This window comes from Gemella haemolysans (assembly GCF_028308085.1).
Lineage (GTDB): Bacteria > Bacillota > Bacilli > Staphylococcales > Gemellaceae > Gemella > Gemella haemolysans_D.
Genome location: NZ_JAQMFS010000010.1, coordinates 1 through 57,671, shown reverse-complemented (window position 1 = coordinate 57,671; position 57,671 = coordinate 1). Strand labels below are relative to the sequence as shown.

The window sequence follows — 57,671 nt, the reverse complement described above, 5'->3', positions numbered from 1 at the left end:
AAATTCATGATAAAGTTAAGTGGATTCCTAATGCGATTGACATTGATAAATTTATTTTTAACGAAGAAAAGAGAATTAAACTTAGAAAAGAGTTTAATATAACAGATGAAGAGTTTATTATAGGTAATGTTGCAAGGATAGATTACCAAAAAAATCAAGAATTTATTATAGATGTATTTTCTGAATTTACTAAAAGAAAAGATAAAACAAGGCTATTTCTAGTTGGTGGGGGAGATACGAGTAGTTTAGAATTACAAGCAACAGAACTAGGGATAAGAGATAAAGTAGAATTTCTAGGAATGAGAAGTGATGTTGAGGACTTGTGTAGTATGTTTGACTTCTTCATATTCCCATCAAGATTTGAAGGTCTGGGAGTAGCTCTATTGGAAGCTCAAGCAAATGGTATTCCTATACTTGCTTCGGATGTCATTCCGCCTGAGGTTATAGTAAATTCGAATTATTACTATCTTTCATTAAATGATTCTCCAATTAAATGGGCTGAAAAAATATTAGAACTACACCAAGAAAAAAGAATTGATACAAATATAGTTAAGAATAATTTAATAGAAAAAGGATTTGATTTAGTTTCTGAAACTAAGAAAATAGAGAATATTTTATTAGATAAATAAGATAAATTAAAAATAAGATTCAAGGTGTTCTAATGAATACTTTGAATCCTATTTTTTAGATATGAAAATAGAGGTTGAAGCGTGCCTTCACCTCTATTTATCATTTTAGTTAATTAGTTTTTTGCTTTTCTTAATCTAGCAGCAATAGCTAAAGCAGCAAGTGCTGCAACTGAAGCAACTCCATTTTCGCTTTGTCCAGTGTTAGGTAATGCTTTTAGTTTAGCATTAACTTGAGATTGAACAGGAGCTTTAGGTTGTTCAGTAGTACTTGGAGTTTTTTGAGAACCAGGATTTCCAGGTTTTGGTTTTGGCTCTTCAGAAGCACCAGGTGTTTCTTGTTTTCCAGGAACTTCAAGAGTGCCAGGGTTACCAGAAACTCCGGGAGTGCCAGGGTTACCTGGTTGTGTTTGTTCAGGAACTTTTGGTCCTACTGCCACAACCTCATCAACTGCAGGAGTAAGAATAGTTTCTTCTCTAGCTGTATCAACTACAGTATTTCCTGATTTAAATGTGATAGTTTTAACAGATTTACGACCTGTAACACCTTTAGTTTTAACAACACGCTCTCCTTCTTTAAGAGATGAATCTAATTCTTCTACAACGTTGAATTTGATTTCTTCTTCTTTAACTTCTTCAGTGAATGTTAATTCTGGATTTCCAGGCTGAGTTAAATTACCTATGTATTGTTTTAGAAGGTTTTTGTATTCTTCTTCTAATTTAGCAAGTTCAGTGTGTTTATCAGCTAAGCATGAATCTAATTCTTTTAATTTAGCATCTGCAGTCTCTTTATCAGCTTTAGCTTTAGCATAATTTTCTTTAGCATTTTCAAGAGAACGTACTAATTCTTCTGCTTCATTTTTAGCAGCTAATTTAAAGATGACTGAAGGAGCAGCTTTTTTAACGTCTTCATCTGCCTTAGCTAATTTAGCCTTAGCTTCAGCAAGAGCAGTTTTAGCTTTTTCAGCTTCTTGTTTAGCTGTTTCTAGAGCAGTTTTAGCATTATTAATTTCATCGGATTTATTACTAATACCTTTGCGTAAGTTGTCTAAGTTAGTTTCAGCATCTTGAAGAGCTTTTTCAGCAGCTGTAAGTTTGCTAGTTGCATCTTGAAGAGCTTTTTCAGCGACTGGTAATTGATTTTTATATTGCTTAGCAGCATCTAAGTTGTTTTGAGCTGTAGTAACCTCAGTTTGTGCGTCTTTAACTGCTTTTTCGGCAGCTTGTTTTTTAGCACTATATTCTTTTGCAGCTGTTGGATCATTTTTGATTTCAGTCGCATTAAATTTAGCTGGATCAAGAACTATACTGTTTGTATCTTGACCAGGAGCTGTATTTTCACCCGCTGTTTGGAAGTTGTGAACAAAAATCTCTAGATTAGAGTAATATTCAGTTCCAAATTGTTTTGGATTAACACTCACGGTAGCAGTAACACTTGTTGCATTATATTCAGAAGCTTTACGCCCTAGCTTGTTTCCTTCTCCATCTTTACGGAAAGCGATACTTCCACCGATTGATAGAGCATTTTCCCATTTACGGTGATAATTACTTCCACGAAAATCTTCATCGTTAGTAAACATTTTTTGTTTGTATGCTTCAAAAATATACTCTTTTAGTTGTCCCATCGTCATTGTAAATTTTGGATTAGCAGCTTCTTGTAGTGAAGGATAGCTCTTTTCTTCAATAAACTTACCATCCCGAGGGTTTTTAGTAACTTGCATAATATCTGCTTGGTTTTGATTGTTATCAGTTTTATATGATAAACCATTTGCTCTAGCAGCAGCGTTTATTCCATCGTAGTCATAGTTAGCATAATTGAAGCTACTACCTTTAAGAACTTTTTTATATTTAGAATTCTCTGTAGGATCATTTGGATTAGTAGTTCCTTGGAATTTAGCGTTGTTACGGTTAGTTGCAGCTTCATTTGCAAATTTTTCCATACCTACAGTTGTCTTAACTTTAGGGTTTCCTAGTTGTTCACGGATTTGGTTAACGATGTGAAGACCGAATAAGTTAATCTCTCTCTTTTGATCAGCTGTTAAGTTCCAAATATCAACTTCACGTGTGTCAGTTGTATTAGTGTATGTATTTTTAGCCATATTAGTTTTTGCTAATTGTTTTAATTTTTCAGCATTAGCAGTTACTTCAGCTTGGTTTCTTGTGTTAAGTTCGTTGGCACGTCCATCACCAGTGTTGTTTGGATCATTTTCACCCATCAATTTAGCACGTTCATTTAATGCAGCTGCAAAGTCAGCACCTAAATTAAATTTAACATCAGAGAAATCGTATCCTTGAGGAGCGTCTCCAAGATCTTTAAGTGATTTTTCTTTTTCTGCTAAAGCTTGTTTTTTAGTAGTTAACTCATTATTTAAAGTAGTTACCTTTTTAGCTGCATCAGCATCAGCTTTTTCAGCGTTAGCTTTAGCTTTTTCAGCGTCAGTTTTAGCTTTTTCAGCATCAGTTTTAGCTTTTTCAGCGTCAGCTTTAGCTTTTTCAGCTGCAGTTAGAGATGGAGTACCATTTTCTAAGTCTTGTACTTTTTTAGTGGCAGTATCAACAGCAGTATTTGCTTTATCAGCATTAGCTTGTTTTGTTGCTACATCTTTAGTAAGAGTTTCTTGATCAGTTTTTTTAGCTTTTAGATCATCTTCCGCAGCTTTAACATCTTCCGCAGCTTTAGCTGCATCGTCTTTAGCTTTTTGAATAGCAGCAGGTGTAGCTTCGCTTAGTTTCTCAGCTGCATATTTTTCTTCACTATTAGCTTTTTTAGCGATTAAAGCTAATTCAGGGCGTTTTTTTTCTTTTTCCTCGATAGCAGCTTTAGTGTCTAATACTTTCTTTTCGGCGTCTTGTAATTGTTCTTTAGTTACTGTAGTTTTACTTTCAGTAGCATTAGTAGAAGTTGGAGTAGTATCAGCAGCTAATGCACTACCGTCAGTGTAAGCAACAGCTCCAACGATACTAAGTCCTACTAATGCAGAAACTGTCCCAAGTTTGCTTCTTCTTAATGAAAACGTTTGTTTCTTCATAATATTACTAAGTTCTCCTTTATATTTCTATTTTTTAGTTATTTATAAGTACATAAATATAATTTGTTCTATCATAATTATCAAACTAACTCAAATTATTTACGTTATTTTTAATAGTTTCTTAAATTAATAGTTATTATTAAAATACAAGGTTTTGGAGTAAATATTTATTAATAAAATTTTATAATGAAATATATTTGAAATGGTGATATATTTTTCTATTAATTTATTTTAGAAATAGTTGAAATATGGAGATAAATTCCGTATACTTATACTAGTAATAAAAATTTAGAAATCTCCTATTTTTAGGGGTTTTTCATATGTGATGAGGAAATATAATGAAAGTAATAAAAAATTATTTATATAATCTTTCGTATCAAATATTAACGATAATATTACCGATAGTAACGGTTCCGTATGTTACGAGAATTTTCACTAGTGAAGCTTTAGGGAATTATGTATTTTATAATTCTATAGTGAGTTATTTCTCGTTATTTGCGATGTTAGGTATTGGTGTTTATGGTACGAAGCAAATAGCGGCTGCAAGTGATGTAAGTAGCGCATTTTGGAATATATATGCGATTCAACTTATCGCGAGTATATTAGCAATTTCTGTTTATGTAATATCGATATTTAGTATCCCACAGATGGGAGGTATACTACCATTAATAGTGGGGATTACTCTATTTGCAAATATGATTGACATCTCGTGGCTATTCTCAGGTAAAGAAGATTTCAAGAAAATAACAATAAGAAACGTAGTTATTAGGCTTATTGGAGTAATCAGTATTTTTACCTTTGTTAAAAGTAGTGATGACTTATATCTTTATGTATTTTTAATTGTTATCTTTGATTTCTTAGGACAATTTGTAATGTGGGTGCCGGCGAAGAAATTCATAAAACGTCCTTCATTTAATGCGAATGCTATTAAGAAAAATCTACATCCTATTGTATTGTTATTTTTACCACAAGTAGCGATATCACTTTATGTTGTTTTAGATAGAACGTTATTAGGACTTTTAGGATCGTACTCGGATGTTGGAATTTACGAACAAGGTCAAAAATTAATTAGTATATTACTTAAGGTTGTTAGTTCACTAGGAGTTGTTATGTTGCCGAGGGTTGCGAATCTTCTTTCTGAAAGAAAAGATAGGGAAGCGAAAAATATGGTGAAATTCTCATTCATTTTGTATAACCTTATAATCTTCCCTATGATTTTTGGTCTAATTGCGGTAAATGAAGTGTTTGTTAAATTATTCTTAGGACAAAACTTTCAAGATGTTAAGTATGTATTATATATTATTGTGTTCAACATTATGTTTGTAGGTTGGACGAATATCCTTGGATATCAAGTACTAGTAGTAAGAAATAAAAACAAGGAGTTTATGCTATCGACAACGATTCCTGCCTTTGTCAGTGTGGCTATTAACATTGCTGTTATTCCATTTTTCGGATATATCGGAGCGAGTATAACATCTGTAGTTGTTGAAATTTTAGTATTTGCCATCCAATGGTATTATAGCCGTAATATTATTAACAAGAACTTATTGTTCAACAAAGATTTAGCAAAAATCATATTGTCATCCCTTGTAATGTTCGGAGCTGTAATGTTTTGTAAAATGACGTTAGGATTTGCTGGAATTGTAGGTCTTGTGATTTACCTTGCAGTTGGTGGAATTAGTTACTTAGGTATGTTATTCTTACTGAAAACTGTTAACGTCAAAGAGATAAAGGGGATGCTTAGGTAACAGCTTAAGTTAAAAAGATAATTATATATTTTTTATGGAAAACCAATACGTGAAGTTAAATGAGTATTGCAGGATTATAAGTGCTAGGAAAATGAATGTTATTTATTGGTTATTTAGAGTTTTATATTTTTAATCACTAAGTTAAATTTTTTGAAATTTAATTGGTTTACTTATGAAATTAAGGGGGTAGTTTTAATTGTTAATTTTCTATGAGGAATATTTTAAAAATTGGTGTTAATAAAAATTTTATATGGATATATTAAAAATATACGAATTGTTTTAAATTGAAAAGATAAAAATATAATTGTATAATGTATATATAAGATTTTAGAAGGAGAAGGAATTATGACTGAGAAAGAATTATATATGAATTTAGAAAAAGAAATAAGTAAACTAGCCAAAAAAAGCAATGTTTCAAATGGAGAAGTATTCCAGATTAATAAGTTTTGTACAGAATTGGCAGATAATGAAGAAATGAAGGGCTGTTTTGATTGTTATTTATATCTAAGAGAAAAGAAGGAGATAGAGAAATTAAAAGAATTACTTCATTTTGTTAAGAATTTGAATGCTCTGAGATGATTTTAAATTTATCTTTAAATTAAGTTAGTATTTAATATTGATTTTATTTGCTATTCGGGTATTTAATAATCGTGCTAAATTGACCGTGAATTCTAGTTTTTGATAGTAAAAAGTGAAGAATGGTGGTATAATGATAGAGAAAAAGGGTATCTGATTGAGATTATAAAATATTAATATTACTATGATATTTTCATTTGTTATATTATCTATGAGAGGAGAACTAGTATGGTTAATTCAAATTCAAGAAAACTTACACTTAGCGGTTGGTTAAAAGAACACAATAGCGAATCATATAATACGCCTTTAAAATTGCAAAAATTTTTGTTTTTTTATGAGTCTTTTACTAAAGTAGCAAAAGAACAACCTGATTTTAGGCGTTTAAGAGGATATAAAAATGGACCTGTTTTCAGTGATGTATGGGGGGATTATACGAAGGAAAGAATAAGTTTTGATAAAGCTGTAAAAGAAGCGTATCAAAAAAATAGTGAAAATATTAATGAAAAAAGAGCAGAGAAATGTTCCTTTATTGTTAGAACATTAACTGAGAAAGAATTATCTGATCTTACGCATGAGATGAATTTATGGAGTTCAAAGGAAAAACTTATAAATGAGGAAGGAGCATATCAAGTTGACTTAAATGAATCTGATTTTACTTCTGAGGATATTAGATTTATTAATACTCTTGATTCAATGTATCCAACAGAAATTGTTGAAAATTCTACTGTCATAACTTTGGGAGAAAAAAACTTTGTATTTTCCAACTCAGACTATGAGAAATTGCCTAAAAATTATCATGATATTTTATCTGAACTTTCAAAAAATCAAGATATTTATAATCCTGTATTTGTAGAATTAGATGAAGAAGGGAGATTTATAATTGATTAGAAAGAAAGATGTCATAAGAATGAAAGTTCCGTTTCCTAATATCTCTAGCAAATTGGCTTTTAGCCCACATATGTACATATGTAGAAATCAAGCTAATTCAAGATATGAATATATTAAATGTCAAACTCTCAAACCATATATGTTAATAAAGAATCCAATAACGAATTATCATGATGAGGATCCCGATTCATCTAGGAATCCGTTTTATAAGAAGACTAGAATAGATTGTGATAAAGTTTTTACTTCTTCTAATGTATCGTACAGTGATAGTTTGAAAACAACGATTCGTTCTGATGTTTGTGATGATTTGTTTAATAGAGTTGAGGAAATGCTACAAAAAGATGACTACGATGAAATACCTTTAAATGAAAGAGATTTAAAAAATTTAAATGATTTAATATATTGATGAATTTCAAATAATAATACAACATTGTAATCATCATAATAATTCAAATTCATTTATAAATGTTTTTAATGATGTTTTATAGTATAGACATTTTCGTGGTCTATTATTTAATTAAATTATATTTTTAACTAATTCAATTAAATTTATAATACTTAAATCGGTCTTTTTAGGATAATATTCCCTAAAAAGATCCTTTTTCAAATTCGGTTGATTTTGAAAATTAGGAGAAAGCTATGCTATATTAAGTAGTATAGCTTTTTTCCTATTTTTTCGTTTTAATTTTATTTCTTTCTTTTTAGTTAGGATAGCTTGGCGATCTTCTATAGAATATCTAGGTTTCTTATTAGTTTCTGAAGGTGTAAATAAGCTAAATACAAGGAGTATTTTAGCTTTAAAGCTACATATCTATGTGAAATACGTTTGATAACTTTAATTTTATTGTTAATACCTTCTAAAGGACCATTGGATAGCCCGTTGTAATACATAGTATTTTTAATCTGTCTTTTATATTTTCTTATTGTTTTAATAGATGTAAACATATATCTAGGTAAAGTAGATTTATCATTAATTAAAGCTTTAAATCTATCGAAATCATCTTTCTCAAGAGCTTCCCTAAGGTCTTGAATAAGCCAGTAACACGAATCTTGCTTAATTAGATAGTTGACGATATCTTGTTCGGTAGAGATATACTAAAGTATTTAAACTTCTTGTGAGTACCATTATCTAATTCATCATAACTAGTAAGAAGGTTTTTCCAATAACATTTCAATTGTCTATATAACTCTTTATTTTTGTCTTTAATACTATTCATAAATGAAACTCTATATTTATTAAAAGCTCTATTAACTGACTGAACAATATGAAATCTATCAATGACTATCTTCGCATTAGGGAAAAGTTCTCTAGTGATACTTTTATAACCAGAGTTCATATCAATAACTATTGCCTTAACCTTACAACGTTCTTGATAAGAATAGTATAGGAAGTAGTCTTTTATAATCTTATTAGTTCTTCCTTGAAGTATATTTTGCACTTTATGAGTTAATGCATCTGCATACACAAAGCTCATTTTACTTATACTATCAGAAGTAGAAGAAACTTCATCAAAGCACATATAATAAGGTAAAGTTTTAGGTCTTTCTAGAGTTTTAGATAAATCACATTGTACTCTTAATACAGTATTAGTAGATACAGTACAAGATTCAGCTATTTCTTTTGGAGTATTCTCTTTAGATAATCTTTTAATAATGCCAGCTCTTAGATTTTTAGAAGTATTAGAATTCTTCCTAACCTCAGTAGTTTCAGCTGTAAAGGATTTACGACAACCTCTACATATAAAGCGATGTTTATTTAAGTATAAGATAGCTGGTTTGTCAGAAATAGCGGGCAATTTAACTTTTACTTTTCTATAGCCGTTATTAATTATCTTACATTCTTGGCAATAAGGACAAGCGTTAGATGAAGCTTCTAATACCCCGTAATAAACTAAATACTTACAACCATTTATTTCAATTTTCTCTGCTTTATCTAGAATTTTTATATTTTCGTCAGTTATTTGTAGCGTTATTTTAAGAGATTTTCTATAATTACACATATGAATGTAAATTTCCTTTCTTGATTTTTTGCGCATACTTAAATTATAAAGGAAGTTTACATTCTTTTCTATTTTTTTATAAATTTAAATACGGCTGATATTTATTATCAACCGTATTTATTATATATAGTATTAAGGAATCCTCAAACGAAAGAGAAAAGAAAGATTAAAGATAGTAATAGAATATTAAATTGATAACAATTGATAAAAGACAAAGAAAATAAAAACGATATATTTTTATTTTATCTTTAATAAGATTTAAATTATACTCTTTTTTTATAAATTGTTCAATATATCCCCAATAAATACATATTAAATATATAGCTAGTAGAATAGGGATAAATTTAATTAACTCTTCTAATATGGGATTGATAATTATACTATTATTCACACTGGTTATTTTAATCATACTGATATTAAATTTTTTTATATTATATGCTAAATATATAAAAGACAACATTATAATAGAGTGAATACTTAATAATTTGAAGTTTTTTGAAACTATAAATATTATATTGCTACTAAAGAAAAATAATATAATTAGAAGAGTCATTGAAAATATAGAATTATTTACTATAGTTAGAATACTAATGAAAATAGTATTCATAGTAGTAGCAAATTTAGTTAATATACCATTAGTTTCCATAATGTTATGTATTTCAATATAAAAGTTATATATAAAAATAATTACAAAAATTATATGAAAAAAATACGATATAATCTTATTTATAGTCTGTTTATTTTGAGAATAAACATAGTTATTAATACTTTGTGGAGTATTGTAATTATTAATATTAACTTGATTTTGCTGTATGAAATAATTAGATGTTTGATTAGAGTTTTTAAAAAAACTAATTATTGTAAAGATATTCGCTAATAAGCTGACGATAGTTATAGTGAAATTAAAAGTCTGATTTTCTATTTTTATTACCTCGCAATATTTAATAAGATTTCTTTCTTTTCTCAAATAATAGTTTACATTAGTTTTGTATATAATTCAATAAAGGAGTTCATAGAATGAATATAAAAGAATAATTTATAAAGTAGAGAAATTTGTCCTATTTCGGTTCTTGATAAAATTTGGTTGATTTTTAAAATTAGGAGGAAGCTATGCTATATTAAGTAGTACTATTTTACTATTTTTCTACTTTAATTTTTTTCTAGTGAAAATGTCTTGACGTTCTATTTTGAATATCTAGGCTACTTATTAGTCTCTAAAGTTGTAAACAGGTAGAAAACAACTAGTATTTAAGCTTTAAAGTTACTAAAAGATCTATATCTATAGGAAGTTACGTTTGATAATAGATATCAGCGGTATTTATTATCAATTTGAAGAAACCAATTGAGTTTATACTCGGTTGTTTTTTTGAATTTAGGAAGTTTAATCAGAATCGCCATTAGAAAAAAAGTGCTAAATAAAGTATAATTAAGAATGAAAAGAATTTGTCTAATCATGAGATAGGAGTAGTTTTGAATGAAGGTTTTTGATACAAAATTAAATGATGTGAAATTAATAGAACCGGATGTTTTTGAAGATGAACGTGGTTTCTTTATGGAGAGTTATTCTGAAGAAAAGTATAAAAAACTAGGTATAGATTTTAATTTTGTTCAGGACAATCATTCATTATCAGTTGAAGCTGGTGTTATTCGTGGTTTACATTTCCAAAGAGGAAATGCTGCGCAGACAAAGCTTATTTGTGTAGTGACTGGTGAAGTACTAGATGTTGTTGTGGATCTTAGAAAAGGAAGTCCTACGTATGGACAGTGGGAGAGTTTTATCCTTTCAGAACATAATAGGAGACAACTTTTAGTTCCTAGAGGCTTTGCTCACGGTTTTGCAACTTTAACACCTAATGTTAACTTCATGTATAAGTGTGATAATTATTATAATGCAGAAGCAGACGCTGGTATAATATTTGATGATAAAGAGCTTGGGATTGACTGGCAGATTGATTTATCAAAAGCTATTATTTCAGAAAAAGATAAAAACATTCCTACATTCAAAGAGTTTGAAAAGAGCAATGATTTTGTGTACGGGGAAGAGTAATTGTAATATGTTTTCAGGGGTATTCCCAAAGACCTAGATTTGAACGAGAACTCAAAGACGCAGTAGTTTATTGATATCTGAATTTTTTTATAAGAGTTTTTAAGAAGTCTAACGAATTTTGAGGTAGTGACTAGATAATTAGAATTGTAATTTTTGAGTCACTCTGAAAATCTATATTTGAATACTCATAAGAATAAGTTCCTTTCTGTGAGTATTGCAATTTATAGTTTAAAGGAATTTATTTAATCTCTTTATATAATAATATTACTACTTGGAAAGGAACTCTCCGAATTAATTGACAACAAGGAAAGGTATATGGTAGAATATAGGAAAGTGAATGTGAAATGCTAGTACATTCCAACACGAAAGCCAATTGAACTTCTACTTCAATTGGCTTTTTATATTAATATTTAATATTCACATACAAAGTGACGAGTATGCGTCGCGTCCTAAAACGGCTACTTTTTCTCGTTGTTATCTTTTAGGAAATAATATTCTATTATCAGAAGAATAACTCCGGATAATAGATTCACAAGAATTTGTGAAATGCTAGTATTCATGCCAACACTTCCCTTCTGGGGCAGTAGCCTACCTTTATTATAGCACTAGAGATTATTTCGGAAAAGGTTTCCTTTTTATAATCATAAAGAAAGTTATATTTTTAAGATTATGTAAATAGGAAGAGAAATAGAAGGTATTCCTTCGAATTAATTGACTGTGAGCGAAGTGTAATTAGAAATATTTTTCTAATCGGAAACAGGGTGCTTTATTGTATTTTTATTTAAGGTATGTTATACTAAATTCACAGATCGAATATTAGTCCCTGCTGTGTTATACTTTACAGTGGGGGCTTTTCTTATAAAGTAGAAATAGTAGATTGTTGACTTGAGTAGCAGTAATCTTGTGTTAAATATTTTTGAAAAGGTAGAAAAAATGAAGAATATTATAGTAACAGGTGGGGCTGGATTTATCGGTTCTAACTTTGTACATTATGTTATAAATAATCATCCAGATATTCATGTGACTGTCTTGGATAAATTGACTTATGCGGGAAATAGAGAGAATCTTTCTGGACTTCCAGAGGATAGATTTGAATTAGTTGTTGGTGATATTGCGGATGCTGAACTAGTAGATAAACTTGTCAGCAAAACTGATACAGTAGTTAACTATGCAGCTGAATCTCATAATGATAACTCCCTAAAAGATCCTTATCCATTTTTACATACGAATATTATTGGAACATATGCTTTAATCGAAGCTTGTCGTAAGTATGATGTTAGATATCACCATGTATCTACAGATGAGGTTTATGGAGATCTTCCTTTACGTGAAGACTTACCAGGGAAAGGCGAAGGTGTAGGAGAGAAGTTTACAGCTGAAACACCTTATAATCCATCAAGCCCATATTCGTCAACAAAAGCAGGTTCAGACTTACTTGTAAAAGCATGGGTGCGTTCTTTTGGGCTTAAGGCAACTATTTCTAATTGTTCAAACAACTACGGACCATATCAACATATTGAGAAGTTCATTCCAAGACAAATTACTAATGTATTGTCAGGAAAAACACCGAAACTATATGGTGAAGGTAAGAATGTTAGAGACTGGATTCATGTAGAAGATCACTCATCAGCAGTTTGGACTATTTTAACAAAAGGTAGAATTGGTGAAACTTACTTGATTGGAGCTGATGGAGAAGAGGATAACAAAACTGTTATTGAGTTAATTCTTGAATTAATGGGTAAAGACAAGAATGCATATGAACATGTAAATGACCGTGCGGGACATGACCTATGTTATGCGATAGATGCATCTAAGTTACGAGATGAACTAGGTTGGAAGCCACGGTTTACAAACTTCCGTCAAGGATTAGCTGATACTATCCGCTGGTATGAAGAAAATGAATTTTGGTGGAAAGAGCAAAAGGAAGCAGTAGAAGCTAATTACGCTAAAAATGGACAGTAATAAGAGAGGATAGAGTGTAGCAGATGCTCTTCTAAATAATTGACAATAAGAAAAGGTATGTGTTAAAATATAGGAAAGTGAATGGGAAATGTCTATCAAATTTCATCACGAAAGCCAATTGAAGTGTGAGTTCAATTGGCTTTTTATATTAATATTTAATATTCACACACAAGTGAAGTATGTGCGTCGTGAGCTAAAATGGCTACTTCTTCCTGTGATTATCTTTTAGCAGATAGTATTCTATTAAAAGAAGTATAACTCCTGATAACAAATTCACAAGGATTTGGGAAATGTCTATCTTCATCTCATCACCTCCTTTTGGAGCTAGTAGCCTATCTTTATTATAGCACCAAAAATTATATCGGAAAAGGTTTTCTATTTATTATCATAAAGAAAATTATATTTTTAAGATTATGTAAATAGAAAATAAAAAAGGTGGTTGTCAAGAAAAAAGAATAGTGATTTTAAATGGAAATTGTTTGACATGATTTAGAAAGGTATGATAAAGTATAGACAAGTGAATAAGAAGTAATAATACTTTTTAATATAAGCCCTAATTTTGATTTTAATCAGATTAGTGGTGAAAATCACGTATAGAGTGGAATTTATGAGCTGTGTCTAAAAGTAAGTTGATATAAATTAAGAGGATAATATTATATATTAGGATTAGTATTTCTGATAATAATTAACAAGAATTTGGACGATTATATCGTACATGTAACCACCTCCCTTTCGGGCAAGGTATCAATTTATATTAGACATAAGTGAAGATGTTTTACGCTGGGTAAATAGCTAAAATATAGGATAGACTATAAGAAGTGAATGATGTTTATCAAATTCCAACACGAAAAGCAACTGAAAGGAGATTCAGTTGCTTTTTTTATATGTTAATCACTGGATAAAATTTTTAATTTATGTTAATTATTTTAAATTTTTTATATTCTGAGTACATGATTATTTGGTAGTTTTAAGTTTGTATTATATTGTATTTTGATGTAGAATAAAGTTGAAGGGTAATGAATTTTATAAAAATTTTAACATATAAGCCGATTGTAAAAATCGCTGTAAATTTTATAGATTTACTAGAAAATAAAAGGGGGAGAAGTAATGAATAATAAAAAAATAATAAAATTTCCTGTTGATAAAAAAGGATATACAGGAATAAGAAGTAGTAAGTATAGAGATTTTAATCTTAATCAAGGTTATGGTGAAATACAGTTCTCTTCTAAAAAGATTGAGTCTGATTTTAATGAATCGATGAAACTTTTTTTGGAATTTATCGAGAATTTTGAAGATCCTAAATATGCATCTAATGTAAAAAAGGCTATAGATTTATCTAAGTATAATGTGGATGCTAGGGCCTGGGAAATAGTTAGTAAAGATTGTACGGAATATGAAACAGAATTAAGATTAATACGACTAAGAGATGAAGCTTACAATTTTGAAGAAGGCTTTGTTGATGGTAAGCTATTCCCGATTAATTATCTATATCTGAGAGTCTGTCATCATCTTGCGGAATTTTATTTAGGTAATAAGTTATACAATAAGGTTCAGAATGCTTATAAGCCGTTTTATTTCATTTTAGATATGGATAATGAAGTTATGATGCCGATGTATCACAATTTTGTAGTAGCGAGTCTTATATTAAATGATTTTACAGAGATTAATCGTTACTATAAACTTGCGAATAAACACGGTAAAAATGATGATGAGGTCATTTTATTGTCAAAAGTTTTTTACCATTTGATGCAGGGAGAAGAGAAAGAGGCTGTTGCATTTTTCAACAAATTGATTAAAGTTAATAAATATATTTCTGATGTTTTAGATAGAATAACTAATCCTAAGTTAATCAAGTTTAGTACGGATGATGATTGTAAGTATTTAGAAGCTCTTAATATCGTTATGAAGTTTGATTATTTTTTAAGTAAAAAATATTATTTTGACTTCCTTATACATGTTAGGGAAAGTGAATATGTTATTGGTGATGATTTGGATAAATATGCGAATCGTAAGGAAATAACAGTTGCTGATATAAAACGAGATAGATCGTTTATGGCTATTCGAGATACTGAACTAAAAATTATGCATGAGAACTTCTTGCTAACAAAAGAAGACTTCTTAGAGATTACTAAGGCTGAGTTTTTAAAAATAAAAGGTTTAGGTAAGGGAACAATCAGAAACTTACATATGAATGGTGTAATGTTTGCTGATGATAGTGAGTTTGATATCCAGATGGAGCTAATGGAGGATGACTTATGGTAAAACGTGATAAAAAATTTGAATTATTACTTAAAGAGTTTATAGAAACTGAAGGGAAGAATTTTTCTAATAAAGAAGATGCTATCGAGGTTTTTGAACATATTTATAATATGGTGGAAGGGGGGTATGATGTAGATGGACCTCTTGGTGATATTGTCGATGCGATTGACGATAGTGATATGAGTGTTTTTAATAAGGTTAATGCCTTACGAGAACTGTATGAGGAAAATCATAGTGGTATAGAGATGGTTATTGAGCTTGGAGAGGATATTTTATATTCAGAAAGTGATGAAGATACCGAAGAGATGATATTAGCGGATGCACTTGCAGGGTATTATGTTAAAGCAGGTATGTACGAAGAAGCTGCGAAATTGTATGAACTTTTGTTAAAAGCTAGTCCGTCTGATTTTTCAGAGGTAACAGATGAACTTACACATGTTTATGTCCACCTAAATAGAGATGACTTGATGAGAAATCATATTAAACGTTTCGATTATTTAGAATCAGAACCTACATTATTACTATTAAGTATCTTTAGTATAAATCAAGGTAAACTTGATGAAGTTCACTATTATATGACGAAGCTTAAAGAACTTAATAAATATACTAGTATTATCTTTAAAGGTGGTTTTGAAAAAGTTGAAAGCTTTATAGAGGGAACTCTGCAAGATGAAAAAGATTTGCAAAAACCAGAAGCTTTCGAAATGCATTTCGCAGCTAATATAGCTAAAGATTACCTTACTAATAAATATCATTATGAATTGTTAGAAAAATTCTATAGAGAAGAAATAAAAAAAAGAGTAATTCTGATAGTGGAAGGTCGTCTGAATATTTCCAAGGAAATGATGAAAGAAGATCCAATTTTCGCTGGTATGGAAAGACAATTAAACAAGTTTATCGATGCTGAATTGTATAATAAAGAAATTATTGAATCTTATACAGAAAAAGAACTGAAAAAGCTAGGTGGCATAGGTGCTACAGTTATCCAAAAGCTAAAAAATAACGGAGTTAAGTTTAAAAAAGACTAGAGGTTTTTGTAGGAAGAAAAATAACTTGTCTTCGATATTATGTATATACATACACTAAACAATAACTCGTTGGCTGAATTGTTGTATATACAAAAACAAAAATTCAGTGCAGGTGTACTTGTACATATAAAAATAAAAAATCTGGGAAGTGAATCTAAAGTGATTCATTGTTTCCCAGATTTTTTTGTTATTCAAATATCTTAGCTAAAAAGTCATCACTAAGCGTATATATTTTTGGTTTCTTCTTAATTACTGTAATCTTGTCTTCATTATCTTCTAAATATTTATTTAGAGTTTTTGTAGAAATTTCTAAAATATTAGAAACTTCTGTATGACTTATTAAAGCATCTTTAGCACTAAATAAATGACTTTGTAGAAGTAAGAATAGTATATTTTTAAGTGTATCGTCAGCGATATTATCGTTAATATAGTTTCTTGCTGTGAACATTTTTTCGATATTTTCGGTTAGGAAAGATAATATATGTTCTTGACCTGAAACTAAAAGCTCTAAGTTCTCTTTAACAAATAGAGTCATATCACCTTTGTTTAAAGGGTGTGATGTTTTCTCAAAACTCTTATAGTATTTATTTTTATTTCTATTAATACTGTATGAAAGAGTAATTGCCGTAAATATATCTACTACACTCGTAAGAGATTTGGCGAGTAAGTATCTACCTACACGACCATTTCCATCATAAAATGGATGAATGTATTCAAAATAATAGTGTCCAATAAAAATTTTATATAGTTTTGGTAAGTTGTCATAATTCATAAACCTAATTAAATCAGCCAGTCCGTTGTTGATATCATCTTCAGTTGCTAAACCGTGGTGAATGATATCATTCCCAGCATAGACACTTACGCTTCCTTTTCTAAAAACTTCTCCATCTAAAATATTTTCTGTTGAAACCTCATCCCCAACGAGAACATCATAAATTTTTCTGAAATCTTTAGGTTCAAGTATTTGGACTTCTTTGTTGAGGTGAGAATATAGTGAAGCCATACCAGAAAAACGTTTAAAGTTAGGAGAAGTACTATCTTTTTTAGAAAGTGCTTCGCTAATCTCTTTTTTAGAACTATGAATACTTTCGATTTCATTAGTGCTTTGAAGTTCGTTGATAAGCAACAAATTAAAGAATTTTTCTTGTGCAGCTTCTGGAAGCATACTTTGTTTCGCAGTAATCTCAGCACTATTTGTGTAAATTTTCTCTAAAATTAAGATCAATTCTGCAGAGTTATATATAAATAATGGATACTCTTCTAGTTTTCTTACCCCCTTAATAAAGGGATTGATTTTAAGCGAAGTAACAGAACTAGAAGGAGAATGGATTCTATTGTTATATTCATTTTCTATATCTAAATTCATATGAAATAATTTCTCTAGAGGATAATACTTATTCATATAAATCACCTACTTTAATATATTTTTAATAATTATAACATATTCAAAATGGAAAAAACAGTCAAAATTTCCATTTTGAGACCAGAAAAGTAATTCAAAATGGAAAAAACAGTCAAAATTTCCATTTTGAGACCAGAAAAGTAATTCAAAATGGAAAAAACAGTCAAAATTTCCATTTTGAGGTCAAAAATTTAATTCAAAATGGAAAAAATGGTCAAAATTTCCATTTTGAAATCAAGGTGTAAGTCCCCCCCTCCTCACTCCCAAAATAAGTTATAATAAAAACCTTCCGTATGAATTTATTTAAAAGATATTATTTCGAATAATTTTCGTAAGGGAGGTTATATTTAATTTTATAATTCTTTAATTTAATAGCTTAGTAATATAGAAATATTCATAGTGCTTTGATCATAACTTAAATTATGATTGATTCTATTAATTATTTATTTAGTTTATCGTTTTGAATATTCAACAGCTCTAGCTATTTTTGGTTTTGCTGGATTTTTATCTATATTATTTTCTTCTAATAGTTTCTCAAATGCAGCTAGTCCTGTTTCGTAATCTTTAGTCTCGAATTCTAGTTCATAATCGACAATATCGTTGATAAATGTTGTTTTATCAAAAACTAGCAAACCTTCTTCTAAAGTTACTTCATGTCTTAATGTTTCTATTTTTTGTATTAGCATCGGAGTTTTAATTTTCACGTTCATTCGCTCTAGTTCTGAGATAATCTCATTTGGTAAAATTGGTAGTACCGTTGGTTCTTTTGGATATCTTTTATCAAGTGGTACGTTTATTTCAACATTTTGAGTTTCACCTTTTATTTTTAGAGTCATCTCTGTTTTTTTGTTAGTATATCGAATTCTTAGTGCAGCTCCAATGTTCTTAAAACTTTCATCTGCATCATCATAGTAGAAATTTTTGTTAATTATTTCTTCAGAATTACTTAGGTTGTATTTCTCATATAATGCATCATATTGATTTTCTGTCAGTAAGTTTTTAAATTCTATTTCTATTTCTCGCATGAGATTTCCTTTCTTTTTTCAATTGCAATAATAAATGGCGCATTGTTTTTCTGGTTTATGAATTGATAAATTAGCACTTCAGCTTCTTTTTGATCAAGGTTTTGAAGTTCGGTTAACAATGCTTCTTTTTCTACCTTACCATTCTCATGCCCCCAGTAGACAACGATGACGATTCTCCCGCCGATTTCTAGATGTAGTAAAAATTTCTTAATAGTCGCAAGTGTCGTCTCAGCTAGTGTTGTAATCTCATGATCAGCATTTGGTAGATATCCTAGATTAAAGACAACAGCACGAATTTTCTCATTTATATATTTATCGAATTCAAAGTGAGAATCAAGAACAATCTCACATTTATCAGCTAGTTCTGCTTCTTTAATAAGGGTTGTAGTATTTTCAATTGCCAATTGTTGGATGTCGAATGCATAAACTTTTTTCGCTGAAGTTTTCGCTAGAAACAGCGTATCATTTCCATTTCCAGCAGTAGCGTCAACAACAATTGAATTTTTATCTATAACTTCTTTTAATAATTTTTTGCTAAAAGCTAATACCTTATCCATATTAATGTCCTTATTATAAAATTATTTTTGTCTGTCTACTGTCATTTCAGAAAGAATGTCATTAAGTTCGTAGTAGTTATCGCTAGCGATTGTAAAGTCAAGTGACGTATTGATAATTTCAGCTAGCAGTTTCGAATTATCACTTGTATAGTCTTCTTCTCTATCAAGGTTAGCTTTAAGATTTGAGACAAGTTTTTCTAATTTTTCCACTAAATCAGTTTCTGTAGTGTCATCATTTTCATCGAAATCTTTAGTGTAATCTTTAATATTAAAGCTAAGACCATTTTTTAATGGTGCGATATATAAAGCACGTAGGTTATTCACTTCTTCACCAACCGCAGCAGAAAGTTCATGTAGAGGTGCTGTGTAAATTTTCTCATCTTCAGCACCAGCTTGCTCGATAACTTTAACTTCATGGTCGTAAGGATAGAAAGACATAAGCTCGTCTGATACATTCGCCGCAGTCAAATCGTCATAGCATTGTGTAATAAGTAGATGTTGCAGAGGATTAACCTGTCTTAATGTTTCTAATGCAGTAGCATCTACAAGAGAAAATCCTTCTACAGGATCAAATTGTGCAGCATTGAAGCAAGAATCTAAAAAGCTTTCTCCACCAACAATTTTAACATCTTTTCCGCTATTTATTAGAAGTTGAGTAGTTAGCTCGGCAACCATCGGATGTCCAGGAACAAGATACATCACATCATTATTTTCAGCGACTTCAAGAATGTAATTCGCTATACCGTTATAAGTATTTTCGAAATTTTCGCTTTCTGTATAAAATCTATCGCAAGTTTCAAATTTGATGTTGTTTTCTTCTAAGAAAGAAATCGCAGGATGCTCTTTAGTACGCGCAATAACCATAGCATTAGTGTTATTTAGCAAAAGTTGTTTAATATTTTCTTTAATGTTTGAACTGTCATTCGGTCCAAGTCCAATAATATAAATCATAAGTTTCTCCTTATTTATAGGTTTAGTCTAATTTTCTAATCTTAAAGAGGATGGCTCGAAAATTGCGATTTCGGAGAAATCGATTTGCCGAATTATCCTCATTCTTTAACATAGTTATTATAACATAAATAGTCTATCGATTGATTAAAAACATTTCTAACACAAATATGTAGTGAGAGAACTGAATTTCTAATGTTGAAAAAAGATAGAAAATATAAATAATAATTATATGTTTTACATTGATAAACAACTATGTTCACTACAGTGTAGAGAAGAAAAATTACCATGGTGAGCAAAGTTGCGTGAGGGAATGTTAGAAAACATATAGTTTTAGAGTTAATTTTTCTAAAGAAAAAAATAAATATCTACCTAAATACTGTAAAAACAGGGGTTGTAAAATTATCAGTAAGAAAATAAAATATTAATTTTTTGACTATACAAGTTTAAGGAAAAGTGAAAATATTTTCGAGTTAAAAGATTTTTATAATATTAAAAATGAGAGGTGAAAGCTTGATATCTTTAGATTTACATATAATTAGCAAAGTGGTATAATTGAATTATAATAATGTATTTTTAAGGAGGAATTGAATATGTCAATTAAAGCGTTAAAAGTTGCGAAAGCAGCGCTTAAAACACCAGGGGTATTTGCAGGAGGAGTAGCATTCGGGACTTTCGGTCTTAAACTTTTAGCAAGTAAAGATGCTAAGAAAGGTTATTCAGTAGTTTTATCAAAATTATATAAAGCAAAAGACGGCGTAGAAGGAACTGTATCAAATATCAAGCAACATGCTGATGATGTAGTGGCAGATGCTAAAGATTTATATGAAAAAGAAAAAAGAGAAAGCAATCTTCAAGAATTAGAGGCAAAATAAGATGGATTTTAAAATACTGCATCTGTCAAGTGCCCGAGCGAGGGTTAGAGCTGATTTTCGCTTAACACCAGATGTAAAAGTATATTTTAAAAAACAAGCAGCCAAAATCGAAAACATAAAAAAAGTGGACTTTTATCAAGATGAGTACACTTTTGTTGTTATTTTTAAAGAAGGAAGCAGCAGTTGTTTACAAGAATTCTTTAAACTAGTTGATAAAGAAAAAGTAAAAAATTGTTATGAGAATCCGGTAGCTAAAGCTGAGGAAAGTCCTTATTCAATAATAATGGATGCTCTGTTTTGGCGTGCGATGTCGAAATTATTCGTACCACTTCCACTAAGAGCGATTCATACATGGTGGAAAGCTTCAGGATATTTGAAAGACACATTAAAACTACTAGCACGTAAGCAAGTTACTATGGAAACACTCGATTCTGCGGCGATTCTTGTATCATTAGCGACAGGTGCGAGAGATACAGCAAGTTCTATTATGTTTATTTTAGAACTAGGGGAGTCACTTAACAATTGGTCTGAGAAAAAATCTGTAAAAGTTCTTGAACAAAGTTTAACTTCTATGGATAAAGAAGTCTGGATTGTTGAAGAAGAAGGAAATAGAAAAGTAACTTGTTCAGAAGTTAGAAAAGATGATGTAATTCTAGTTTCAGAAGGAAATGAAATTTTATTCGATGGTATCGTGATGACAGAGGGCGCTAGTGTTGATGAAAGTTCATTAACAGGAGAAAGTTTCCCGATTGTCAAAAATATCGGAGATAAAGTTTATTCTAATACGATAGTTGTTAACGGTGAAGTTAAGATTAAAGTTGAAAATCCACAGGTTAATGGTCGTATTCATCATCTTATCCAATTGATGAAAGATTCTGAAAGTAGAGAAGATGCGTACCACTACAAATATATAAAACTAGCGGATAGCATTGTAAAATACAATTTCTTAGCGATGGGACTTACGTATTTATTTACTAGATCATTTGCTAAGGCAATTTCGTTCCTATTAGTTGATTATTCATGTGCATTGAAACTATCAACACCGGTGGCGTATCTAACTACTATTAAAAACTTAATTGATAAGAAAATCGTAGTTAAGAACTCTGTAACTCTTGATAAATATGAGGATATCGATACATTTGTTTTTGATAAAACAGGAACAATAACGGTATCTAAACCATATATTCAAGAAGTGCTACCATTTTATGGATATTCTTATGAAGAAGTACTAAAAATTGGAGCGTGTTTAGAAGAACATATCTATCATCCGATTGCTAGTGCCGTTGTGAGTAAGGCTGAAGAAGATGGAATTGAGCATGAAGAAATGCATACAGAGTTATATCACATCGCATCAAAAGGTATAGTTTCTCATATTGATGGAGAAAAAGTTGTTATCGGAAGTAGACAATTACTAAAAGATGAAAATGTAGTTGTTACAGACGAACAAAAACAACTAATTGCTGAAAAACAAGAACAGTATAATCTATTATTCTTAGGGTATAAAGGACAATTAATTTCGATTTTCTGTGTAGATATACCACTAAGAGATGAAGCGAATGAGGTATTAACTGAACTTAGAAATAATGGTAAAAAAGTTGTCTTATTAACAGGGGATAACGAAGTAAGGACTAAAAAAATCTTAAATGATGTAACTTTTGATGAAGTACATACAAGTATGACTCCAGTTACAAAATTTGAGTACATTAAGAGTGAAAAAGAAAAAGGACGTCGAGTTCTAATGATAGGTGACGGTCTAAACGATTCAGCAGCATTATCAGAAAGTGATGTAAGTATCGTTATGAGTGAAAGTGCTGATCTTTCGAAACAAATCAGTGATGTCGTTCTAAAATCAGATTCACTTAGCTCATTATTACTATTATCAGATGTTTCTAAAACACTACGTGCGCAGATGAGTAATAATGTTAAGAGTACGGTATCGATCAATAGTTTATTAATATTCTTAGGGTTAATAAACGTATTACCATCTAACTTACTAGCATTACTGCATAATTTAACTACATTTAGTATTGTACTGAAAAACTTTAATATAAAGTAGATAAGGTCAAAAAATGCTGAGTTAATTAATATATCGGAAAAAAGGCATCTTTCCTTTTGAATATATAAATTAAATAACAATAGAACTCGAGTCTGGGATAATCTGGATTCGAGTTTTATTATATAGATAACGTAGGTTTTGGGAAATAGATATTGCTTACTTGAGATTTCCTTTATGATTATATTTGAAAATGGATACAATATATAGTATTATATCAGTATAATAAAATAAAGGAGAGAGTATTAATGAACAAAAAAAGAAGATTATTAAGTATTGTGGCGGTTGCGTCATTAGTAGCAGGTATTGGAGAAGTAGCAAGTCCACAGGCACAAGCAGTTACATTCCATAGTTGTAAAGAAGCGTGGAACCAAGGGTATGGAGATATTCGAGTAGGAGAGGATGGTTATTCAAGACATTTAGATAGAGATGGTGATGGAATAGCATGTGAAATCAGTAAATCAAATGGACAATATAAACCGCGTGCTCAACATACTCAACATGCTCAAAATGGTTGGGTAAAAAGCGGTGATGCATGGTACTACTATAAAAATGGATCAGCAGTAAGAAACGCATGGGCAGGAAACTACTGGCTAGGATCAGATGGAAGAATGGTAACAAATAGCTGGGTAGATAACAACCGTTACTATGTAGGAAATGACGGAGCATGGATAAAAGGCTACGGAAATAAATCAGGATGGCAAAAAGAAGGTGGATCTTGGTACTACTATAAAAACAATTCAGCAGTAAGAAACGCATGGGCAGGAAACTACTGGCTAGGATCAGACGGAAGAATGGTAACAAACAGCTGGGTAGATAACAACCGTTACTACGTAGGAAATGACGGAGCATGGATAAAAGGCTATGGAAATAAATCAGGATGGCAAAAAGAAGGTGGATCTTGGTACTACTATAAAAATAATTCAGCAGTAAGAAATGCGTGGGCAGGAAACTACTGGCTAGGATCAGACGGAAGAATGGTAACAAACAGCTGGGTAGACAACGGTCGTTACTATGTAGGAAATGACGGAGCATGGATAAAAGGTTACGGAAATAAATCAGGATGGCAAAAAGAAGGCGGATCTTGGTACTACTATAAAAATGGATCAGCAGTGAGAAACGCATGGGCAGGAAACTACTGGTTAGGATCAGATGGAAGAATGGTAACAAACAGCAGAGTAGATAACGGTCGTTACTATGTAGGAAATGATGGAGCTTGGGTTCCAGGTAAATAGATTATCAACTGTGATTTATTCAGAATCAACAAGATACTATAAAAAGAATTAATATAATAATAAGAGCTTTAGTTCACTGGTTAGGTGAGCTAAAGCTTTTTGTGGTTGCTAGTTGAAGTTGAAATAAATACTTAATTATAGTATTATACTAATGACATTAAATTTAAATACGATATCTAAGGCGAAAGGAGGTAAAGTAAGTGATGAAAAAGGTGGTATCTCTAATGATTTCGTTTGTTATTACATTATTAATAGTAGTTTTTTATAGATATTTATATGGCTATATTTATCACGCTGTTGATGATGTTACAATTAATTATTCCATATTAAATAAAGAATATGTATTACTTCCATATTTGGGGATAATATTAACAAAGCTACTAACAATATTACAAAGTATATTTCCTAGTATTAATATATTTTTTGTATTCTTAGTATTAGCGTATAGTATAAGTTTCTCATGTTTACTTTATCTGCTTAGAGATAAAAAATATAAAATAGTATTATGGATAATTGTTTTAGTTATAGAATTTGCTTTGTTGAAATATTTTACATATTCTATGGTTGCTTACTTGTTAGCTATATCTGGAATATTTTTATTGTATAAAGAAAATAATATTGTTGTTTCAACTATACTTATATTTATTGGGATTTCTCTAAGAGTTCAAATTATATCTAGCCTCTTGGTATTATGTCTAGCTGTAATTATATTTGAATTAATAAATAATAAAAAGGTAAAACAAATCGGTATACTAATTGGTGTAATTTTTATTGTAATCCTAACGAATTGGTTATTCATACAAAGTAATGATGTTGAGAAATCTTATATACAATGGAATGAAAAAAGTACTTTAATAAGGGATTATCCAGCCATTGATTATTCTGCAAAAAAAGAGAGTCTAGATAATATGGGTATTACTGAAAATACATTAGCAAGTCATAATTCTTGGATTTTCTCGGGAAAAAGGGTCTTTAGCAATGAATTGTTAGACAATCTTGATAAAGTAAGGTTAGTATCAGAAAAATATAATATATCGATTAAAAAGATTATTCTTGAGTATTTTTCTAATGAGTTTTATAAGTTATTTACATTTTTTGTAATGCTTGTCTTTATATTTTATAAATCTAAAAGCTTTTATGGGTATTTGTTATTTTTAAGTCCTATAGCACTGTTAACAGCTTTAATAGTTAGACAGAGAGTAGTAGAGAGAGTTTATATACCTATCATTATCCTGTCTATATTTATTTTTATTGTATATGGGAACGCGTTATTTATAAAAAGAAACTATAAACTATTAAGTGGTTTAGAAAATGTTATTTTTACAGTTTTGTGTGTATTATTAATGTATTCTATAGGTAGCTATGGGAAAAATGAATTATATTGGTTTAACTATAACTCTTACGAGTTTAATAAGGATTATAATGATGTACTAGTTAATAATAAAGATAATTTATATATTATTTCAGGATATGGAAACTTAGTTAGTTCTCAACCAAATTTAAGTAAAGTTTTTGTTGATAAAAATAAGTTAACGAATAATATGATAACTTTTGGGACTTGGCAAACATTCTCACCTGAATATCATAATAAACTAAAAGGATTTGGAGTGGAAGATACGAATAATATACTTTCTAGTGCTATTAATAGTAATAATATTAAATTTATTTTATCTAGTGATTCTAGTATTTTTGATAAAATAAAAAGTTTATTTAAAGAGAATTATGGTAGAGAAGTGTATTTTGTAAAAGATAGTAATATTACAAATGATATTAATGTATATTTATTAAGGAGTGATAAGTAGTGAGTAATAAGAGAATTAAATATATAGATATGTTGAAGGCGTTCTGTATAATATTAGTAATTGCGGGACATATGGGATACACTCCTGCTAAAGTAAAATTATTATTGTATATTTTCCATATACCTTTATTCTTCTTTTTATCAGGGATGACTTTAAATGTTGAAAAGTATGATTCTATCGTTCAATTTTTTTCGAAGAAATTTAAGGCGATAGTTATACCATGTTTTCTAATGAATATTTCTATATTTTTTATCAAATCAGTTATTTTACAACCACAGTTGATATTAAAGATAGATATTTTATATTTTATAAAAGCATTAATTTTAGCTGATAGAATGCACATATATTATCAACTATGGTTTTTAAATGTACTTTTTTTAGCAGAGCTAGTTTGTTATTTTGCGATAAAATATAGTGATACATGGTATAAATATTTGATTGTATTTATTGTTCTTATACTATGTGGTAGTTTAGGAAAGAAATTATACGCGATGGAGTTTTGGCTAATCTGGAGTTTTGATCTTGTACCGTATGCATCAATCTTTATTTTATCTGGTTATATATTGAGAAAGAATCTAGCTAACATACAGAACTATTTCAAGAAATTATATTTTATACCAGTATTAGCAGTTAGTTTAGTGTGTGGTGTATATAATACAAGAGTAGATTTATATTATCAACAGATTAATTCAACTTTCTTGTATTTTTTTGCTGCTTTCTTTGGTATATGGGCAAGTTTAATATTTTTTGTAAATATACCTAATTTATATGTATTAGAAAAAATCGGTGGGAACACTCTAATTTACTATGCATACCATTCTCCAATAGTATTATTTATTCTCGATATAATTATGGAGCAATTATCTAGTAAATATACAGGAATATTCTTTAGTAACTATGTTATTACTATTGTGGAACTACTATTAGCTATAATATTGTGTGAATTAATAGCACGTATAGTTAATAAAAGTTTTCCGTTTCTTATTGGAAAATCATTTAAGACAACCTAATTTGGTTGTCTTTTTTACGGGGTTTTCTTCTGTTATATCTAGAAATATGTTATAATAAAAGGATGGAATAAATTTGAAAAACTGTTTATAAATATTCAGTTAAATAAGTAAGGTGAAAGATGAACATTGATAATAGATTTGAAACAGAAGCGGTAAAAAAGTATAGAGCTTCGATAGAAAAGAAGAAGATATCGTTATTTCTGAAATTACTTTTTGATAAGGTGCTGGCATTAATTTTGCTTATTCCTTTATCGCCGATAATTTTAGGAATAGCTATCTGGATAAAACTTGATAGTGAAGGTCCTGTGTTTTACAGGCAAGAGCGTATAACTACATATGGCAGAACTTTTAGAATCTTTAAGTTTAGAACTATGGTTAAAGATGCGGATAAGCTTGGTGCTGCTGTTACTCAGCAAAATGATCCTCGTATTAGTAAGGTAGGACATAAGCTTCGCAAACTTCGCATTGACGAACTTCCACAACTTATTAATGTACTTGTAGGTGATATGAGTTTTGTTGGAGTAAGACCTGAAGTAGCGAAATATGTAGATAAATATACTGATGAAATGAATGCGACATTACTTCTTCCTGCTGGGATAACTTCTCCAGCGAGTATTGAATACAAAGATGAAGATGAAGTTATTGAAAAATTTAAAGGAAGTGGAAGAAGTGTAGATGAAATCTATGTGGAGGAAATTCTTCCAGATAAGATGAAATATAACTTAAAGTATATTGAAGAATTCAGTATTATAAATGATATTAAAATAATGATAAGAACTGCTATAGCGGTTGTTAAATAGAAAAGCTGCAACTTCCACATTGCAGCCTACTATCAACACCAAACGAATGTAAGTAACGAAACTCCAATGAAATTATTCTTTATTTAATTCGCGAAGAATTAAAAAGATAACTATTAATTGAAGTAATTCGATCATATTTTACACTCCTTTCACAGTAGTGTATTTAGTTGATAGTAATTTAATTATATCATATTATTAAATGATATTAAAATTAACTGAGGCTTATGAGTTGGTGAATTATCTAATATTGTAGTCATATAATAAAAATTATAGTTAATTAAATATAGATTGCTGTTTACTATAGAGTAGATGAAATTTCTAAAGTGTATTTTGATTGATTAACTATAGGAAATATTGTATAATAATATCTAGATAATTCGATCAAAAAACACAAGAGGCCTTCCACAATATTAGTCTCTTGTGTTTTTTTATTGATAAGAGTAGAAACAAATAATTAGGAGTTTGAAATGAAAAAATATAATATACCATTTTCTCCACCGGATATTAGTGAAGAAGAAATTAATGAAGTAATAGATACTTTGAAATCAGGTTGGATTACAACAGGACCGAAGACAAAAGAATTAGAAAGAAGATTATCAGAATTTACTAACACACCGAAAACTGTCTGTCTTAATTCTGCCACTGCAGCATTAGAGTTAACATTACGTGTTCTAGGTATTGGTGAAGGTGATGAAGTTATCGTTCCTGCGATGACTTATACTGCTTCTTGTAGTGTGATTTACCATGTTGGTGCGAAGGCTGTTATCGTTGATATTGCTGAAGATAGCCATGAGATGGACTATGATGCTTTAGCTGATGCTATTACTGAGAATACTAAAGCTGTTATTCCTGTTGATTTAGCAGGTATCCCATGTGATTATGACAGGATTTTCGAAGTTATTGAAAGTAAGAAACATCTGTTCAAAGCTAATAGCGAATATCAAGAAAAACTTGGTAGAGTAGCTGTTGTAGCTGATGGAGCGCATGCTTTAGGAAGTACTTATAAAGGTAAGAAAATTGGTTCTGTGGCTGATTTCACTACATTCTCTTTCCACGCTGTAAAAAACTTCACTACTGCTGAAGGTGGAAGTGTAACATGGAAAGAAAATGAAAACTTTGATAATGAAGAGTTATATAGAGAATACCAAATATATTCTCTTCACGGTCAAACAAAAGATGCTCTAGCTAAAACGAAAGCAGGGTCTTGGGAATATGATATTGTTATTCCTGGATATAAATGCAACTTAACTGATATCGCAGCATCTTTAGGATTAGTTCAATTAGACCGTTATCCTAAACTTTTAGAGCGTCGTGAGAATATTATTGATCAGTACAACAAAGGATTCGAAGGGACAAGAATTACAGCTCTAAGTCACAGTTCAGAAGATTATAAATCTTGTGGACACCTGTATATAACTCATGTTGAAGGTGCTACATTTGAACAACGTGGTGAAATAATTGTTAAGATGGCAGAGCGTGGAATCAGCTGTAATGTCCACTATAAACCATTACCATTATTAACTGCGTATAAAAACTTAGGATTTGACATTGAAAACTATCCTAACGCATATAATTACTATGTGAAAGAAATAACATTACCTCTACATACTAGACTTAGTGATGAAGATGTAGCTGTTATTATTGAAAACTTCAAGGAAATTGTTGAGGAGGTAGTAGGTGAGTAGTTTAAAAGAAATACAAAATAAAAGCTTAGAAATGGCTGAATATTTTGTAGAATTTTGTCGTGAACATGACTTACTTTGTTATCTTTGTGGCGGTGGAGCTATCGGAGGACTAAGAAATAAAGGATTTATCCCTTGGGATGACGACTTAGATTTTTTCATGCCTAGAAAAGATTATGAGAAACTCCCAGAACTTTGGAGAAAGTATGCCAAAGAACAATATTTCTTATCAAAAAGTGATAGTAACTTCGTCGATAGAAATTTATTTATTACGATTCGTGATAGAGAAACAACATGTATAAAACCATATCAGCAAGATTTAGATATACCACATGGTTTAGCGTTAGATGTTATTCCTTTGGATTATTATCCTAAAAATAAAACGAATAGAAAAAAACAAGTTCGTTGGGCATTGATTTATTCATTATTCTGTGCTCAAACTATTCCTGAAAAACATGGTGCAATTATGAAATGGGGTAGTACGATTCTTCTTGGATTAACACCGGGGAAACTACGTTATAAAATTTGGAAAAAAGCAGAAAAAGAAATGACGAAATATACGCTTGAGGAAAGTGATGGAATAACAGAACTTTGTACAGGTCCTGGATATATGAAGAAAAAGTATCCGATTGAAGCATTTGAAGATAATATCTTTATAGATTTTGAGAATACTAAAATGCCAATACCTGTGGGGTATGATATTTATCTGAAAACAGCATTTGGTGATTATATGACACCCCCACCAAAAGAAAAGCAAATTCCACATCATGATTCGGTAATAGCGGATATGGAAAATAGTTATCTTAAGTATAAAGGGGAATATTATGGACGAAAAAATTAGTGTAATAGTACCGGTATACAATGTAGAACAATACTTAGAGCGCTGTGTTGACTCAATAATCAATCAAACATATAAAAACTTAGAAATTATTTTAGTCAATGATGGATCTACTGATAACAGTGGACAACTTTGTGATGAACTCGCTAAGAAAGATGATAGAATAAGGGTTATTCATAAGAAGAATGGTGGTTTATCTGATGCGAGGAATATGGGTATAGATGAAGCAAAATCTGATTTAATCGGTTTTATAGATAGCGATGATTACATAGATGAAGATATGTATGAAGTATTGATGAATAATCTAAAAGATGCAAACGCGGATTTGTCTATGTGTGGTCATTACGATGTTTATAATAATGTTCCTGAGGCGCAAGTTGCTGATAAGAAAATATGGGAATTAAGTTCTAAAGATGCCATTAAAATGGTTATGGAAGCGAAGATACTGTCAGTAACTGCTGTTAATAAATTATATAAAAAGAGTTTATTTTCAGATTTGAAATTTGAAATTGGGAAAATTGCTGAAGATGCATTTATTATGATAAAACTCCTTGATAAATGCAATGTAATAGTAGCGACAAATGAGAAAAAATACTACTATGTTCATAGAGAAAATAGTATTACTACTCAGAAATTTTCAACTAAGTTTTTAAATGTAATAGAAGCTTATGAACAAAATAGAAAGATTATTTTAGAAAAGTATCCAGAATTACAAGATGTAGCTCAGATGAGAATGAATTGGGCATATTTCTATGTGTTGGATAGATTATTGTTAGATAAGGAATACAATGATAAAAAATTAGAAAACAAGTTAATATCGTATTTGAAAAATCATAGTAGGGATATATTAAAAGATTCATTATTTACAAAAGGTAGAAAAATTGGATTCGTAGCCTTATTATTGAATAGAAATCTATATAGAAAAATAATAGAGAAGAGAGGATATTAATTAGAGTATGTTAAAACTAATAGAAAAAAATTATTTTAAAATAAATCTGGTATTTATTTTAATAGTTGCTGTTTATTGTATGTGTGGTTTAATAGTGCCACTACAATTTATATCTGCAAATAAAATTGTTGCGGGAGGAATGACATTACTTGGAATTCTTTTAGCGACGTATAATTTATTCATAAAAAAAGTTTATTTAAAAATAAAAACAATAGAATATTTATTACTGTTTTTTGCTTTTAATATAATTACTAGCATTCTAGTGATATCGTATGGATATTCTACAAATATTAAAAACACGTTAATATTTTATATTTATTTCTTAACAGTATTCCCTATGTTTACAGGAATTACTAGAGAAGAGGGTAAAAAATTATATAATTACTTTTTCTATACAGTTACTGTGCTTAATACTTTTGGAGTATTAGTTTCATTAATTCAATTCGTATTATTGAAAGGTTACAGAGTACATGACTACAAAGGGTTGTATATTAGACAAGGATTTGTAGAGTCTAGATTATTTGGTATTTTAGCAAGTCCAAACTTTTTATCATTAGTTTCTTTAATTGTAATTATATTTTTAGTGTCAAAAATATGTGGTTTCAAGAAGAATTATAGATATTTAGCTTTATCAACTATTGCGTTGAATTTTATTTATATTGTCTTGTCTGGTTCAAGAACAGCATTTATCTGTATGTTCTTAGCATCAGTTATTTATTCGATAGTGATGTTTTATCAAAAAGGAAATGCTAAATCGCTGTTAAAAGTAGTTATGGCAATTGTAGTTGTATTATTCAGTTATAAAGCTGTTAATTTCACTAGTGAACAGTATTTAAAATACAATAAAGAAAGGTTAGAAGCTCAAAATAAAAAGTTAGAAAATAAAGATAACAATCTTTCTTTAGAAAGAACTGATACAAGCGAAGAGAATATTTCTAATAATAGGTTCGCAATTTGGAAATCTACAGCATCTTTCGTACCTAAAAAACCTATTTTTGGTTACTCAGGTGGGAACTGGTATGAAATAGGTAAAAAGACTAATCCAGATGAATATATAATAAGAGAACACTATCTTACTCATAATGGATATTTAGAAATTTTATTTTATAATGGAATTGCAGGATTTATCTCGATGGGAATCTTTGTTTTATCATTCTTTATGTCAATGGTAAAACGACTAATTAAAGATAAAAAAGAAGATTTAGTTAATAAAGATTTATTATCGATGATTATGATATTGGTGGTAATTTTAGTATCTAATTTATTCTTAAGTTCTACATTTTATGGTATTTCATTATTAGGTATTATTCTATTCTTAATGGCAGGATATAATTACTCTATAGTAAGTACTGACAGAGATAATTTTAAAAAATTAGATGCAAATGAGATTAAAGAGATAGAATTAGGTGTTATGGACTATATTCATAATATTTGTCAAAAAAAAGGAATCAATTACTCTTTAGCTTATGGAAGTTTACTAGGTGCAGTAAGACACAAAGGGTTTATTCCTTGGGACGACGATGTTGATATTGCATTAAAGAGAGATGAGTATGATAGTTTATACCAAGCAATATTAGAGGATAATGATAGTGTTTATAAAGTAGTTTCATGGGAAAATGATTCTAAATATCCTTATCCGTTTTATAGAGTATATGATAGTAGAACTGTCTATGAGAACAATTATATACAAAATGATATAGAATTAGGGATTTGTGTGGATGTATTTCCTTTTGATAACTATAAAGATATAAACAAAGAAGTTACTAAATTAGATATGTATCGCCGACTTTCTGTATATACTTTGTATGGTATAAGAAACAAAGAAGCGGGTATTAAGAATATCATTCGCTATGTATTATTAGTAGTGTTTAGATTAACTAGTGTAAGAAGTTGGAATAGAAAACTTAACGCTTATTCTACAATTGATAGTAATAGTGAATTTATCGATTACCTGATGGAATCTAAAAAATATAGTACAAAGATAGATGCTAAGGCTTTAGATGAAGTAGTTGAATGTAAATTTGAAGATAGAATGTATAATATTCCAAAAGAATATGATCATATTCTTACTGCGATTTACGGTGATGATTATATGGAAATACCACCAGTAGAAAAAAGAATACAACATGATGATTTTGTAGCGTATATAAAAAAGGAGAAGTAATATGTTGCAATGGCTCAAGAGAAGTTTAGCCAGTTTTTTAGGTGATAAAAAAGATGTGGTTAAAAATCTCCCTTTAATAAAAAAATTAAATGAGAAAGCTAATATTGAATTAGATTCTAAAAGAAGTAATTTGTTAAAAGAAAATTTTGAGGAAATTCTGAATGTAGTTTATAGTTCTGATTTGAAGGATTATAATATTTGGTTAGACTTTGGAACATTATTAGGTTACTACCGAGAAAATGATTTTATAAGCCATGATTTGGATATGGATTTTGGAGTTCAGGTTTCAAGTTTTGAAGAATTTGAAGTAATAGAAAAACATCTTATTAATAATGGTTTTAACAGAACAAAAGAATTCTATTTCAATAAAAATTTAGTTGAATTATCTTATAGTTATAAAGGTCTTAATGTAGATTTTATTATCTATAATAAGGAAAATGATAGAGTATCTTCTGATACAATATTTTTTATGACAAATGCATTAGGAAATCCTACTCGTTATGAGGTGTATCACTATGAAATTCCATTTTCAGGTTTAAAAGAATGTGATTTCAAAGGTATGAAAGTAAAAGTTCCTGATAATACACAGGAGTATCTAAGAACTTTATATGGAGAAGATTTTGAAACACCCAATATTAATTATAATTGGAAAGAAAATCCAATTTATAAACCTGGAGATGCAGAGTTAGCTGAGGTTATTTTACATAAAGGAAAGTAAGTTAGAGGATAATTTTATGGGAAATAGAATAGCATTATGGGATAATCTGAAGTTTTTCCTTGTAACATGTGTTGTGATAGGCCATTTTGTAGATCAATTTACTGGTTTATCTAATATTTATGATAGTATATTTTTATTTATTTATTCGTTTCATATTCCGCTGTTTATTTTTATAGCTGGATTGATGTTTAAGAATAAGAATATTACAGCCAAAGCTATATTTTTTATAAGTATTGGCTTTGCGTATAAAATAGTTTCAGCAATAGTGGAAAGATTACTAGGTACGGTGAAAGTTGAATTTTTCCTGTTATGGGATGGTGGACTTTCATGGTTTATGTTTGCCTTGGCGGCATATATAGTAATTTTAAAAATAATTGAGAAACAGAACAAGGAATATATTTTAGTGTTTTCGATTGTATTGGCTTGTTTTGTAGGGTATGATCCAGGAATAGGAGATTTCCTATACATATCAAGGATAATAATATTTTTCCCATTCTTTTTGAGTGGGGTATTATTACAAAATTTTGATATAGTAAGTTTTAAAGATAAAAATTTTAAATATAAATTCTTAGCAGGACTTATAGTTTTAGTTTGGTTAGGATTATGTATTTATGAAGTTGATAGAATATATGGGCTAAGATATCTGTTTACAGGGAGAAATCCATTTTTCCCAAAGATAATGAGTTATGCTCCATTAGTGAGACTAGCGAGCTATATCATATCTTTTAGTATAGGTTTCTCTCTTATTATGCTTATGCCTAATAAAAGACTGGGCTTGATTACAGATATGGGAAAAAATTCTATAAATGTGTATTTTTGGCATATGCACATATATTATACGTTGAATAAGCTATTTGGAATTTCTTATATATTCCATTATGGTGTGAAAGGTAAAATAGCTTTCCTTGTAATTGCGGTTATTTTAAGTATAATATTATCCCAAAATATATTTAATTTCCCGATAAAACAAATAAGAAATCAAGTATTTTCAAGTAAAAAAGCATCGTGATTTTAAGAGGCATGTAAATAATACAAAAAGAGTTAGAAGAATAAATCTCTAACTCTTTTTAATTTTCCCTTTAACCATATTTATCGCATAGTTTATTGTTGAATCTTTTAGTATTATTAGAGCAACTAAATAATAAATTCCACAGATTGCTATAACTGTACAAACCATAAGCAGCATGCTTAGTGTTATTTCATAAGAATGAACACTAAATAGTAATTTAGTTACGAAGTAAATTGGTATAAATCCAAGTGATACTACAAGGTATCTATACAGCGAAGAAAATACTGATGATAAGTTGATCAACTTATGTTTTTTAATAAACTGTATTTCTAATAATACTACTAGTCCTTCAGCGAAAATTGTTGTTCCGATATAATATTCAGGTTTAAAAATGTTGCAGAAATATAATGTAGAATTTAATATTACATTTAATCCACCACCGATGAAGTAAAATGAAGTTAGTTTACTTTCGAAGTCATTGATAAATATAATTTGTTTTCCTAGTATCATCTCAATAGCCCAAATAATAGTTCTGATGGCGAAGATACTCGTTACGATTCCTGCTTCTAAGTATTTATCTGATGAATAAATAACAGTTGCATACGTTCCTAGAATCATTATCCCTATACTTGTAGGTATCATTAGGAAGAAGAATAGTGAAGAACCTTGTCTAATTAGATATTCATACGAGTCGTGGTCTTTTTTTCCTAAGTAATATCCCAATCTAGGAAGACTGACATTTAATGCTCCACTAAGTACCCCAGCTATAAGCATCACTATGCTCGATGCTATAGTGTAGTATGAAATATAGTTTTCATTTGGAGCTTTTGTAATAAACATCCTATCAAGCAATGTATAAAGCATATTAGCGTTTGCTAATAATAGCATGGTAGTTAGTGCTTTTGTAGATGTTAATAGGTCTTTAATATCGATTTTAACAAATGAAACCTCTCTTTTTATCCATAAGAAACTTAGTAGATAGTTTAAGATAGTAGTAGCACTCATTATGATTGCGTACGGTATAATATCATCTTCTGTTTTTACAAATGCGAATATTGATACTAACATAGCTATTCTAATAAATAGCGTTTTATATAGAATAAATGTGTAGTTTTCGTACGCTTCATTCATCCATTCGATATTTAAAAATTGAAATAGTGCTTGAATTCCAAGTATATAATATAATATTTTTAGATTTTCAGTTTCATGGGTTCCTACACTAATAAATATGAAATATAAAGCTGTTATAGTTATCGAAGTAATTACCGATATATAGAATAATTTTGAAAATACGTAGTTAATTTTGTTTTTATCATCTTTAACTTTACTTATCGATCTAATACCATAGTTATATATACCGAAGGCTGCAAGAGGTATTACAAAACTAGCCCAGGTATTTGCTGTGTTGAAATAGCTATAGTTTGATTTGCTAAGTATTCTAGTTAAATAAGGATTAGTGATTAATGGAAATACTATGTTTAGTACATTAACCATTAAGCTTGCTAATGCATTAACTTTTATGTTTTTCATAAAAAGAAATCCTTTCTAAAATTCTATTTAACATTATAACATATTTTCAATTTATTGGCTTATAATAATCAGACTAGATAGAAGATTTTTGATGTTTATAGTTTTTCTATGATATAATAAAATAGATAGAATATTGAAAAATAGATTTTAAAGGAGAAGAAAATGATATACGCAGGAATATTAGCTGGTGGAACAGGAACTAGAATGGGAATAAGCAACATGCCAAAACAATTTCTAGAATTAGGTAAGAAACCCATACTTATCCACACAATTGAGAAGTTCTTATTAGAACCTGAAATCGAAAAAATTGTAGTCGGTGTTCATGAAGATTGGGTATCTCATGCTGAAGACTTAGTTGAACAATATGTCTCAGCGTTTGCTGATAGAATTATTATTACACCTGGTGGTGTTGATAGAAATACAACGATTGAAAATATCATAAATAGAATTAATGAATACAAACCTTTAACTGATGAGGATATTATCGTAACTCACGATTCAGTTCGCCCATTCATCACACTTAGAATTATTAAAGACAACATACGTCTAGCTAAAGAAAGTGATGCTGTGGATACTGTAGTGGAAGCAGTAGACACAATCGTAGAAAGCACTAACGGAGAATACATTTCAAACATTCCAAACAGAGCTCACTACTACCAAGGACAAACACCTCAAAGTTTCAAATGTTTAGATTTCTTAAATCTATATAACTCATTAGACAAAGAAGAAAAACAAATACTTACAGATGCATGTAAGATATTCGTTATAAAAGGGAAAAAAGTAGCACTAGCTGAGGGAGAATACTCTAATATCAAAATAACTACAGTAACTGACCTTAAGATAGCTAAGAGTATGCTAGAGGACGAGTAATATGATAAATCAAATATATCAATTAATTAAACCGAAATTCATTAATGTAAAATACAATGAAGAGAATATAAATGATGGTGATAAAATCATCATCCGTCCAAACTATATGGCACTATGTCACGCAGACCAAAGATACTACCAAGGGAAAAGAGATCCAAAGGTACTAGCTAAAAAACTACCAATGGCACTTATTCACGAATGTGCAGGGATAGTAATCGCAGACCCGACAGGTACGTATAAAGTAGGACAAAAGGTAGTAATGATACCTAACCAACCTCCAAAACAAAGTGACGAAGAATTCTATGAAAACTACATGCCAGGAACACACTTCCTATCAAGTGGTTTCGATGGTTTTATGAGAGAGTTTGTAGCTTTACCTAAAGATAGAGTGGTAGCTTATGATGGTGTGGAAGATTCTGTTGCGGCTATTACAGAATTCATAAGCGTAGGTATGCACGCTATGGATAGATTCTTGAAAAACTCACACAGTAAAAAAGAAAGAATAGCGATAATCGGTGATGGTAGTCTAGCTTATGTTATGGCGAATATAATAAACTACACACTACCAGAGTGTGAGATAATCGTAATAGGTCGCCACTGGGAGAAGTTAGAACTATTTAGTTTCGCAAAAGAAAGATACATCACAGATGATATTCCTGAAGACTTAACTTTTGATCACGGTGTAGAATGTTGTGGTGGAGATGGTAGTGGATATGCGATAAATGACTTAATCCAATACATCAAACCACAAGGAAGCCTAGTTCTTATGGGAGTTAGTGAATACAAAGTAAATATCAATACACGTGACATACTAGAAAAAGGACTAACACTAATAGGTTCATCACGTTCAGGTAGAATCGACTTTGAGAAAGCTATTGAGATGCTTAGTAATAAAAAATTCGAAAGAAGATTCAAGAACATTATTGAACTTGAGCAACCTGTGAGAAATATTAAAGATATACATAGGGTGTTCGCAACCGATTTGAATACAGCTTTTAAAACTGTGTTTAAGTGGGAGATATAGAAGAGACTATTTCTGTTATCAATTAACTAAAGTAATAGAATAAAACTAATTAGGTGATTCATGAAAACTACTAAGAAAGATTTCTGAGTCACCTTTAAATATTGTGATGTTTATTTTTATGAATTATTAAATTTTATGTTACAATGATAAGTGCTGAAGAATTAGAAGAATATTTGTATGAAGTTCCAGAGAATATAAATTTTAATTCAAATGATTTTTTTAAGATTTTAAAAAGGAGAACATAGTGGATATTTTTATATTATTATTAATTTCATTATTTGTTTATCTTATACCAAGAACAGATGTCGACTATTTGAGTAATAAATCAACGAAATCACTAAAAGGTCTTTTAGCTATACTTATAATTTTTCATCATGTTTCTCAGAAAATTACTACTGGTGAAAATTTTTCGAATTTTGAATATATGGGTCGATATATAGTTACATTGTTTTTCTTTCTATCTGGTTATGGACTGTATTTCCAGTATAGCAATAATGCAAAACATATGGAGAATTTCTTAAAGAAAAGATTGGTTAGAATATTTGTACCATTTTTTGTTTTTATAGTCATTTATGTGATTTATAGAGCGACATTAGGTGAAGTTGTTAATGTAGACTTTTTCTTATCTTTTTGGAGAGATCACAGCAATATTATTTATAATGGCTGGTTTATTAACAGTATAATAGTTTTATATGTTATTTTCTATGTTTCTTTCAAAAAGAAAGATTCAAAAATAGCTATTTTTAAGCTAGTATTTTTCACATTGGTTTATATTTTTTGGAAAGTGTATCAGAATCATGGAGACTGGGAATATGTTAGTATAATGGCATTTTTCTTAGGTGTATTTTGGATGAAAAATAGAAGTCTCATAGATAAATTTATTGAGAAAAATTATTTTGCTTTTCTTGTTTCGTTTAGTATACTGATGTACATATTTCGTCATTATGAAGTTATTATGAAAAATATCGGGATTACAAATAAATATGTTTATTATGGAATAGTTGGAAATCTATGTACGATGGTTTTTTTAGTTTATTTTTTATTGTTAACAAATAAACTCAACTTCTCAAATAAATACCTGGATTTTTTAGGAGATATATCATTTGAAATATATATGATTCACGGTTTAGTTATGCATTATCTTGGTAAGTTTTTTGTTTCATCACCAGTTAATGATGTAATCTATACTATTGTCGTATTATTAGTTAGCATTGTTTTTGCATATTGTATAAAGAAATTAATAATTGCTATTGAAAAGGAGCTTGTGAAAGTTATTTAATATATTTTAAAAGCAGGATTAGGGAGTGACTCGACAAAATTGTTTTTTTAGAAATCACGATTTTTGAGTCGCTCCTGATTTTTTATATTGAAAAAATATAGTAAAAAGACTATGAGTTATCACATTTTATGTTATAATGATAAGTAATATTGTAATATGGAAAAGAGGATTTACATTGAAACAATTAATTAAAAGTAAGATAAAAAAATTACTTACTGAATCAGAAGAAATAGTAAAAGTAGAGCAACTAGGCGGAATGACAAATAGTAATTACTTAGTTGAAACTACTAATAACAAGTATATAGTCAAGTTTTTTGGTAAAGGAACTGATAAGTTAATAAACAGGATTGCGGAGAAAAATAATCTTGCTAATCTTGCGGATTTAGAATTAGATGTTAAAAATTATATTTTTGACATTGAATCTGGTATCAAAGTAAATGAGTATATTGAAAATGCGACTACTTTTGATGCACACTATTTAAAATCAAAAAAAGAGGATGTTGCTAATATTCTTAAAAAAGTGCACAGTTCTGGAAAAATTCTTGAAGGTGAATTTAAAATTTTTGATGAGATTAGAAAATATGAGGACTTGATAGAAGGTAATATTAATTATCCTTATTATGACAAGATAAGGGAGAAAATATTCTCTTTACAATCACACTTAGAAGAAATTGGTGTAGATAAAAAATCATGTCATATTGATCTTGTTCCTGAGAATTTTATCGAGGATGAAAATGGTCGAGTGTATCTTATTGATTGGGAGTATTCTTCAATGAATGATCCAATGTGGGATTTAGCTGCGTTATTTTTAGAGTCTAATTTCAGAAAGGCTGAAGAAGGTGAGTTTTTCAAATATTATTTTAGTGAAAACACACCCGTTAGCGTAGCGAAGATTATGATTTATAAAATACTTCAGGATTTCTTGTGGAGTCTATGGACAATTTATAAAGAAGAACAAGGTGCAGACTTTGGAACTTATGGAAAAGACAGATATTTAAGAGCATTAAAAAATTTGAAAGAGTATGTAGAAAGTTATGAAGAATAAAATAGGTGTATCAGCAGGTTTATTATCAGGGTTGTTTTGGGGATTAGGTCTTGCAATAAGTGCGTATATATTTTCATTGTATAATGTTTCGCCTTTTGCAGTCGCGGTAATCCATGATTTTATTAGTATTTTTGTCCTTTTGGCGATTATATTAGTTAAGTATAAACGAATCAATTTTAAAATCTTTACGAATATAAAAAGTATTAGTGTTATTATAGGTGCGCTTCTTGCCGGGCCAATTGGTATGCAGTGTAACTTATATGCGGTGAAGTATATAGGAAGTGGTCTTACTTCTTCGATAACGGCTATTTATCCAGCTGTATCGGTAATACTAGCTGTGATATTTTTAAAAAATAAAGTTTCATCAAAAACTATTATTGGTATAGCACTAATTATTGTTGGTATTTTCATCCAAAGTTATAAGAGCGAACAAGTTGAATCATTTTACCTTGGATTTATGTTTGCGTTGATCTGTGCTATTGCATGGGGTAGTGAGAGTGTTCTAAGTTCATATGCGATGAAAAATAATTTAAATGAGCTTGAGACGTTATTAATTCGTCAGGTGACATCATTTTTAGCATATTTAGTAATAATTTTATTTAACGGATTAGGAATTGAAACTAGTCTTGATGTTAAATTCGGAGGACTTATTGTTTTCTTCGTTGTGAGTAATATGGTATCTTATATCTTATATTACATGGCTATTAATAGATTAGAACCAGCGAAAGCAACTGGGCTAAATGTTAGTTATGTTGTTTGGACAATAATATTTTCTATGATTTTTGTAGGATTAGCAGTAAATGTGCAATTAGTAGTAACATCACTTATTATAATATTAGGGGTGTATGTTATCGTGAGAGAGGAGTAACAAAATAGTGAGAGCGATTATATTAGCCGCAGGTTTAGGAACGCGTCTTAGACCTATGACGGATAATACTCCGAAGGCTTTGATAAAAGTTAAAGATAAGCCTCTTGTGGAGTATCAAATAGAATTTTTAAAAGAAAAAGGAATAGATGAGATAATCGTAGTTGTTGGTTATCTACATGAGCAATTCGATTATTTAAAAGAGAAGTATAATGTAGAGTTAGTGTTCAATGATAAATACGCTGAGTATAATAACTTCTACTCGTTATACTTAGTTAAGGAAAAATTGGCAGATAGTTATGTAATCGATGCAGATAACTATTTATTTAAAAATATGTTTAGAGCGGATATCGATCTATCAACATATTTTAGCGTGTATCGTGAAGATTGTGAAAATGAGTGGTTCTTGATCTACGGAGATGATTACAAGGTTCAAGATATTATCGTAGATAGTAAAGCTGGAAGAATTTTAAGTGGAGTATCTTTCTGGGATGAGAAAACTGCAGAGAAAATCGTAGGTTTTATCGATAAAGCTTACGAAAGCAATGAGTTTATGAATTTATACTGGGATAATATGGTTAAAGATAACATAGAAAAATTAGATGTCTATGTAGAAGAATTAGAAGCTAACAGTATATATGAAATTGATAGTGTTAAAGACTATAAAAAATTAGAAGAAATACTAAAAGAAGAATGTGAGAAATAATCTCCATTCTTTTTTGTTATTCATAGAGATTAAGTAATAATATTTCTTGCTATTTTGTAATATATATGTAATAAAAAATAATCTATTTGTAACCTTAAATAAGAAGGGAATATGGTATAATTATTAGTGCATAAATATGAGTACAGAGGAATATTAAGAATGAGAAGAAATAAAATTAAATTAGGATTAGGAGTGCTAACAGTACTAGCTACACCGATCGCAGTTAATGCAGTAGCAAGTAATGACGCTCAAGCAGCACAAGGTTGGGTAAAAAGTGGTAACGCTTGGTACCTTTATAATCAAAATGGAACATTAGTAAGAAATACATGGGCAGGAAACTACTGGTTAGGAGCCGATGGAAGAATGGCGACTAATGCATGGGTAGACGGAGGTCGTTACTATGTAGGAAGCAACGGAGCGTGGGTAAAAGGAGCTCAGAATCAAGCGTCTACCAATACAATTAAACAAGGTTGGACAAAAGTTGGTAATGCCTGGTACTTCTATAATCATGGAAAAGTTGTAGCAAATGCATGGATAGGAAACTACTGGCTAGGAGCTGATGGAAGAATGGCTACTAATGCATGGGTAGATGGAGGTCGTTACTATGTAGGGACTGATGGCTCATGGGTAAAAGGAGCTCAACATACTACAACAGTGAAAAATGGTTGGGTGAAAGAGGGCTACACATGGTACTACTATAAAAACGGATCAGTAGTGAGAAATGCATGGGCAGGAAACTACTGGCTAGGAGCCGACGGAAGAATGGCGACAAACAGCTGGGTAGACAATAATCGTTACTACGTAGGAAATGACGGGGCATGGATTAAAAACTATTCAAACAAGTCAGGATGGCAAAAAGAGAGCGGTTCTTGGTATTACTATAAAAACGGATTAGTAGTAAGAAATGCATGGGCAGGAAACTACTGGCTAGGAGCTGATGGGAAAATGGCGACAAATAGCTGGGTGGATAACAATCGTTATTACGTAGGAAATAATGGAGCCTGGGTAAAAGGAGCGGATAGAACATCTTCGAAATCTGAGAATACTACTAACTCTACTGCTTATTCTGGATATTACAAAGTAACAGCATTATACATTCCTGTATATGATGCTAATGGTAGAATTTTATCTCATGTTTCAAAAGATACAATCTTATTTAGAGATAATAGAGCTACTGCGAACGGAAGAATCCCTGTACAAGTAGCTGGAATTACAGGTTATGTAAACTCAGGACAAGTTGTAGCTGTTAACTCTAGTACAACATTTATCCCTGACTATGTAAGTGATGGTAAATATGTATATCACAGATACTCAGCATATAACAAGGTAATGGTTGCTTACCACAATCCAAATATGCAAGTAGGAAAATCATATTATTCTGCTGATGGAATTAACTTTGGAACATTTAAATTAGATCATCCTTTCCAATTTTCTAATTTAAAATCAAGATCTAACTATACTGCTGCAGATATCAATAGATTATATAGTCTGATGGGAGCTAACAATAGTAAGCTTGCTGGAAAAGGTGCTACATTTAAAGCTGCTGAACAAAGATATGGAGTTAATGCTCTTTACTTAGTTGCTCATAGTGCTCTTGAGAGTGCATGGGGAAGAAGTCAAATTGCGAGAGATAAAAACAATTTCTTTGGTATCGCTGCTTATGATACTACTCCATATACTTCTGCGACAAAATTTGATAATGTAGATAGTGGTATTCTAGGTGCTGCACGTTGGATTGATCGTAACTACTTAAGTAACACAGGATATCCAGCAAAAGGTGCTTATTTAGGAAATAAAGCAGGTGGAATGAATGTTAACTATGCAACGGCTCCATATTGGGGAGAATCTATTGCAAGTATAATGTTTAGTGCTAATGAAAAATTAGGAAGAAAAGATAGATAAGAAAAGGATGTGGCTAGGTTATTTTAATCTAGCTTCCTTTTTGGTAAGGAGAAAATTATGTTAGTTTCGGTTGTAATCGGACTTTTAAATGAAGAGAAATTTTTACCAAGGTTAATTGAAGATTTTAAAAATCAAACATATAATCACGATAATATCGAACTTATCTTTATAGATGGAATGTCGAAAGATAATAGTTGGGCTATATTGCAGGAGTTTAAAGAGAGTAATCATGATTTCTTTGATGTAGTTTTATTAAAAAATCCTAAGGTGATTCTATCTGCGGGGATGAATGTTGGAATTCGAGCTGCAAAGGGAGAATGTATCCTTAAGGTAGATTGTCATTCACATATAACGGAGAATTTTATAGAAAATAATGTTAAAGTTATAGAAAGTGGGGAAGATGTTTGTGGTGGACCACGACCTAATATTATTGAAAATGAGGATGCTTTAAGTAAAACGTTGTTGTTAGTTGAAGAAAATATGTTTGGTAGTGGTATAGCTAATTATCGAAAAGAAACTTCTAAAAAATATGTAAGCTCTGTATTTCAAGGAATGTATCGAAAAGAGATTTTTGATAAGATAGGTTTATTAGATGAACAAGTTGGTCGTGTAGAAGATAATGAATTACATTATAGAATTAGAAAAAATGGTTATAAAATCCGTTATAGCAATGACATATTGTCTTATCAATATACTAGACCTACTGTAAAGAGAATGTTGAAACAAAAATATTCTAATGGATACTGGATTGGTAAAGTAAGTCATGTATACCCTAAGGCTTTCTCAATTTTCCATTTTGTACCGTTTGTCTTTGTTTTAGGTATAATCTTTAGTTTATTGATGTTACCTTTAACGAAGGTATTCGCAATACTGCTTGGGGTTTCTTATGCATTATTTACAGTTCTTGTTACAATTATGACTATAATTAATAACAAGTTTAATGCAACTTTATTATTAATTCCATTTTTACTATTTTTAGTTCATTTTAGCTATGGATGGGGAACTTTAGTAGGGTTAATAAAAGGATTTAGTTGGAAGAAAGAATATACTAATAAGTAGAAAATTCTTGTTGATATTTTTTGAAAAAATACCTAGGAGTGCTTTGAATAGATTGACTTTATAAAATTATCGATTTTGAGGTACTCCTATTTGTTTTTGTTAGTTAAAAATAGTATAATTATAAATAAATTTAGCTGAAATATAGGAGGTGACAGGTTTATGAAAAAGAGAATAAGTATGATTCTTGTAGGTAGTTTATTATTAGCAAGTTTTAATGATGTTAAAGCGGATCTGTTAAAAGAACAAAGTGATAAAGTGGAATCCTTTACTTCAGAAGATAGTATAATGAATAATGCTACAGGTAAAGAATCTGTAAAACCTGTGAAATTCCCTCAATATTATCAAGCGGATGCTAGGTGGGGATCTAAGAGATATGGTATTTCTAATATGAAAATATCAGGCTGTGTTCCTACATCCTTATCTATGGTTTTATCAGTATTGAAAGAAGAAGTTACACCAGTTCAGGTTGCTGATTATATTTATAATACATCTACAGAAATGAATACTATGTTTGTGGGAACTTCTAGTGATGGAGCAGCTGCTGCAATAGAACACTGGGGATGTAATTATCGTGTGATTAACTCCAAGGATGATTTAAAAGTGGCGTTAAAAAGTGGGAATATTGTATTTGGTTCTGTTGGTCATGGACTTTTTGTAAAAGGAAATGGTACACATGCAATTATTTTAAGTGGGTATCAAAATGGAAAAGTTCATGCAATAGATCCAGATAATCAAGAAAAAACTAATAAATGGTATAGTATCGATGAAATTTGGAGTCAACGTAGTATGGCACCAGAAGATAATTCTGTGGGAGGACCATTTATGGTGATATCTAAATAAAAGAAACGAGTGTCTAAGTAATATTTAGATACTCGTTTTTTATGTTAATTTGTTTATTAAATTATATTATTCAGCGAATCCATTTGGATGTTTACTTTGCCATCTCCAAGAGTCTTCACACATACGTTTTACATCGTACTCTGCTTCCCATCCAAGTTCTTCTTTTGCTTTTGTAGCATCAGCATAACATGCAGCGATATCTCCAGCACGACGTGGCGCAATAACGTAAGGTAAGTCGCGTCCAACAGCAGCTGATGCACTCTTAATAATATCTAGTACAGAATATCCAATTCCTGTTCCTAGGTTATATTTAGATAGTCCGCTACCTTTTTCTAATTTTTTAAGGGCTGCTACGTGACCACGAGCTAGGTCTACTACGTGAATATAATCTCGAACACCAGTTCCATCGTGTGTATCGAAGTCGTTACCGAAGACATTAACTTTTTCTAATTTCCCTACTGCTACTTGCATAACGTATGGAAGTAGGTTGTTTGGAATTCCTGTTGGATCTTCTCCGATATCTCCACACTCATGTGCTCCGATAGGGTTGAAGTAACGAAGTAGTACTACGTTCCACTCATTGTCTGCTGCATAAACATCCCCTAAGATTTCTTCTAAGATTAGTTTAGTACGTCCGTATGGGTTAGTTACAGATAATGGGAAATCTTCTTTAATTGGTAATGCATGAGGATCTCCGTATACTGTAGCTGATGAACTGAAGATAATATTTTTGCAGTTATGTTTCTCCATAACGCGACATAAAGTTGTAGTTCCAGCAACGTTGTTATCATAGTATTTTAAAGGTAATTGGCAAGATTCACCAACTGCTTTTAAACCAGCGAAGTGAATAACTCCAAAAATATCTCCTTCTTTTTCGAATACTTCGTTTAATTTATCTTCATCACGAATATCAACTTCATAGAAAGTTACTTTTTTACCAGTTACTCTTTCTACAACTTCTAAGCTTTTTTTATTTGCGTTATATAAGTTATCAACGACAACTACTTCATTTCCATTATTTAATAATTCTATACAAGTATGAGACCCGATAAATCCAGCTCCACCTGTAACAAGTATTTTCTTAGTCATAGTGTAAATCTCTCGCATAGGCGAGTCCTTCCTATAATTTTATATATTAATTTTATAAGAAGTAGAAGTAAGTGTCAATAAATATGAGAGTAATATTAAAAAACTATTACATTTACTATGTTTCTTTGAAAATAGTTTGAAAATATAATACAATTAAAAAGAATGTATTTATTTTTAGAAAGGAATTAGGAGGAATAATTTATGAGAAAAAATCACATTAAATTAGGATTAAGTTTATTAACAGTATTAGCTACGCCAATCATAGTTAATACTGTATCTAGTAATGACGTACAAGCAGCGCAAGGTTGGGTGAAAAGCGGGAATTCTTGGTCATTTTATAATCAAAACGGTACGCTAGTAAGAAATGCTTGGGTAGGAAGTTATTGGTTAGATGCCGATGGGAAAATGGTAACGAATGCTTGGGTAGATAATGGTCGTTATTGTGTAGGAGCAAATGGAGCGTGGGTAAAAGGAGCTCAAAACCAAATAATAGCAACTACAACAAAACAAGGATGGACAAAAGCAGGTAGTGCATGGTATTACTACAATAATGGTAGTTTAGTAGTAAATAAATGGGTAGGAAACTACTGGTTAGGTGCAGATGGAAAAATGATGACGAATGCCTGGGTAGACAATAATCGCTACTACGTAGGAGCAAACGGAGCATGGGTAAAAAATGCTAGACACCCAGAAGAGGAGAAACAAGGTTGGGTAAAAGAAGCGAACACATGGTACTACTACAACACAGATGGAACGATAGCGCGAAATAAATGGGCAGGAAACTATTGGCTAGGAGCTGATGGAAGAATGGCAACAAACAGCTGGGTAGACAATAATCGTTACTATGTAGGAAATGATGGAGCATGGGTAAAAGATGCAAAACACCCAGAAGAGAAGAAACAAGGTTGGGTAAAAGAAGCGAACACATGGTACTATTACAACACAGACGGAACATTGGCAAGAAATAAATGGGCAGGAAACTACTGGCTGGGAGCCGATGGAAGAATGGCGACAAACAGCTGGGTAGATAACAATCGTTATTATGTAGGAACTGATGGAGCATGGGTAAAAGGTGCTAAACATCCAGAAGAGAAGAAACAAGGTTGGGTAAAAGATTCTAACGTTTGGTATTACTACAACGCAGATGGGACATTAGCGAGAAACAAATGGGCAGGAAACTACTGGTTAGGAGCCGATGGGAAAATGGCAACAAACAGCTGGGTAGATAATGGTCGTTATTATGTTGGAGCAAATGGAGCATGGGTAAAAGATGCATCAAGAGATAAAAATACTAGACGTGCTATCTTCTTAGATCCAGGACATGGTGGAAGTGACTCAGGAGCATTTGAAAATGGTGTTAAAGAAAAAGATTTAACTCTTAGTGTATATAATAAAGTAAGTAGTAGACTTGCTTCTTTAGGTTATACAGTATTAACAAGTAGAAACACAGATAAAGATGTAGGATTAGTAAGTCGTGCAGATCAAGCAAATAAATCTAATGCGGACATGTTTTTAAGTATTCATTTTAATGCTGGAGGAAGAGGAACGGCTTATGGTATAGAAACTTACTATTATAAACCTGAAGCTGGGTATACTCCTGCGATAAATAAAGAAAATCACAACAACCCTGACAGAATAGAGAAAAGTAGAAAATTAGCTAATAAAATTCAACAAAATCTACTTTACAAAACTGGAGCATATGATAGAGGCGTGAAACGTGCATCATTTGCGGTGCTTCGTGAAACATCTATTCCGTCAATTTTAGTTGAGTTAGGATTTATTTACAATCAAGAGGAAGTAAACAAAATTAAAACTAATGAATATCAAGAAAAACTAGCTGATGGAATTGTAGATGGAATCGTAGAATACTACAAATAAATCTAATATTATTATTTAATAAAGTGTAAATAATTATAACGAGGATATCTCAAAAATTTTGATTTGTAAAATCATTTTTATGAGGTATCCTCATTTTTATGTATTAAGTTATATCAATAAATTCATATTAAATCTTTTCAGTTGTTGCTAAAAGTCTTTAAAATTGGTATACTATAACTTAGAGAACTTGAAAGCGAAGGAGTGTGCTTAAATTATGGTATATAACCACAGAGTTGTAGAAAAAAAATGGCAAAAATATTGGGATGAAAATAAAACATTCAAAACATTAGACGATCATACAAAAGAGAAATTTTATGCATTAGATATGTTCCCTTATCCATCAGGAGCTGGACTTCACGTAGGTCACCCAGAAGGGTATACGGCTACTGATATCTTAAGTAGATATAAAAGAGCAAATGGGTATAATGTGCTTCATCCAATGGGATGGGATGCATTCGGATTGCCAGCTGAGCAATATGCATTAGATACTGGTCATGACCCAAGAGATTTTACAAAAACAAATATCGATACGTTCCGTCGCCAAATTAAAGAATTAGGATTTTCTTATGACTGGGATCGAGAAGTAAATACAACAGATCCTAAGTATTACAAATGGACTCAATGGATTTTCAAAAAACTTTATGAAAAAGGACTTGCTTATGTTGATGAAGTACCTGTAAACTGGTGTCCAGCATTAGGAACAGTTCTTTCTAACGAAGAGGTTATCGATGGTAAATCTGAGCGTGGAGGACACCCTGTAGAGCGTCGTCCTATGCGTCAATGGGTACTGAAAATTACTGATTACGCTGAAAAACTTCTTGCTGATTTAGATATTCTTGATTGGCCAGAAAGTCTTAAAGCTATGCAACGTAACTGGATCGGTAAATCTGTAGGTGCTGAGATTGATTTCAAAATTGAAGGAACTGATAAAGTATTCACAGTATTCACTACACGTGCTGACACTGTATTCGGTGTGTCTTACTGTGTACTTGCACCTGAACACAAACTTGTAGAAGAAATCGTTACAGAAGGACAAAGAGCGGCTGTTGAGGAGTACCTTGACATCGTTAAACGTAAGTCTGACCTTGAAAGAACAGACCTTAACAAAGATAAAACAGGAGTATTCACAGGAGCTTATGCGATTAATCCTGTAAATGGTGAAAAAGTAGAACTTTGGATTGCGGACTACGTTCTAGCAAGCTATGGAACTGGGGCTGTAATGGCTGTTCCTGCACACGATGAGCGTGATTATGAGTTTGCGACTAAGTTTAACCTACCAATCAAAGCTGTTATCGAAGATAATGGAGAAGTTGTTGTGCCATTCTACGGTGATGGTAAACACATCAACTCTGATTTTATCAACGGATTAAATAACGAAGAAGCTATCGCAAAAGTTATTGAATTCTTAGAAGAAAATAATGTTGGACGTAGTAAAGTTACTTACAAACTACGTGACTGGTTATTCTCAAGACAACGTTACTGGGGAGAACCAATTCCAATCATCCACTGGGAAGATGGTACTATGACTACAGTACCGGATAGTGAACTTCCACTATTACTTCCAGAAACTGATAACATTAAACCTTCAGGAACAGGGGAATCTCCACTTGCTAATATCGAAGAGTGGTTAAATGTAGTAGACCCTGAGACTGGTAAAAAAGGTAAACGTGAAACTAACACAATGCCTCAATGGGCTGGTTCTTGTTGGTATTACTTACGTTATATTGACCCACACAATGATGAAATGTTTGCTGATCCAGAGAAATTAAAATACTGGTTACCTGTAGATGTATATATCGGTGGAGCAGAACACGCAGTTCTTCACTTATTATATGCTCGTTTCTGGCATAAAGTGCTTTACGATTTAGGTTTAGTACCAAGTCGTGAACCATTCCAAAAACTATTCAATCAAGGTATGATTCTTGCTGAAGGTAAAGATGGTCGTCCGGAAAAAATGTCTAAATCTAAGGGTAATGTAGTTAACCCTGATGATATTATCGTATCTCACGGTGCTGATACATTACGTGTTTATGAAATGTTCATGGGGCCATTAGATGCGTCTATCGCATGGAGTGAAAATGGGCTTGACGGATCACGTCGTTTCTTAGATAGAGTATATCGTCTATTCGTAGATGAAGAAACTGGAAAAGTAAATGATAAAGTTCAAGATAAAGATAATGCAGAATTAGAAGTAAGCTATAACTACACTGTTAAGAAAGTATCTGAAGATATCGAAATTCTTGGATTTAATACAGCTATTTCTCAACTTATGGTATTTGTAAATGATTGTTACAAAGCTGAATACATTCCTCGTAAATATGCGTTAGGATTTATCCAACTTCTTGCACCATTTGCACCTCACCTTGCTGAAGAGATGTGGGAAATCTACGGTAATACTGAGTCAATTTCATATGTACCATGGCCAACATTCGATGAGAGCAAACTTGTAAGTGACACTGTAGAAATCGTAGTTCAACTTATGGGTAAAGTTAAGGCTAAATTAGATGTTAAGAAAGACTTAACACCGGCTGAATTAGAGCAAATCGTTCTAGCTAATGAAGAAGTAAAAGAATTAATCGAAGGAAAACAAGTTATGAAAGTAATTGTTGTTCCTGGAAGATTAGTTAATATTGTAGCTAAATAAGGAGAGACACATGGAAGAATTAATTTATAGTATTGTTAGTGAAATTGTTGAGCATAAAGATGAAATTAAAATTGAAAAATTTGTTAAAAATGCTCGTGAACATTACATTTTAACAGTGCACCCAGAAGATTGTGGGCGCATAATAGGGAAAAAAGGTACAGTAATTAATGCAATCCGTACTGTGCTAAATTCAACAACATTTAGTAAAAAAGTTTACTTAGATTTAGTAGAAGAATAAGATAAATGTTGAGTAGGAGTCTGAAAGATGGATATTTTTCAGATTCCTATTTTTTAGTTGAATTTTGAATTAAGGACACAAAAGTAATAGTTTTATAGAGTAGAGAAATGGGACATAGACTTATATTTTGTGTATAATAATATTAGCGTTAATTTAGGAGGTTGTTATGATAGAGATAGTTGATGGATATTTAGTTAATGATGATAATATAAAAATTGCATTCACTAATAGAAAGGTTGATGCGAAAAATAGTGAGGATATGAAAAGATTCTCTGATGAATATGGATTTAATCATAATAATATAGTCTTTAATACACAAGTTCATGGAGCAGATGTGCGTATTATTGAATCGTATTCTGATCTTAATGAGAACGGGAGGGAAGCTGATGGCTTAATTACTAATTTAGCTGCGACACCATTATTGATTTTCACAGCTGACTGTGTACCTGTTGTTTTCTATGATAAAAAGCAAAGTGTTGCTGCTTTAGCTCATGCAGGATGGCGAGGAACATATGGAAATATTGCCGGAGAAATGGTAAATATCATGACAGGTAAATATAATTGTAAGGTAGAAGACATTAAGACCATTATAGGGCCGTCAGTTAGTGTTGATAACTATGAAGTTTCTTATGATCTTATAGAGAAATTCGCTGCTTTAGAAGTGCCGAATTATTATAAAGAAAATGATGGTAAATATTATTTAGATTTATGGCAATTGAATAAAGAATTGTTGAGAAAATGTGGTATACTAGAAGATAACATTAAAATTATTGATTTCTGTACGGTTAGAGATAATGATAAATTCTTTTCATATAGATTAGACAACGCTACTCCAAAACGTATCGGAACAATAATTCAAATAGATTAAATTCATATAGAATAGAGGAAACAATATTGGAAAAAGATATTAAATTAGTTGAACAAATAGCTACATTTAAGAGATTACCGAAAAGTGATAGTAGATGGCGTGTAGCATTTTATTATATAGCGAAAGAATTTTGGGATTTAGAAGAGGTTTTCGTAATAATAGATAAAACTCTTTATGAAGAACAAGGATTAAAAATTCCAGTTTTTAGAGAGTATAAAGAGGCGGAAGGATTCCAAATTTTTTCCAGTCATATAAAAGCGAAGGAATTTGTAGAAAAGCAAGGTGATTTATTCGTTACTGCTAGTGGAGAAAAACTTATTGGTAGAATACGTCAAGGTGCCTTTAGAGAGGTGTTTGTTCCATTTTTTGCTGAGCAGAACTTTAATTATTTATTAAATGAGGACGAAGCATTGTTCGCTGATACATTCAAACGACTTCTTGCAGTTATGGAAGCTAGTGAGAACTATATTGTAGATGAAGAACAAGAAGCTATGTTAAAAGCAGGTGATGTCCAAAGTTTCTTTGCGGATATTTGTAAAAAATATATAGTATTAGTATAAAAAATAATCTTCAAACATAATTTAACTTGTATGTTTGAAGATTTTTGTTTTGTATTTAATGAATTTATTTTGTGCACTAAATTTGCAACTCTAATTTTATTTTCCTCTAAAGTAATTTAATGTGTAAGCTATAGCTATAAAGAAAATTATTACGTAAAGAGTGTAGCTTGTATATTGTGTGATTCCTTTAATATTTACCAAGTAGCTTTGAACACTAAATGGAGTAAAGATAGCTGATATTAGAGGTGTAAGATTTTCTTTCCAAAAAGCAATAATAAGTAGGAAAAATATTATTATTGTTAGTATAAAATATATAATTCTAGGTATAGTGATAAAAAAGCTTTCTGGATTCGGGAATGGATTATAGTAGAAGAATATAATCGCTAATAATACCAAGATTAAGGTGATTCCATTTCGTTCTTTTTCTGTGATTGTGAAAATATCTTTAGTTAATAATATATATCCTGATAATACCCATAAAATTAAAACAATCAAAGTAATTGCTAAATTAGCAAGATTTAACTGTTTATTGAGGTCAAAGTTTATATTAAATGTGTATAGGAATGTGAAGATTAGAGCAAGTATGCTAGCTAATGTAATGTATCTTTTAGTTTTCATATATCTCTCTTTCCAAGCAACAAATGTTGCATCCTTCTTATTTTTTTCATATAATTTATATATAGAATTATAACATTAAGATAAATTATAAACAAGGAACTATGTGAGATGTTTTATTCTTTATTTACATTTTACCGTCTGGAATCTATATTGCATAGTAATTATGAATTGTTTTATTTATGAATTTTAGTAATATTAGGGATTTGTTTATAAGTCGGAGAGAGGATAGTAGGTGTAAAAAAATATTAATTATATTTAAAGTTTTCTTTAAACTTTGTTTAAGTTGATGTTGGTATGATAAAACTATAGAAAATGTAGATTAAAGATTTTTTTAATAGGTTGTGAAACACAACGAAAGATAAAAATTAAAAAGGAGGATTTTTATGGAAAACAGAAATAACAACCAAAATAATAAAAATTTACAAGATTTAAATAATCAGGAAAATTATAACGAACAGAATAATTATCAAGGTTATCAAAATTATGATAATGTTGATAATTCTCAATATAATGATTTTGAAAATTTACAGGGAATGAATAATGAGCAGGTAGCTGCACCGCAAAAGAACAATTATGGAAAATTATTCTTAACTGTCTTTGCAGCATTTGCGCTTGGAGCTACTAGTGTATTTGGAGCGCAAGCTGTGATGGGAACTGGAAAAGCATTGAATTCTTCGGTAACTACTACGAAAGAAGATAAAGATAATCAACAAATTACGGTAAATGCAATTTCTAAAGCTAAAGATGCTGTAGTTTCAATCGTAAACTATCAAAGTAACTCTAGCAATAATCTTGAGTCAATTCTAGGAGGAAATTCAAGAAGATCTGGAAGTGACTCTAGTGATTCTAGTAATTCTAGTGAATTAAAACCAGCATCTAGCGGAAGTGGGGTTATTTACAAAAAATCTGGTAATACTGCTTATGTTGTAACTAACAATCACGTGGTAAATGGAGCTAAAAAACTATCGGTAATTTTAAGTGATGGAACTAATGTTAATGCAGAAGTTGTTGGAACTGATGTATGGACAGATTTAGCTGTATTGAAAATCAGTGGTGATAATGTGACAACTACAATGGATTTTGCTGATAGTGATAAAATCGCAGTAGGAGAAACAGCTTTTGCTATCGGATCTCCTCTTGATGTTAACTTATCTAACACTGTTACAAAAGGTATAGTATCTGCTGTAAATAGACAAATTCCTATGGATGTTGATGGTGATGGTAAAAATGACTGGAATCAAACGGTAATTCAGACTGATGCCGCTATTAACCCAGGTAACTCAGGTGGAGCATTAATTAATAATGAAGGTAAACTTATCGGAATTAATGAATCAAAAATAGCAAAAGCAACATCGAACGTAAGTGCTGAAGGTATAGGATTTGGAATACCGTCTAATGAGGTGAAATTAATTACTGAGCAGCTGGAACAATCTGGTAAAGTAATTCGTCCAGCTTTAGGTGTTCAATTAGTATCTGTAAATACAGTTGATAGTGATACATTGAAATCACAATTAAACTTTGAAGGTAAGCAAGGGGTAGTAGTTCGATACGTTGAAAATGGTACTCCAGCTGCACAAGCAGGGATAGAAAAATATGATATTATCACGAAATTGAATGGTGAAGATGTCAAAGATGTTGCTGCAGTTAGAAAATATTTATTTGAAAAATCAAAAATAGGAGATACTATTAAAGTGACCTATTATAGAAATGGTAAAGAAAATACAACAAGTGTAGTGGTGCAAGCCTTGAATACACGATAAAATAATTAGGACTTGGAATAGAGTAGTTTATTCCAAGTCTTAATTAATGATTGTTCGTAAAATGTTCGAAAGGTAACGTTATTTTAGTTTTGTATATTTTGAATTAACATAATATCAATGTTTAAATTAGAGATGTCTAGAGAAGCTAAAATAAAAAATGTTATGTATATAGTTTGAAAAATAAAGAAAAATTTGCCAAAACAATAAAAATATGTTATTATTAGTTTGTAAAATTTTAAGAAAAGAATATAGGTGAATACATGAAGAAAGTTAGAAAAGCGATTATTCCAGCAGCAGGATATGGTACACGTTTCCTTCCTGCAACTAAAGCATTACCTAAGGAGATGCTTCCGATTATCGATACTCCTACTATTCAATACATAGTAGAAGAAGCGGTAAAAGCTGGAATTGAAGATATAATTATTGTAACTGGTAAACAAAAAAGAGCTATTGAAGACCACTTTGATAGAAATGTTGAATTAGAAGTTGAGTTAGAAAACAAAGGTAAGTTAGCAATGTTAGAAAAAGTTAAGTACCCAACGCAACTTGCTAATATTCACTATGTACGTCAAAAAGAAATGGCAGGTTTAGGTGATGCGATTTTAACAGCACGTAGCTTTATTGGAGATGAACCGTTTGCGGTATTACTTGGAGATGATGTAGTAATTAATGAAGAGTATCCAGCAATTAAACAACTTATTGATAAAGCTGAAGAAACAGGATGTTCTGTAATCGGTGTACAAACTGTACCAGAAGATCAGACACATAGATATGGTGTTATCGCACCTAAAGGACAAGATGGTCATTTATACGAAGTTGAGACATTTGTAGAAAAACCAGCTCCAGGAACAGCGCCATCTAACCAAGCGATTATGGGAAGATATGTTCTTAACCCAGGAATTTTTAAACACTTAGCTAAGAAACAAGTAGGTGTTGGTGGAGAGGTTCAATTAACTGATGCTATCCAAATGTTAAATGAAGAAGAAAATGTTTATGCGTATGATTTCCAAGGTAAACGTTACGATGTAGGTGAAACAATTGGATTTGTTAAGACAACAATTGACTTTGCCCTTAAGAGTGATCTTAAAGATGAGTTAGTACCTTATCTAAAACAAAAATTAGCAGAGTTAGAATAATAAACAAGAGATGATGCAGATTTAAACAAGGTTTGCATCATTTTTATTATATTTCAGGAGATAATATGGTTATTGATTATTTAGGTATCTATGGTGTGTGTTTAAAAGAAAATAAAGTATTGTGTATAAAAAAGGCAAGGGGACCGTATAAGAATAGATTTGATTTACCAGGAGGTAGTCAAAAAACTAGTGAGGGATTTACGGAAACTTTAGTTAGAGAATTTCTAGAAGAAACAGGGTATAAAGTGAGCTCTTATGACAATTGCAGAGTTTATGATATATTTGTAGAAGAGGAAGAAGCTTATCCAAAAGACCTAAAATTTAACAAAGTTCATATGAGAACTCATAGACGCAGTGGTTTATTGATATCTAAATTCGCTTTGTGAAAGCTTTTTAGATATTTTGCGGGGGTGACTCGACAAAATCGATTTCTTCGAAATGATGTGTACCCAAAATTCTGGACACATATATATTTAGTTTAAACATGTGGATGTTATCCTGTATTGTACAGGTGACATCCATTTCGTTTT

48 protein-coding genes (1 of these 48 running past the window's edge) are annotated in these 57,671 nt (G+C 30.6%); 38 read left to right on the top strand and 10 right to left on the bottom strand.

Features of this window, described 5'->3' with window-relative positions; genetic code table 11:
• Positions 1 to 629: the 3' portion of a glycosyltransferase family 1 protein gene (locus PNO30_RS00720; protein ID WP_271986774.1), read on the top strand. Its footprint begins 481 nt before the window's first position; 629 of the gene's 1,110 nt are visible here — the last part of the coding sequence; its start codon lies off the left edge, out of view; its stop codon occupies positions 627 to 629.
• Between the two features lie 113 nt (positions 630 to 742).
• On the opposite strand, the gene PNO30_RS00715 is transcribed toward PNO30_RS00720, so the two are convergent.
• Positions 743 to 3,655: an SEC10/PgrA surface exclusion domain-containing protein gene (locus PNO30_RS00715; RefSeq protein WP_271986772.1), complete on the bottom strand. Its 2,913-nt coding sequence runs from the start codon at positions 3,653 to 3,655 to the stop codon at positions 743 to 745.
• Between the two features lie 338 nt (positions 3,656 to 3,993).
• Between PNO30_RS00715 and PNO30_RS00710 the strand changes: the two genes are divergently transcribed.
• The 4 genes from PNO30_RS00710 to PNO30_RS00695 all read left to right on the top strand — a co-directional run bounded on the left by PNO30_RS00710 (position 3,994) and on the right by PNO30_RS00695 (position 7,273).
• The gene (locus PNO30_RS00710) at positions 3,994 to 5,403 is read left to right on the top strand and encodes an oligosaccharide flippase family protein (protein WP_271986771.1); all 1,410 of its coding nucleotides are present in this window, start codon (positions 3,994 to 3,996) and stop codon (positions 5,401 to 5,403) included.
• Between the two features lie 345 nt (positions 5,404 to 5,748).
• Complete coding sequence (locus tag PNO30_RS00705; protein ID WP_271986770.1) at positions 5,749 to 5,982, top strand: hypothetical protein; 234 nt, start codon at positions 5,749 to 5,751, stop codon at positions 5,980 to 5,982.
• 225 nt (positions 5,983 to 6,207) lie between these two features.
• Entirely contained in the window at positions 6,208 to 6,867 is a 660-nt protein-coding gene (locus PNO30_RS00700) for a hypothetical protein (RefSeq protein ID WP_271986768.1), read from the top strand.
• Entirely contained in the window at positions 6,860 to 7,273 is a 414-nt protein-coding gene (locus tag PNO30_RS00695) for a hypothetical protein (RefSeq protein WP_271986767.1), read from the top strand. The genes PNO30_RS00700 and PNO30_RS00695 overlap by 8 nt, the downstream gene beginning before the upstream one ends.
• A gap of 320 nt (positions 7,274 to 7,593) precedes the next feature.
• Here PNO30_RS00695 and PNO30_RS08950 read toward each other — a convergent pair whose 3' ends face one another.
• Both PNO30_RS08950 and PNO30_RS00690 read right to left on the bottom strand, forming a co-directional pair.
• Positions 7,594 to 7,926 (bottom strand): transposase, encoded by a 333-nt coding sequence (locus PNO30_RS08950; protein ID WP_420319622.1) that lies wholly within the window; start codon positions 7,924 to 7,926, stop codon positions 7,594 to 7,596.
• The gene (locus PNO30_RS00690) at positions 7,926 to 8,867 is read right to left on the bottom strand and encodes an ISL3 family transposase (protein ID WP_271986765.1); all 942 of its coding nucleotides are present in this window, start codon (positions 8,865 to 8,867) and stop codon (positions 7,926 to 7,928) included. Before PNO30_RS00690 ends, PNO30_RS08950 begins: the two co-directional genes overlap by 1 nt.
• Before the next feature lie 1,474 nt (positions 8,868 to 10,341).
• On the opposite strand from PNO30_RS00690, the gene rfbC reads away from it, so the two are divergent.
• From rfbC to PNO30_RS00670, 4 genes are all read left to right on the top strand, one after another.
• Positions 10,342 to 10,914, top strand: coding sequence for a dTDP-4-dehydrorhamnose 3,5-epimerase (gene rfbC / locus PNO30_RS00685; RefSeq protein WP_271986764.1), 573 nt, complete (start codon positions 10,342 to 10,344; stop codon positions 10,912 to 10,914).
• 933 nt (positions 10,915 to 11,847) lie between these two features.
• Positions 11,848 to 12,876: a dTDP-glucose 4,6-dehydratase gene (gene rfbB, locus PNO30_RS00680; protein ID WP_271964949.1), complete on the top strand. Its 1,029-nt coding sequence runs from the start codon at positions 11,848 to 11,850 to the stop codon at positions 12,874 to 12,876.
• Positions 12,877 to 13,983: 1,107 nt separating this feature from the next.
• Positions 13,984 to 15,138 (top strand): hypothetical protein, encoded by a 1,155-nt coding sequence (locus PNO30_RS00675; protein ID WP_271986763.1) that lies wholly within the window; start codon positions 13,984 to 13,986, stop codon positions 15,136 to 15,138.
• Entirely contained in the window at positions 15,132 to 16,163 is a 1,032-nt protein-coding gene (locus PNO30_RS00670; RefSeq protein WP_271986762.1) for a hypothetical protein, read from the top strand. Before PNO30_RS00675 ends, PNO30_RS00670 begins: the two co-directional genes overlap by 7 nt.
• A gap of 187 nt (positions 16,164 to 16,350) precedes the next feature.
• Here PNO30_RS00670 and PNO30_RS00665 read toward each other — a convergent pair whose 3' ends face one another.
• From PNO30_RS00665 to PNO30_RS00650, 4 genes are all read right to left on the bottom strand, one after another.
• A complete protein-coding gene (locus PNO30_RS00665) occupies positions 16,351 to 17,565 on the bottom strand; it encodes a Fic family protein (protein ID WP_271986760.1) in 1,215 nt (404 codons plus the stop codon).
• Between the two features lie 452 nt (positions 17,566 to 18,017).
• Positions 18,018 to 18,590, bottom strand: coding sequence for a CYTH domain-containing protein (locus PNO30_RS00660; RefSeq protein WP_271964945.1), 573 nt, complete (start codon positions 18,588 to 18,590; stop codon positions 18,018 to 18,020).
• Positions 18,578 to 19,147, bottom strand: a complete 570-nt coding sequence (locus PNO30_RS00655; protein WP_271986759.1) for a tRNA (mnm(5)s(2)U34)-methyltransferase — start codon at positions 19,145 to 19,147, stop codon at positions 18,578 to 18,580. The genes PNO30_RS00660 and PNO30_RS00655 overlap by 13 nt, the downstream gene beginning before the upstream one ends.
• Before the next feature lie 21 nt (positions 19,148 to 19,168).
• A complete protein-coding gene (locus PNO30_RS00650; protein WP_271986758.1) occupies positions 19,169 to 20,098 on the bottom strand; it encodes an SAM-dependent methyltransferase in 930 nt (309 codons plus the stop codon).
• Between the two features lie 590 nt (positions 20,099 to 20,688).
• On the opposite strand from PNO30_RS00650, the gene PNO30_RS00645 reads away from it, so the two are divergent.
• The 12 genes from PNO30_RS00645 (at position 20,689) to PNO30_RS00590 (ending at position 35,230) form a co-directional block, all read left to right on the top strand.
• Positions 20,689 to 20,970, top strand: coding sequence for a DUF6110 family protein (locus PNO30_RS00645; protein ID WP_271964942.1), 282 nt, complete (start codon positions 20,689 to 20,691; stop codon positions 20,968 to 20,970).
• A gap of 1 nt (position 20,971) precedes the next feature.
• Positions 20,972 to 23,026, top strand: coding sequence for a heavy metal translocating P-type ATPase (locus tag PNO30_RS00640; protein WP_271986756.1), 2,055 nt, complete (start codon positions 20,972 to 20,974; stop codon positions 23,024 to 23,026).
• Positions 23,027 to 23,271: 245 nt separating this feature from the next.
• The gene (locus PNO30_RS00635) at positions 23,272 to 24,258 is read left to right on the top strand and encodes an excalibur calcium-binding domain-containing protein (RefSeq protein ID WP_271986755.1); all 987 of its coding nucleotides are present in this window, start codon (positions 23,272 to 23,274) and stop codon (positions 24,256 to 24,258) included.
• A 203-nt stretch (positions 24,259 to 24,461) separates the two neighbouring features.
• Positions 24,462 to 26,060, top strand: coding sequence for a hypothetical protein (locus PNO30_RS00630; RefSeq protein ID WP_271986754.1), 1,599 nt, complete (start codon positions 24,462 to 24,464; stop codon positions 26,058 to 26,060).
• Positions 26,060 to 27,070, top strand: coding sequence for an acyltransferase family protein (locus PNO30_RS00625; RefSeq protein ID WP_271986753.1), 1,011 nt, complete (start codon positions 26,060 to 26,062; stop codon positions 27,068 to 27,070). Before PNO30_RS00630 ends, PNO30_RS00625 begins: the two co-directional genes overlap by 1 nt.
• Before the next feature lie 119 nt (positions 27,071 to 27,189).
• Positions 27,190 to 27,870, top strand: a complete 681-nt coding sequence (locus PNO30_RS00620; protein WP_271986752.1) for a sugar transferase — start codon at positions 27,190 to 27,192, stop codon at positions 27,868 to 27,870.
• A 467-nt stretch (positions 27,871 to 28,337) separates the two neighbouring features.
• On the top strand, positions 28,338 to 29,555 hold the full coding sequence (locus PNO30_RS00615) for a DegT/DnrJ/EryC1/StrS family aminotransferase (RefSeq protein WP_271986750.1): 1,218 nt from the start codon (positions 28,338 to 28,340) through the stop codon (positions 29,553 to 29,555).
• A complete protein-coding gene (locus PNO30_RS00610; RefSeq protein WP_271986747.1) occupies positions 29,548 to 30,393 on the top strand; it encodes a LicD family protein in 846 nt (281 codons plus the stop codon). Before PNO30_RS00615 ends, PNO30_RS00610 begins: the two co-directional genes overlap by 8 nt.
• Positions 30,377 to 31,339 (top strand): glycosyltransferase family 2 protein, encoded by a 963-nt coding sequence (locus tag PNO30_RS00605; protein ID WP_271986745.1) that lies wholly within the window; start codon positions 30,377 to 30,379, stop codon positions 31,337 to 31,339. The genes PNO30_RS00610 and PNO30_RS00605 overlap by 17 nt, the downstream gene beginning before the upstream one ends.
• Before the next feature lie 7 nt (positions 31,340 to 31,346).
• Positions 31,347 to 33,503 (top strand): LicD family protein, encoded by a 2,157-nt coding sequence (locus PNO30_RS00600; protein WP_271986744.1) that lies wholly within the window; start codon positions 31,347 to 31,349, stop codon positions 33,501 to 33,503.
• 1 nt (position 33,504) lies between these two features.
• On the top strand, positions 33,505 to 34,221 hold the full coding sequence (locus PNO30_RS00595) for a LicD family protein (protein WP_271986743.1): 717 nt from the start codon (positions 33,505 to 33,507) through the stop codon (positions 34,219 to 34,221).
• Positions 34,222 to 34,237: 16 nt separating this feature from the next.
• Positions 34,238 to 35,230: an acyltransferase family protein gene (locus PNO30_RS00590; protein WP_271986741.1), complete on the top strand. Its 993-nt coding sequence runs from the start codon at positions 34,238 to 34,240 to the stop codon at positions 35,228 to 35,230.
• A 48-nt stretch (positions 35,231 to 35,278) separates the two neighbouring features.
• On the opposite strand, the gene PNO30_RS00585 is transcribed toward PNO30_RS00590, so the two are convergent.
• Entirely contained in the window at positions 35,279 to 36,760 is a 1,482-nt protein-coding gene (locus PNO30_RS00585; protein WP_271986740.1) for an oligosaccharide flippase family protein, read from the bottom strand.
• Between the two features lie 162 nt (positions 36,761 to 36,922).
• Here PNO30_RS00585 and PNO30_RS00580 point away from each other — a divergent pair, with 162 nt between their 5' ends.
• The 9 genes from PNO30_RS00580 (at position 36,923) to PNO30_RS00540 (ending at position 46,350) form a co-directional block, all read left to right on the top strand.
• A complete protein-coding gene (locus tag PNO30_RS00580; protein WP_271986739.1) occupies positions 36,923 to 37,630 on the top strand; it encodes a 2-C-methyl-D-erythritol 4-phosphate cytidylyltransferase in 708 nt (235 codons plus the stop codon).
• 1 nt (position 37,631) lies between these two features.
• Positions 37,632 to 38,654, top strand: coding sequence for a ribitol-5-phosphate dehydrogenase (locus PNO30_RS00575; protein WP_271986738.1), 1,023 nt, complete (start codon positions 37,632 to 37,634; stop codon positions 38,652 to 38,654).
• Between the two features lie 244 nt (positions 38,655 to 38,898).
• Positions 38,899 to 39,933 (top strand): acyltransferase family protein, encoded by a 1,035-nt coding sequence (locus PNO30_RS00570; protein ID WP_271986736.1) that lies wholly within the window; start codon positions 38,899 to 38,901, stop codon positions 39,931 to 39,933.
• Positions 39,934 to 40,108: 175 nt separating this feature from the next.
• Positions 40,109 to 40,978: a phosphotransferase family protein gene (locus PNO30_RS00565; RefSeq protein ID WP_102170130.1), complete on the top strand. Its 870-nt coding sequence runs from the start codon at positions 40,109 to 40,111 to the stop codon at positions 40,976 to 40,978.
• Positions 40,968 to 41,846, top strand: a complete 879-nt coding sequence (locus PNO30_RS00560; RefSeq protein ID WP_003147758.1) for a DMT family transporter — start codon at positions 40,968 to 40,970, stop codon at positions 41,844 to 41,846. The genes PNO30_RS00565 and PNO30_RS00560 overlap by 11 nt, the downstream gene beginning before the upstream one ends.
• Before the next feature lie 7 nt (positions 41,847 to 41,853).
• Positions 41,854 to 42,549, top strand: a complete 696-nt coding sequence (locus tag PNO30_RS00555; RefSeq protein ID WP_271986734.1) for a sugar phosphate nucleotidyltransferase — start codon at positions 41,854 to 41,856, stop codon at positions 42,547 to 42,549.
• A 159-nt stretch (positions 42,550 to 42,708) separates the two neighbouring features.
• Positions 42,709 to 44,451, top strand: coding sequence for a glucosaminidase domain-containing protein (locus PNO30_RS00550; RefSeq protein WP_271986733.1), 1,743 nt, complete (start codon positions 42,709 to 42,711; stop codon positions 44,449 to 44,451).
• 57 nt (positions 44,452 to 44,508) lie between these two features.
• On the top strand, positions 44,509 to 45,510 hold the full coding sequence (locus PNO30_RS00545) for a glycosyltransferase family 2 protein (protein ID WP_271986732.1): 1,002 nt from the start codon (positions 44,509 to 44,511) through the stop codon (positions 45,508 to 45,510).
• A gap of 159 nt (positions 45,511 to 45,669) precedes the next feature.
• Entirely contained in the window at positions 45,670 to 46,350 is a 681-nt protein-coding gene (locus PNO30_RS00540; RefSeq protein WP_271964921.1) for a C39 family peptidase, read from the top strand.
• Positions 46,351 to 46,416: 66 nt separating this feature from the next.
• Here PNO30_RS00540 and galE read toward each other — a convergent pair whose 3' ends face one another.
• Positions 46,417 to 47,439, bottom strand: coding sequence for a UDP-glucose 4-epimerase GalE (gene galE / locus PNO30_RS00535; protein WP_271964920.1), 1,023 nt, complete (start codon positions 47,437 to 47,439; stop codon positions 46,417 to 46,419).
• Positions 47,440 to 47,640: 201 nt separating this feature from the next.
• Between galE and PNO30_RS00530 the strand changes: the two genes are divergently transcribed.
• From PNO30_RS00530 to PNO30_RS00510, 5 genes are all read left to right on the top strand, one after another.
• Positions 47,641 to 49,317, top strand: coding sequence for an N-acetylmuramoyl-L-alanine amidase (locus PNO30_RS00530; RefSeq protein ID WP_271986731.1), 1,677 nt, complete (start codon positions 47,641 to 47,643; stop codon positions 49,315 to 49,317).
• Between the two features lie 214 nt (positions 49,318 to 49,531).
• Entirely contained in the window at positions 49,532 to 51,961 is a 2,430-nt protein-coding gene (gene leuS / locus PNO30_RS00525; RefSeq protein ID WP_271986729.1) for a leucine--tRNA ligase, read from the top strand.
• A gap of 10 nt (positions 51,962 to 51,971) precedes the next feature.
• Complete coding sequence (locus tag PNO30_RS00520) at positions 51,972 to 52,199, top strand: KH domain-containing protein (protein ID WP_003147770.1); 228 nt, start codon at positions 51,972 to 51,974, stop codon at positions 52,197 to 52,199.
• A 166-nt stretch (positions 52,200 to 52,365) separates the two neighbouring features.
• The gene (gene pgeF / locus PNO30_RS00515) at positions 52,366 to 53,067 is read left to right on the top strand and encodes a peptidoglycan editing factor PgeF (protein WP_271986728.1); all 702 of its coding nucleotides are present in this window, start codon (positions 52,366 to 52,368) and stop codon (positions 53,065 to 53,067) included.
• Between the two features lie 26 nt (positions 53,068 to 53,093).
• Positions 53,094 to 53,627 carry a hypothetical protein gene (locus PNO30_RS00510; RefSeq protein ID WP_271986727.1) on the top strand — a complete coding sequence of 178 codons (534 nt, stop codon included), beginning with the start codon at positions 53,094 to 53,096 and terminating at the stop codon, positions 53,625 to 53,627.
• Between the two features lie 96 nt (positions 53,628 to 53,723).
• Here the strand turns inward: PNO30_RS00510 and PNO30_RS00505 are convergent, their stop codons facing one another.
• On the bottom strand, positions 53,724 to 54,245 hold the full coding sequence (locus tag PNO30_RS00505) for a hypothetical protein (protein ID WP_271986726.1): 522 nt from the start codon (positions 54,243 to 54,245) through the stop codon (positions 53,724 to 53,726).
• A 383-nt stretch (positions 54,246 to 54,628) separates the two neighbouring features.
• Between PNO30_RS00505 and PNO30_RS00500 the strand changes: the two genes are divergently transcribed.
• The 3 genes from PNO30_RS00500 to PNO30_RS00490 all read left to right on the top strand — a co-directional run bounded on the left by PNO30_RS00500 (position 54,629) and on the right by PNO30_RS00490 (position 57,527).
• Positions 54,629 to 56,005, top strand: a complete 1,377-nt coding sequence (locus tag PNO30_RS00500; protein ID WP_271986724.1) for a S1C family serine protease — start codon at positions 54,629 to 54,631, stop codon at positions 56,003 to 56,005.
• 260 nt (positions 56,006 to 56,265) lie between these two features.
• Positions 56,266 to 57,141 carry a UTP--glucose-1-phosphate uridylyltransferase GalU gene (gene galU, locus PNO30_RS00495; RefSeq protein ID WP_271964912.1) on the top strand — a complete coding sequence of 292 codons (876 nt, stop codon included), beginning with the start codon at positions 56,266 to 56,268 and terminating at the stop codon, positions 57,139 to 57,141.
• A gap of 65 nt (positions 57,142 to 57,206) precedes the next feature.
• On the top strand, positions 57,207 to 57,527 hold the full coding sequence (locus tag PNO30_RS00490) for an NUDIX domain-containing protein (protein WP_271964911.1): 321 nt from the start codon (positions 57,207 to 57,209) through the stop codon (positions 57,525 to 57,527).
• The last annotated feature ends 144 nt before the right edge of the window (positions 57,528 to 57,671 follow it).

What these genes read in the sequence shown, in the direction of transcription:
- PNO30_RS00715 (WP_271986772.1), bottom strand. Translation starts at nt 3,655, where the DNA reads ATGAAGAAACAAACGTTTTCATTAAGAAGAAGCAAACTTGGGACAGTT.
- PNO30_RS00710 (WP_271986771.1), top strand. Translation starts at nt 3,994, where the DNA reads ATGAAAGTAATAAAAAATTATTTATATAATCTTTCGTATCAAATATTA.
- PNO30_RS00705 (WP_271986770.1), top strand. Translation starts at nt 5,749, where the DNA reads ATGACTGAGAAAGAATTATATATGAATTTAGAAAAAGAAATAAGTAAA.
- PNO30_RS00700 (WP_271986768.1), top strand. Translation starts at nt 6,208, where the DNA reads ATGGTTAATTCAAATTCAAGAAAACTTACACTTAGCGGTTGGTTAAAA.
- PNO30_RS00690 (WP_271986765.1), bottom strand. Translation starts at nt 8,867, where the DNA reads ATGTGTAATTATAGAAAATCTCTTAAAATAACGCTACAAATAACTGAC.
- rfbC (WP_271986764.1), top strand. Translation starts at nt 10,342, where the DNA reads ATGAAGGTTTTTGATACAAAATTAAATGATGTGAAATTAATAGAACCG.
- rfbB (WP_271964949.1), top strand. Translation starts at nt 11,848, where the DNA reads ATGAAGAATATTATAGTAACAGGTGGGGCTGGATTTATCGGTTCTAAC.
- PNO30_RS00675 (WP_271986763.1), top strand. Translation starts at nt 13,984, where the DNA reads ATGAATAATAAAAAAATAATAAAATTTCCTGTTGATAAAAAAGGATAT.
- PNO30_RS00670 (WP_271986762.1), top strand. Translation starts at nt 15,132, where the DNA reads ATGGTAAAACGTGATAAAAAATTTGAATTATTACTTAAAGAGTTTATA.
- PNO30_RS00665 (WP_271986760.1), bottom strand. Translation starts at nt 17,565, where the DNA reads ATGAATAAGTATTATCCTCTAGAGAAATTATTTCATATGAATTTAGAT.
- PNO30_RS00660 (WP_271964945.1), bottom strand. Translation starts at nt 18,590, where the DNA reads ATGCGAGAAATAGAAATAGAATTTAAAAACTTACTGACAGAAAATCAA.
- PNO30_RS00655 (WP_271986759.1), bottom strand. Translation starts at nt 19,147, where the DNA reads ATGGATAAGGTATTAGCTTTTAGCAAAAAATTATTAAAAGAAGTTATA.
- PNO30_RS00650 (WP_271986758.1), bottom strand. Translation starts at nt 20,098, where the DNA reads ATGATTTATATTATTGGACTTGGACCGAATGACAGTTCAAACATTAAA.
- PNO30_RS00645 (WP_271964942.1), top strand. Translation starts at nt 20,689, where the DNA reads ATGTCAATTAAAGCGTTAAAAGTTGCGAAAGCAGCGCTTAAAACACCA.
- PNO30_RS00640 (WP_271986756.1), top strand. Translation starts at nt 20,972, where the DNA reads ATGGATTTTAAAATACTGCATCTGTCAAGTGCCCGAGCGAGGGTTAGA.
- PNO30_RS00635 (WP_271986755.1), top strand. Translation starts at nt 23,272, where the DNA reads ATGAACAAAAAAAGAAGATTATTAAGTATTGTGGCGGTTGCGTCATTA.
- PNO30_RS00630 (WP_271986754.1), top strand. Translation starts at nt 24,462, where the DNA reads ATGAAAAAGGTGGTATCTCTAATGATTTCGTTTGTTATTACATTATTA.
- PNO30_RS00620 (WP_271986752.1), top strand. Translation starts at nt 27,190, where the DNA reads ATGAACATTGATAATAGATTTGAAACAGAAGCGGTAAAAAAGTATAGA.
- PNO30_RS00615 (WP_271986750.1), top strand. Translation starts at nt 28,338, where the DNA reads ATGAAAAAATATAATATACCATTTTCTCCACCGGATATTAGTGAAGAA.
- PNO30_RS00605 (WP_271986745.1), top strand. Translation starts at nt 30,377, where the DNA reads ATGGACGAAAAAATTAGTGTAATAGTACCGGTATACAATGTAGAACAA.
- PNO30_RS00600 (WP_271986744.1), top strand. Translation starts at nt 31,347, where the DNA reads ATGTTAAAACTAATAGAAAAAAATTATTTTAAAATAAATCTGGTATTT.
- PNO30_RS00595 (WP_271986743.1), top strand. Translation starts at nt 33,505, where the DNA reads ATGTTGCAATGGCTCAAGAGAAGTTTAGCCAGTTTTTTAGGTGATAAA.
- PNO30_RS00590 (WP_271986741.1), top strand. Translation starts at nt 34,238, where the DNA reads ATGGGAAATAGAATAGCATTATGGGATAATCTGAAGTTTTTCCTTGTA.
- PNO30_RS00585 (WP_271986740.1), bottom strand. Translation starts at nt 36,760, where the DNA reads ATGAAAAACATAAAAGTTAATGCATTAGCAAGCTTAATGGTTAATGTA.
- PNO30_RS00580 (WP_271986739.1), top strand. Translation starts at nt 36,923, where the DNA reads ATGATATACGCAGGAATATTAGCTGGTGGAACAGGAACTAGAATGGGA.
- PNO30_RS00575 (WP_271986738.1), top strand. Translation starts at nt 37,632, where the DNA reads ATGATAAATCAAATATATCAATTAATTAAACCGAAATTCATTAATGTA.
- PNO30_RS00560 (WP_003147758.1), top strand. Translation starts at nt 40,968, where the DNA reads ATGAAGAATAAAATAGGTGTATCAGCAGGTTTATTATCAGGGTTGTTT.
- PNO30_RS00550 (WP_271986733.1), top strand. Translation starts at nt 42,709, where the DNA reads ATGAGAAGAAATAAAATTAAATTAGGATTAGGAGTGCTAACAGTACTA.
- PNO30_RS00545 (WP_271986732.1), top strand. Translation starts at nt 44,509, where the DNA reads ATGTTAGTTTCGGTTGTAATCGGACTTTTAAATGAAGAGAAATTTTTA.
- PNO30_RS00540 (WP_271964921.1), top strand. Translation starts at nt 45,670, where the DNA reads ATGAAAAAGAGAATAAGTATGATTCTTGTAGGTAGTTTATTATTAGCA.
- galE (WP_271964920.1), bottom strand. Translation starts at nt 47,439, where the DNA reads ATGACTAAGAAAATACTTGTTACAGGTGGAGCTGGATTTATCGGGTCT.
- PNO30_RS00530 (WP_271986731.1), top strand. Translation starts at nt 47,641, where the DNA reads ATGAGAAAAAATCACATTAAATTAGGATTAAGTTTATTAACAGTATTA.
- leuS (WP_271986729.1), top strand. Translation starts at nt 49,532, where the DNA reads ATGGTATATAACCACAGAGTTGTAGAAAAAAAATGGCAAAAATATTGG.
- PNO30_RS00520 (WP_003147770.1), top strand. Translation starts at nt 51,972, where the DNA reads ATGGAAGAATTAATTTATAGTATTGTTAGTGAAATTGTTGAGCATAAA.
- pgeF (WP_271986728.1), top strand. Translation starts at nt 52,366, where the DNA reads ATGATAGAGATAGTTGATGGATATTTAGTTAATGATGATAATATAAAA.
- PNO30_RS00505 (WP_271986726.1), bottom strand. Translation starts at nt 54,245, where the DNA reads ATGAAAACTAAAAGATACATTACATTAGCTAGCATACTTGCTCTAATC.
- PNO30_RS00500 (WP_271986724.1), top strand. Translation starts at nt 54,629, where the DNA reads ATGGAAAACAGAAATAACAACCAAAATAATAAAAATTTACAAGATTTA.
- galU (WP_271964912.1), top strand. Translation starts at nt 56,266, where the DNA reads ATGAAGAAAGTTAGAAAAGCGATTATTCCAGCAGCAGGATATGGTACA.
- PNO30_RS00490 (WP_271964911.1), top strand. Translation starts at nt 57,207, where the DNA reads ATGGTTATTGATTATTTAGGTATCTATGGTGTGTGTTTAAAAGAAAAT.